The 55,226-nt window shown below is 59.8% G+C and carries 54 protein-coding genes, 4 tRNA genes and 1 pseudogene (2 of these 59 cut by a window edge); 34 read left to right on the top strand and 25 right to left on the bottom strand.

What is annotated here, in order from left to right; translation table 11 throughout:
• The 5 genes from rplU to EIY72_RS23245 form a co-directional block, all read left to right on the top strand.
• Nucleotides 1–210 carry the 3' portion of a 50S ribosomal protein L21 gene (gene rplU, locus EIY72_RS23225; protein WP_007950961.1) on the top strand. The gene continues 105 nt to the left of window position 1, outside the view, so 210 of the gene's 315 nt are visible here — the last part of the coding sequence; its start codon lies beyond the left edge, outside the window; its stop codon occupies nucleotides 208–210.
• Nucleotides 211–245: 35 nt separating this feature from the next.
• Nucleotides 246–503, top strand: a complete 258-nt coding sequence (gene rpmA / locus EIY72_RS23230) for a 50S ribosomal protein L27 (RefSeq protein WP_003281574.1) — start codon at nucleotides 246–248, stop codon at nucleotides 501–503.
• A gap of 197 nt (nucleotides 504–700) precedes the next feature.
• Nucleotides 701–1,924 (top strand): Obg family GTPase CgtA, encoded by a 1,224-nt coding sequence (gene cgtA / locus EIY72_RS23235; RefSeq protein ID WP_093230084.1) that lies wholly within the window; start codon nucleotides 701–703, stop codon nucleotides 1,922–1,924.
• A gap of 123 nt (nucleotides 1,925–2,047) precedes the next feature.
• Nucleotides 2,048–3,166, top strand: coding sequence for a glutamate 5-kinase (proB, locus tag EIY72_RS23240; protein WP_093230086.1), 1,119 nt, complete (start codon nucleotides 2,048–2,050; stop codon nucleotides 3,164–3,166).
• Between the two features lie 12 nt (nucleotides 3,167–3,178).
• The gene (locus tag EIY72_RS23245) at nucleotides 3,179–3,643 is read left to right on the top strand and encodes a CreA family protein (protein WP_093230088.1); all 465 of its coding nucleotides are present in this window, start codon (nucleotides 3,179–3,181) and stop codon (nucleotides 3,641–3,643) included.
• 121 nt (nucleotides 3,644–3,764) lie between these two features.
• Here EIY72_RS23245 and rpsT read toward each other — a convergent pair whose 3' ends face one another.
• A complete protein-coding gene (rpsT, locus tag EIY72_RS23250) occupies nucleotides 3,765–4,037 on the bottom strand; it encodes a 30S ribosomal protein S20 (protein ID WP_011336008.1) in 273 nt (90 codons plus the stop codon).
• 252 nt (nucleotides 4,038–4,289) lie between these two features.
• Here rpsT and murJ point away from each other — a divergent pair, with 252 nt between their 5' ends.
• From murJ to ispH, 6 genes are all read left to right on the top strand, one after another.
• On the top strand, nucleotides 4,290–5,828 hold the full coding sequence (gene murJ, locus EIY72_RS23260) for a murein biosynthesis integral membrane protein MurJ (protein WP_093230090.1): 1,539 nt from the start codon (nucleotides 4,290–4,292) through the stop codon (nucleotides 5,826–5,828).
• 129 nt (nucleotides 5,829–5,957) lie between these two features.
• Entirely contained in the window at nucleotides 5,958–6,896 is a 939-nt protein-coding gene (gene ribF, locus EIY72_RS23265; RefSeq protein WP_162276453.1) for a bifunctional riboflavin kinase/FAD synthetase, read from the top strand.
• 13 nt (nucleotides 6,897–6,909) lie between these two features.
• Nucleotides 6,910–9,741, top strand: a complete 2,832-nt coding sequence (gene ileS, locus EIY72_RS23270) for an isoleucine--tRNA ligase (RefSeq protein WP_093230094.1) — start codon at nucleotides 6,910–6,912, stop codon at nucleotides 9,739–9,741.
• On the top strand, nucleotides 9,734–10,246 hold the full coding sequence (gene lspA, locus EIY72_RS23275) for a signal peptidase II (protein ID WP_093230096.1): 513 nt from the start codon (nucleotides 9,734–9,736) through the stop codon (nucleotides 10,244–10,246). The genes ileS and lspA overlap by 8 nt, the downstream gene beginning before the upstream one ends.
• A 7-nt stretch (nucleotides 10,247–10,253) precedes the next feature.
• Nucleotides 10,254–10,691, top strand: a complete 438-nt coding sequence (fkpB, locus tag EIY72_RS23280; RefSeq protein ID WP_197678884.1) for an FKBP-type peptidyl-prolyl cis-trans isomerase — start codon at nucleotides 10,254–10,256, stop codon at nucleotides 10,689–10,691.
• A gap of 129 nt (nucleotides 10,692–10,820) precedes the next feature.
• Nucleotides 10,821–11,768 carry a 4-hydroxy-3-methylbut-2-enyl diphosphate reductase gene (gene ispH / locus EIY72_RS23285; RefSeq protein WP_093230100.1) on the top strand — a complete coding sequence of 316 codons (948 nt, stop codon included), beginning with the start codon at nucleotides 10,821–10,823 and terminating at the stop codon, nucleotides 11,766–11,768.
• On the opposite strand, the gene EIY72_RS23290 is transcribed toward ispH, so the two are convergent.
• Entirely contained in the window at nucleotides 11,745–12,281 is a 537-nt protein-coding gene (locus tag EIY72_RS23290) for a GspH/FimT family pseudopilin (protein WP_093230102.1), read from the bottom strand. The two genes, ispH and EIY72_RS23290, sit on opposite strands and share 24 nt — an antisense overlap.
• 70 nt (nucleotides 12,282–12,351) lie before the next feature.
• On the opposite strand from EIY72_RS23290, the gene EIY72_RS23295 reads away from it, so the two are divergent.
• The 7 genes from EIY72_RS23295 to thiO are packed head-to-tail and all read left to right on the top strand — an operon-like array spanning nucleotide 12,352 to nucleotide 16,421.
• The gene (locus EIY72_RS23295; protein WP_093230104.1) at nucleotides 12,352–12,825 is read left to right on the top strand and encodes a GspH/FimT family pseudopilin; all 474 of its coding nucleotides are present in this window, start codon (nucleotides 12,352–12,354) and stop codon (nucleotides 12,823–12,825) included.
• Entirely contained in the window at nucleotides 12,822–13,271 is a 450-nt protein-coding gene (gene pilV, locus EIY72_RS23300; RefSeq protein ID WP_093230107.1) for a type IV pilus modification protein PilV, read from the top strand. Before EIY72_RS23295 ends, pilV begins: the two co-directional genes overlap by 4 nt.
• Entirely contained in the window at nucleotides 13,268–13,978 is a 711-nt protein-coding gene (locus EIY72_RS23305; RefSeq protein WP_093230109.1) for a PilW family protein, read from the top strand. Before pilV ends, EIY72_RS23305 begins: the two co-directional genes overlap by 4 nt.
• Nucleotides 13,975–14,454 carry a pilus assembly PilX family protein gene (locus EIY72_RS23310; protein WP_371315410.1) on the top strand — a complete coding sequence of 160 codons (480 nt, stop codon included), beginning with the start codon at nucleotides 13,975–13,977 and terminating at the stop codon, nucleotides 14,452–14,454. Before EIY72_RS23305 ends, EIY72_RS23310 begins: the two co-directional genes overlap by 4 nt.
• A complete protein-coding gene (locus EIY72_RS23315; protein WP_132680174.1) occupies nucleotides 14,441–14,848 on the top strand; it encodes a hypothetical protein in 408 nt (135 codons plus the stop codon). Before EIY72_RS23310 ends, EIY72_RS23315 begins: the two co-directional genes overlap by 14 nt.
• A 14-nt stretch (nucleotides 14,849–14,862) precedes the next feature.
• Nucleotides 14,863–15,264: a type IV pilin protein gene (locus tag EIY72_RS23320; protein ID WP_093230115.1), complete on the top strand. Its 402-nt coding sequence runs from the start codon at nucleotides 14,863–14,865 to the stop codon at nucleotides 15,262–15,264.
• Between the two features lie 56 nt (nucleotides 15,265–15,320).
• Entirely contained in the window at nucleotides 15,321–16,421 is a 1,101-nt protein-coding gene (gene thiO, locus EIY72_RS23325) for a glycine oxidase ThiO (protein WP_093230117.1), read from the top strand.
• Nucleotides 16,422–16,426: 5 nt separating this feature from the next.
• Here thiO and EIY72_RS23330 read toward each other — a convergent pair whose 3' ends face one another.
• From EIY72_RS23330 to EIY72_RS23340, 3 genes are all read right to left on the bottom strand, one after another.
• A complete protein-coding gene (locus EIY72_RS23330; protein ID WP_093230822.1) occupies nucleotides 16,427–17,758 on the bottom strand; it encodes a sigma-54-dependent transcriptional regulator in 1,332 nt (443 codons plus the stop codon).
• Between the two features lie 247 nt (nucleotides 17,759–18,005).
• Nucleotides 18,006–18,239, bottom strand: a complete 234-nt coding sequence (locus tag EIY72_RS23335; protein WP_093230119.1) for a PP0621 family protein — start codon at nucleotides 18,237–18,239, stop codon at nucleotides 18,006–18,008.
• Nucleotides 18,240–18,363: 124 nt separating this feature from the next.
• Entirely contained in the window at nucleotides 18,364–19,386 is a 1,023-nt protein-coding gene (locus tag EIY72_RS23340; RefSeq protein WP_093230121.1) for an outer membrane protein assembly factor BamD, read from the bottom strand.
• A 151-nt stretch (nucleotides 19,387–19,537) separates the two neighbouring features.
• Here EIY72_RS23340 and rluD point away from each other — a divergent pair, with 151 nt between their 5' ends.
• From rluD to EIY72_RS23375, 7 genes are all read left to right on the top strand, one after another.
• Nucleotides 19,538–20,500 carry a 23S rRNA pseudouridine(1911/1915/1917) synthase RluD gene (gene rluD, locus EIY72_RS23345; RefSeq protein WP_093230124.1) on the top strand — a complete coding sequence of 321 codons (963 nt, stop codon included), beginning with the start codon at nucleotides 19,538–19,540 and terminating at the stop codon, nucleotides 20,498–20,500.
• Nucleotides 20,497–21,222: a peptidoglycan editing factor PgeF gene (gene pgeF / locus EIY72_RS23350; RefSeq protein WP_093230126.1), complete on the top strand. Its 726-nt coding sequence runs from the start codon at nucleotides 20,497–20,499 to the stop codon at nucleotides 21,220–21,222. Before rluD ends, pgeF begins: the two co-directional genes overlap by 4 nt.
• A 130-nt stretch (nucleotides 21,223–21,352) precedes the next feature.
• Complete coding sequence (gene clpB / locus EIY72_RS23355; protein ID WP_093230128.1) at nucleotides 21,353–23,917, top strand: ATP-dependent chaperone ClpB; 2,565 nt, start codon at nucleotides 21,353–21,355, stop codon at nucleotides 23,915–23,917.
• Nucleotides 23,918–24,217: 300 nt separating this feature from the next.
• A tRNA-Asn gene (locus tag EIY72_RS23360) sits at nucleotides 24,218–24,293 on the top strand.
• Nucleotides 24,294–24,302: 9 nt separating this feature from the next.
• A tRNA-Pro gene (locus tag EIY72_RS23365) sits at nucleotides 24,303–24,379 on the top strand.
• Between the two features lie 5 nt (nucleotides 24,380–24,384).
• Nucleotides 24,385–24,460 (top strand) — tRNA-Lys (locus EIY72_RS23370).
• Between the two features lie 94 nt (nucleotides 24,461–24,554).
• Nucleotides 24,555–24,631: transfer RNA gene (locus EIY72_RS23375), tRNA-Pro, on the top strand.
• Nucleotides 24,632–24,806: 175 nt separating this feature from the next.
• Here the strand turns inward: EIY72_RS23375 and EIY72_RS23380 are convergent.
• Genes EIY72_RS23380 through EIY72_RS23395 form a run of 4 tightly spaced genes read right to left on the bottom strand, consistent with a single transcriptional unit; the run spans nucleotide 24,807 to nucleotide 27,543 of the window.
• Nucleotides 24,807–26,105: an NAD(P)/FAD-dependent oxidoreductase gene (locus tag EIY72_RS23380; protein WP_093230130.1), complete on the bottom strand. Its 1,299-nt coding sequence runs from the start codon at nucleotides 26,103–26,105 to the stop codon at nucleotides 24,807–24,809.
• Between the two features lie 60 nt (nucleotides 26,106–26,165).
• Nucleotides 26,166–26,339: a DUF3094 domain-containing protein gene (locus EIY72_RS23385; protein WP_093230133.1), complete on the bottom strand. Its 174-nt coding sequence runs from the start codon at nucleotides 26,337–26,339 to the stop codon at nucleotides 26,166–26,168.
• 53 nt (nucleotides 26,340–26,392) lie between these two features.
• On the bottom strand, nucleotides 26,393–26,920 hold the full coding sequence (locus EIY72_RS23390) for an MOSC domain-containing protein (RefSeq protein WP_093230136.1): 528 nt from the start codon (nucleotides 26,918–26,920) through the stop codon (nucleotides 26,393–26,395).
• The gene (locus EIY72_RS23395; protein ID WP_093230139.1) at nucleotides 26,917–27,543 is read right to left on the bottom strand and encodes a DUF1780 domain-containing protein; all 627 of its coding nucleotides are present in this window, start codon (nucleotides 27,541–27,543) and stop codon (nucleotides 26,917–26,919) included. Before EIY72_RS23395 ends, EIY72_RS23390 begins: the two co-directional genes overlap by 4 nt.
• A gap of 253 nt (nucleotides 27,544–27,796) precedes the next feature.
• Between EIY72_RS23395 and EIY72_RS23400 the strand changes: the two genes are divergently transcribed.
• The 4 genes and pseudogenes from EIY72_RS23400 to EIY72_RS30400 form a co-directional block, all read left to right on the top strand.
• Nucleotides 27,797–29,140: an aromatic acid/H+ symport family MFS transporter gene (locus tag EIY72_RS23400; protein ID WP_093230825.1), complete on the top strand. Its 1,344-nt coding sequence runs from the start codon at nucleotides 27,797–27,799 to the stop codon at nucleotides 29,138–29,140.
• A gap of 100 nt (nucleotides 29,141–29,240) precedes the next feature.
• Nucleotides 29,241–30,452: a benzoate/H(+) symporter BenE family transporter gene (locus tag EIY72_RS23405; protein WP_093230142.1), complete on the top strand. Its 1,212-nt coding sequence runs from the start codon at nucleotides 29,241–29,243 to the stop codon at nucleotides 30,450–30,452.
• A gap of 113 nt (nucleotides 30,453–30,565) precedes the next feature.
• A complete protein-coding gene (locus tag EIY72_RS23410; protein ID WP_093230145.1) occupies nucleotides 30,566–31,834 on the top strand; it encodes an OprD family porin in 1,269 nt (422 codons plus the stop codon).
• A gap of 491 nt (nucleotides 31,835–32,325) precedes the next feature.
• Nucleotides 32,326–32,718, top strand: a pseudogene (locus tag EIY72_RS30400) (methyl-accepting chemotaxis protein); the annotation flags it as partial.
• A gap of 6 nt (nucleotides 32,719–32,724) precedes the next feature.
• Here the strand turns inward: EIY72_RS30400 and EIY72_RS23420 are convergent.
• On the bottom strand, nucleotides 32,725–32,967 hold the full coding sequence (locus EIY72_RS23420; RefSeq protein WP_093230148.1) for a DUF2790 domain-containing protein: 243 nt from the start codon (nucleotides 32,965–32,967) through the stop codon (nucleotides 32,725–32,727).
• Nucleotides 32,968–33,088: 121 nt separating this feature from the next.
• Here EIY72_RS23420 and EIY72_RS23425 point away from each other — a divergent pair, with 121 nt between their 5' ends.
• The 3 genes from EIY72_RS23425 (at nucleotide 33,089) to EIY72_RS23435 (ending at nucleotide 35,109) form a co-directional block, all read left to right on the top strand.
• On the top strand, nucleotides 33,089–34,021 hold the full coding sequence (locus EIY72_RS23425; protein WP_093230151.1) for a LysR family transcriptional regulator: 933 nt from the start codon (nucleotides 33,089–33,091) through the stop codon (nucleotides 34,019–34,021).
• A 118-nt stretch (nucleotides 34,022–34,139) separates the two neighbouring features.
• Complete coding sequence (locus EIY72_RS23430) at nucleotides 34,140–34,829, top strand: energy-coupling factor ABC transporter permease (protein ID WP_093230154.1); 690 nt, start codon at nucleotides 34,140–34,142, stop codon at nucleotides 34,827–34,829.
• Nucleotides 34,830–34,893: 64 nt separating this feature from the next.
• Complete coding sequence (locus EIY72_RS23435; protein WP_093230157.1) at nucleotides 34,894–35,109, top strand: hypothetical protein; 216 nt, start codon at nucleotides 34,894–34,896, stop codon at nucleotides 35,107–35,109.
• A gap of 8 nt (nucleotides 35,110–35,117) precedes the next feature.
• On the opposite strand, the gene yacG is transcribed toward EIY72_RS23435, so the two are convergent.
• From yacG to EIY72_RS23455, 4 genes are read right to left on the bottom strand one after another with little or no spacing between them, the layout of a single operon-like run.
• Entirely contained in the window at nucleotides 35,118–35,318 is a 201-nt protein-coding gene (gene yacG / locus EIY72_RS23440; RefSeq protein WP_093230160.1) for a DNA gyrase inhibitor YacG, read from the bottom strand.
• Nucleotides 35,315–35,938, bottom strand: coding sequence for a dephospho-CoA kinase (gene coaE, locus EIY72_RS23445; protein WP_093230163.1), 624 nt, complete (start codon nucleotides 35,936–35,938; stop codon nucleotides 35,315–35,317). The genes yacG and coaE overlap by 4 nt, the downstream gene beginning before the upstream one ends.
• A complete protein-coding gene (locus EIY72_RS23450) occupies nucleotides 35,935–36,807 on the bottom strand; it encodes a prepilin peptidase (RefSeq protein WP_093230166.1) in 873 nt (290 codons plus the stop codon). Before EIY72_RS23450 ends, coaE begins: the two co-directional genes overlap by 4 nt.
• 1 nt (nucleotide 36,808) lies before the next feature.
• On the bottom strand, nucleotides 36,809–38,026 hold the full coding sequence (locus tag EIY72_RS23455) for a type II secretion system F family protein (RefSeq protein ID WP_093230168.1): 1,218 nt from the start codon (nucleotides 38,024–38,026) through the stop codon (nucleotides 36,809–36,811).
• Between the two features lie 227 nt (nucleotides 38,027–38,253).
• On the opposite strand from EIY72_RS23455, the gene EIY72_RS23460 reads away from it, so the two are divergent.
• Together EIY72_RS23460 and EIY72_RS23465 are read left to right on the top strand one after the other, a co-directional pair.
• On the top strand, nucleotides 38,254–38,679 hold the full coding sequence (locus EIY72_RS23460) for a pilin (protein WP_093230171.1): 426 nt from the start codon (nucleotides 38,254–38,256) through the stop codon (nucleotides 38,677–38,679).
• A gap of 303 nt (nucleotides 38,680–38,982) precedes the next feature.
• Complete coding sequence (locus EIY72_RS23465) at nucleotides 38,983–39,339, top strand: BON domain-containing protein (RefSeq protein ID WP_093230174.1); 357 nt, start codon at nucleotides 38,983–38,985, stop codon at nucleotides 39,337–39,339.
• Between the two features lie 279 nt (nucleotides 39,340–39,618).
• Here the strand turns inward: EIY72_RS23465 and EIY72_RS23470 are convergent, their stop codons facing one another.
• From EIY72_RS23470 to EIY72_RS23525, 11 genes are all read right to left on the bottom strand, one after another.
• Nucleotides 39,619–42,576, bottom strand: coding sequence for a DUF748 domain-containing protein (locus EIY72_RS23470; RefSeq protein ID WP_093230177.1), 2,958 nt, complete (start codon nucleotides 42,574–42,576; stop codon nucleotides 39,619–39,621).
• Between the two features lie 93 nt (nucleotides 42,577–42,669).
• The gene (locus EIY72_RS23475) at nucleotides 42,670–43,686 is read right to left on the bottom strand and encodes a class I SAM-dependent rRNA methyltransferase (RefSeq protein ID WP_093230180.1); all 1,017 of its coding nucleotides are present in this window, start codon (nucleotides 43,684–43,686) and stop codon (nucleotides 42,670–42,672) included.
• A gap of 174 nt (nucleotides 43,687–43,860) precedes the next feature.
• Entirely contained in the window at nucleotides 43,861–44,733 is an 873-nt protein-coding gene (locus EIY72_RS23485) for an oxygenase MpaB family protein (protein WP_093230183.1), read from the bottom strand.
• 22 nt (nucleotides 44,734–44,755) lie between these two features.
• Nucleotides 44,756–46,693 (bottom strand): acetate--CoA ligase, encoded by a 1,938-nt coding sequence (gene acs, locus EIY72_RS23490; protein WP_093230186.1) that lies wholly within the window; start codon nucleotides 46,691–46,693, stop codon nucleotides 44,756–44,758.
• A 130-nt stretch (nucleotides 46,694–46,823) separates the two neighbouring features.
• Nucleotides 46,824–48,488, bottom strand: a complete 1,665-nt coding sequence (pgi, locus tag EIY72_RS23495) for a glucose-6-phosphate isomerase (protein WP_093230189.1) — start codon at nucleotides 48,486–48,488, stop codon at nucleotides 46,824–46,826.
• Nucleotides 48,489–48,716: 228 nt separating this feature from the next.
• Nucleotides 48,717–49,097: an aspartate 1-decarboxylase gene (panD, locus tag EIY72_RS23500; RefSeq protein WP_003228271.1), complete on the bottom strand. Its 381-nt coding sequence runs from the start codon at nucleotides 49,095–49,097 to the stop codon at nucleotides 48,717–48,719.
• Between the two features lie 180 nt (nucleotides 49,098–49,277).
• Nucleotides 49,278–50,138, bottom strand: coding sequence for a pantoate--beta-alanine ligase (panC, locus tag EIY72_RS23505; RefSeq protein ID WP_093230192.1), 861 nt, complete (start codon nucleotides 50,136–50,138; stop codon nucleotides 49,278–49,280).
• Complete coding sequence (gene panB, locus EIY72_RS23510; RefSeq protein ID WP_093230194.1) at nucleotides 50,135–50,935, bottom strand: 3-methyl-2-oxobutanoate hydroxymethyltransferase; 801 nt, start codon at nucleotides 50,933–50,935, stop codon at nucleotides 50,135–50,137. The genes panC and panB overlap by 4 nt, the downstream gene beginning before the upstream one ends.
• Nucleotides 50,936–51,210: 275 nt before the next feature.
• Nucleotides 51,211–51,696: a 2-amino-4-hydroxy-6-hydroxymethyldihydropteridine diphosphokinase gene (gene folK, locus EIY72_RS23515; protein WP_093230197.1), complete on the bottom strand. Its 486-nt coding sequence runs from the start codon at nucleotides 51,694–51,696 to the stop codon at nucleotides 51,211–51,213.
• Nucleotides 51,697–51,699: 3 nt separating this feature from the next.
• Nucleotides 51,700–53,100, bottom strand: a complete 1,401-nt coding sequence (locus tag EIY72_RS23520) for a polynucleotide adenylyltransferase PcnB (protein ID WP_162276454.1) — start codon at nucleotides 53,098–53,100, stop codon at nucleotides 51,700–51,702.
• Nucleotides 53,101–53,837: 737 nt separating this feature from the next.
• On the bottom strand, nucleotides 53,838–55,226 hold the 3' portion of the coding sequence (locus EIY72_RS23525; protein ID WP_093230203.1) for a sigma-54-dependent transcriptional regulator. It continues 51 nt past the right edge of the window; 1,389 of the gene's 1,440 nt are visible here — the last part of the coding sequence; its start codon lies beyond the right edge, outside the window; the stop codon is at nucleotides 53,838–53,840.

The following is a 55,226-nucleotide window of genomic DNA, read 5'->3' on the forward strand; positions in this document are numbered from 1 at the left end:
TTTGATCGCGTTCTGTTGGTTGCCAACGGTGACGACGTGAATATCGGCGCTCCAGTTGTTGCTGGCGCTACCGTTGTGGCTGAAGTGATCTCCCAAGGTCGTCACGATAAAGTCCGCATCATCAAGTTCCGTCGCCGTAAGCACCACATGAAGCGTATGGGCCACCGCCAGTGGTACACCGAGATCAAAATCACCGGTATTCAGGCTTAATTTCAGCCTAATTCCTCACTAGGAGAATTGAACTCATGGCACACAAAAAAGCTGGTGGTAGTACCCGTAACGGTCGCGACTCAGAAGCCAAACGCCTTGGCGTGAAGATGTATGGCGGCCAGGCTATCAAAGCAGGCAACATCATCGTGCGTCAGCGCGGCACCCAATTCCACGCTGGCTACGGCGTTGGCATGGGTAAAGATCACACTCTCTTCGCTAAAGTCGAAGGCGTGATCAAGTTCGAAGTAAAAGGCGCCTTCGGTCGTCGTTACGTGAGCGTAGTCGCGGCTTAATAGCGCGATCGCTGGAAAAGCCCTGTCTCGCGACGGGGCTTTTTCGTTTGTGGGGTGAGTCTCTTGCAAAACTGTTTGTATGGGCTGTCGGCGCGCTGGACTGTGCGGTCGTTGATTGAGGTCGCTGCGCTCATTTTTGCAAGAGTCTTATGTCTTAGTGTTTTTCGGCTCGTCCGTATGGCGAGAGGCGTTGTGTAATGAAGTTTGTTGACGAAGTATCGATTCGAGTAAAAGCCGGTGACGGCGGCAACGGTTGCATGAGCTTCCGTCGCGAAAAATTCATCGAGAACGGCGGCCCTAACGGCGGTGATGGTGGTGATGGCGGTTCCATCTACATGATGGCCGACGAGAACCTCAACACTCTGGTCGACTACCGTTACACCCGGCACTTCGATGCCGAGCGTGGCTCCAATGGCGGCAGCACCGATTGCACCGGCAAGAAAGGCGAGGATCTGATCCTGCGTGTGCCTGTGGGCACCACGGTGATCGACTCGGCCACCCAGGAAGTGATTGGCGACCTGACCAAGGCCGGCCAGAAGCTGTTGGTTGCCCATGGCGGCTGGCATGGTCTGGGCAACACCCGTTTCAAATCCAGTACCAACCGTGCGCCACGTCAGACGACCCCCGGCAAGCCGGGTGAGCAGCGTGATCTGAAGCTGGAAATGAAAGTGCTGGCTGACGTCGGTCTGCTGGGCTTGCCGAACGCCGGTAAAAGTACGTTCATTCGTTCGGTGTCGGCCGCCAAGCCGAAAGTCGCCGACTACCCGTTCACCACGCTGGTGCCAAACCTCGGTGTGGTCAGTGTCGATCGCTGGAAAAGCTTCGTGGTTGCTGACATTCCGGGTCTGATCGAGGGTGCTTCCGATGGCGCGGGCCTGGGGATTCGCTTCCTCAAGCACTTGTCGCGTACCCGTCTGCTGTTGCATCTCGTGGACATGGCGCCGCTGGATGACACCAGTGCGCCGGACGCTGCTGAAGTCATCGTCAGCGAGCTGACCAAGTTCAGCCCGTCCCTGGCTGAGCGCGATCGCTGGTTGATCCTCAACAAGTGCGACCAGATCCTCGACGAAGAGCACGATGCTCGCGTCAAGGAAATCGTTGATCGCCTGGAGTGGACCGGTCCGGTTTATGTGATCTCGGCCATTGCCAAGCAGAACACCGAGCGTCTGTGTCACGACATCATGCGTTACCTGGAAGATCGTGCCGATCGCCTGGCTAACGACCCGGCCTACAAGGAAGAGCTGGCCGAGCTCGATCAGCGCATCGAAGACGAAGCGCGTGCCCAGTTGCAGGCGCTGGATGACCAGCGTGCCCTGCGTCGCAGCGGCGTGAAGTCGGTCCATGACATCGGCGACGATGATTGGGACGAAGAAGATGTGGATGATGAAGACGGTCCGGAAATCATTTACGTGCGTGACTGATTCGTTGCAGTAAACTTAAGCGCCGCTCAATCGAGCGGCGTTTTAGTATCTGGAAATCGTTGGTCAAGAATAATGTCACGGGCAGCGCCGGGTCGCGCTGTCCTCAAGCTAAGGTTGAAGATGATGCGGAGCAAGGTGACAGGTGCGCAGCGTTGGGTCGTGAAGATCGGCAGCGCTTTGCTGACGGCGGACGGCAAAGGCCTGGATCGCGCGGCAATGGGTGTCTGGGTGGAGCAGATGGTGGCTCTGCATGAGGCGGGTGTCGAGCTGGTGCTGGTGTCCTCCGGGGCGGTGGCGGCCGGCATGAGTCGCCTGGGCTGGACCTCTCGACCCAGTGCGATGCACGAGCTCCAGGCTGCCGCTGCAATCGGTCAGATGGGGCTGGTGCAGGCCTGGGAGTCGAGCTTTGCCGAGCATGGCCGGCATACAGCGCAGATTCTCCTGACCCATGACGACCTGTCCGATCGCAAGCGCTACCTGAACGCCCGCAGTACCCTGCGTGCGCTGGTCGAGCTGAAAGTGATTCCGGTGATCAATGAAAACGACACCGTGGTCACCGACGAAATCCGTTTTGGTGACAACGACACCCTGGCGGCGCTGGTGGCCAACCTGGTTGAGGCGGACCTGTTGGTGATCCTCACGGATCGCGACGGTATGTTCGATGCTGATCCGCGCAACAATCCGGATGCCCAGTTGATCTATGAGGCGCGCGCTGATGATCCGGCACTGGATGCGGTTGCCGGTGGTACCGGTGGCGCGCTGGGGCGTGGCGGCATGCAGACCAAGTTGCGTGCGGCGCGGTTGGCGGCGCGTTCCGGGGCGCACACGATCATTGTCGGTGGGCGCCTTGAGCGGGTTCTGGATCGCCTGAAGGCGGGCGAGCGCATCGGCACTTTGCTCTCGCCGGAGCGCGGTATGCTGGCGGCGCGCAAGCAGTGGCTGGCGGGGCATCTGCAAACCCGTGGCACGCTGGTTCTGGATGCAGGGGCTGTGAAAGCGTTGTCCGAGGATCACAAGAGCTTGCTGCCGGTTGGCGTCAAGCTGGTCCAGGGCAGCTTCCGTCGCGGCGAGATGGTGGTGTGCGTGGCGCCAGACGGTCGAGAAATCGCCCGTGGCCTGGCCAACTACAGTGCCTTGGAAGCGCAAAAAATCATCGGCCAATCGTCTGATGCGATTGTCGGTCTGTTGGGTTACATGGCGGAGCCGGAACTGGTTCACCGCGATAACCTGATTCTGGTCTGAGGGAATATCTGAATGCGCGTGGCAAAAGGCTTGATGGGGTTGCTGCTGGCGATGCCGCTGCTGGCTTCGGCCGAGGAAGTCGGTCAGGTGTCGACGGTGTTCAAGTTCGTCGGTCCCAATGACCGAATTGTCGTCGAGGCATTTGATGATCCGAAGGTTGAAGGCGTGACCTGCTACCTTTCACGTGCCAAGACTGGTGGTGTGAAGGGTGGTCTGGGTCTGGCGGAAGATCGTGCCGAGGCGTCCATCGCTTGCCGACAGGTTGGGCCGATCAGCTTCAAGGGTGAGCTCAAGGACGGCGATGAAGTGTTCAAGGAGCGCACCTCGCTGGTGTTCAAGACCATGCAGGTGGTGCGTTTTCTCGACAAGAAGCGCAATACGCTGGTTTACCTGGTATATAGCGATCGCCTGATCGAGGGTAGCCCGCAGAATGCGGTGACGGCGATACCGATTTTGCCGTGGCCGCACGCACAATAAGTCGAAATTTGTAGAGGTTCACTGTGGGAGCTTGCTCCCACATTGTTTTGTGCAGTGCTCTCGCCGAATCGCAGGCAATAAAAAACCGACCCTGAGGTCGGTTTTTTAATGACTACGTCGCTTAGGCAGCAGCTTTCAGTGCCTTGACGTGGCCATTCAGGCGGCTCTTATGACGAGCAGCCTTGTTCTTGTGGATGATGCCTTTATCGGCCATGCGGTCGATAACTGGCACAGCCAGAACGTATGCAGCTTGAGCTTTTTCAGCGTCTTTTGCGTCGATGGCTTTAACTACATTCTTGATGTAGGTACGAACCATGGAACGCAGGCTGGCGTTGTGGCTGCGACGCTTCTCAGCCTGTTTTGCACGTTTTTTGGCGGAAGGTGAGTTGGCCACCGTCGAGCTCCTCGAAAGACTTTTTAGGAAATAGCAAACAAAATAGGCCGCGAATCATGCCGATGAGTTGATGTGTTGTCAAGGGCGGTTGATGCGTTCCGCTGAGTGGTCGATCTAAAGAGGCGGGATGTTTCTTTCCGGCGCTTGACCTGTAAACTCGCGAGCTTTGGCTCTGTGCTGTTGCGGCGCGGAGTATCGCACAAGTGGGCGCATTGTTCGCCTGCTGTTTATCGACAGGCACTCACTCTTTCAATGAATCTGCTCAAATCGTTGGCCGCCGTCAGCTCTATCACGATGCTTTCCCGGATTCTGGGCTTTGTTCGTGACACCCTCATCGCGCGCACATTTGGCGCCGGGATGGCGACCGACGCCTTCTTTATCGCCTTCAAACTGCCCAATCTGTTGCGGCGGATCTTCGCCGAGGGGGCGTTTTCCCAGGCATTCGTGCCGATCCTGGCTGAATATAAAAGCCAGAAGGGCGAGGAGGCGACGCGAACCTTCATTGCCTATGTCTCGGGCTTGCTCACTCTGGTGCTGGCGCTGGTGACGGCGCTGGGCATGATCGCCGCGCCCTGGGTCATCTGGGTGACCGCGCCGGGCTTTACCGACACGCCGGAAAAATTCGAACTCACGTCCAACCTGCTGCGGGTGACCTTTCCGTACATCCTGCTGATTTCCCTGTCGTCCCTGGCCGGCGCGATTCTCAACACCTGGAACCGCTTTTCGGTGCCGGCCTTCGTGCCGACCCTGCTCAACGTCAGCATGATCATCTTTGCGCTGTTCCTGACGCCGTACTTCGATCCACCGGTCATGGCGCTGGGCTGGGCGGTACTGGCGGGCGGTCTGGCGCAGTTGCTCTATCAGCTGCCACACCTGAAAAAGATCGGCATGCTGGTGCTGCCGCGCCTGAACCTGCGTGACAGCGGGGTCTGGCGGGTAATGAAGCAAATGCTGCCGGCGATCCTCGGGGTCTCGGTGAGCCAGATTTCGCTGATCATCAACACCATCTTTGCCTCGTTCCTGGTCGCAGGCTCGGTGTCCTGGATGTATTACGCCGACCGGTTGATGGAGTTGCCGTCCGGGGTATTGGGTGTGGCCTTGGGCACGATTCTGCTGCCGACACTGGCCAAGACCTATGCCAACAAGGATCGCCACGAGTACTCGCGCATCCTCGACTGGGGCTTGCGCCTGTGTTTTGTGCTGGTGCTGCCATGTTCGCTGGCGTTGGGGATTCTTGCCGAACCACTGACCGTTTCACTGTTCCAGTACGGGCAGTTCGAGGCGCACGATTCGGCAATGACGCAGCGAGCGCTGATCGCCTATTCGGTCGGCTTGCTCGGGATTATTGTGATTAAAGTGCTGGCGCCAGGCTTTTATGCGCAACAGAACATCCGTACACCGGTAAAGATCGCAATTTTCACGCTGGTGGTCACGCAACTGTTCAACCTGTTGCTGATCGGTCCGCTGGCGCACGCCGGGCTGGCGCTGGCAATCAGTGCCGGCGCCTGTCTCAATGCGGGGTTGCTGTTCTATCAATTGCGCAAGCAGCAGATGTACCAGCCACAACCAGGGTGGGCGAAATTCGCCTGCAAGTTGCTGGTCGCTGTGGCTGTGATGTCGGCGGTGCTGCTGGGCTTGATGCATTTCATGCCGGCCTGGGGCGAAGGGCACATGCTCGAACGCTTCATGCGGCTGGGGGCTTTGGTGGTGGCGGGTGTGGTTGCCTATTTCGGCATGTTAGTGTTGCTGGGCTTCCGCTTGCGTGACTTCAATCGCAAGGCGCTGGGTTGAGGTTCAGGCCTCGATAAACACGGGCGGGCCGACGGTTTTGTCGGCCCGATCACTTTGGATGACGGTGTTGCCTGTCGTCGGCCGCCGGGTGTGGTTATAATCGACCACTTTATGAGCAAGAAGCGCGTTATGCAGCTGGTTCGAGGCCTCCACAATCTGCGCCCCCAGCATCGGGGCTGTGTCGCCACTATTGGCAACTTCGACGGTGTACACCGTGGCCACCAGGCTATCCTGGCGCGGCTGCGTGAGCGTGCGCTGGAGTTGGGCGTGCCCAGTTGTGTGGTGATTTTCGAGCCGCAGCCGCGAGAATTTTTCGCGCCGGATACCGCGCCGGCCCGTCTGGCCCGTTTGCGTGACAAGCTGCAATTGTTGGCTGCCGAAGGCGTTGACCGCGTGTTGTGCCTGGCATTCAACCAGCGCCTGAGCAAGCTCAGCGCCAGCGAATTCGTCGACACGATCCTGGTCGATGGCCTTGGCGTGCAGCATCTGGAGGTCGGTGATGACTTCCGCTTCGGCTGCGACCGCGTAGGCGACTTTGATTTCCTGCAGCAGGCCGGCGTTCTCCAGGGTTTTACCGTGGAGGCGGCGCAAACCGTCGAGCTGGATGGCATTCGTGTCAGCAGTACCCAGGTCCGCAATGCCCTGGCCGCTGCCGATTTTGCCCTGGCCGAGCGCCTGCTGGGCCGACCGTACCGGATCGCCGGTCGCGTATTGCATGGTCAGAAGCTCGCCCGGCAATTGGGTACGCCCACTGCCAACATTCAACTCAAGCGCCGTCGCGTGCCGTTCACCGGGGTTTACCTGGTTGACGTCGACATCGACGGCAAGACCTGGCCCGGCGTCGCCAACATCGGCGTACGGCCCACGGTTCAAGGTGATGGCAAAGCCCACCTGGAAGTGCATCTTTTAGATTTTGCCGGCGATCTGTATGACCGGCGTTTAACGGTGGTTTTCCACCACAAGCTGCGTGAAGAGCAGCGTTTCGCCTCTCTGGAGGCGCTGAAAACGGCGATCAACGCGGATGTCGCCGCCGCCCGTGCACTAGCCGCACCTAGCGCCCATCGCTAATGAAGAGCCTTAAATGACCGACTATAAAGCCACGCTAAACCTTCCGGACACCGCCTTCCCAATGAAGGCCGGCCTGCCACAGCGCGAACCGCAGATCCTGCAGCGCTGGGACAGTATTGGCCTGTACGGAAAGTTGCGCGAGATTGGCAAGGATCGTCCGAAGTTCGTCCTGCACGACGGCCCTCCGTACGCCAACGGTACGATCCATATCGGTCACGCACTGAACAAGATTCTCAAGGACATGATCATCCGCTCGAAGACCCTGTCGGGCTTCGACGCGCCTTATGTTCCGGGCTGGGACTGCCACGGCCTGCCGATCGAGCACAAGGTCGAAGTGACCCACGGCAAGAACCTGGGCGCGGACAAGACCCGCGAACTGTGCCGTGCCTACGCCACCGAGCAGATCGAAGGGCAGAAATCCGAATTCATTCGTCTGGGCGTGTTGGGTGATTTTGCCAATCCGTACAAGACCATGGACTTCAAGAACGAGGCCGGCGAAATCCGTGCCCTCGCTGAAATCGTCAAGGGCGGCTTCGTGTTCAAGGGCTTGAAGCCTGTGAACTGGTGCTTCGACTGCGGTTCGGCCCTGGCCGAGGCGGAAGTCGAGTACGAGAACAAGAAGTCCTCGACCATCGACGTGGCGTTCCCGATTGCCGATGAGGCCAAACTGGCCGCGGCCTTCGGTCTGCCGTCGCTGGCCAAGCCTGCCGCCATCGTGATCTGGACCACCACCCCGTGGACCATCCCGGCCAACCAGGCGCTGAACGTTCACCCGGAGTTCAACTACGCCCTGGTCGACGTCGGCGACAAGCTGCTGGTGCTGGCTGAAGAGTTGGTCGAAGCGTGCCTGACCCGTTACGGTGTGCAGGGTTCGGTGGTTGCGACCACCACCGGTAAAGCGCTGGAGCTGATCAACTTCCGTCACCCGTTCTACGACCGTCTGTCGCCGGTATACCTGGCCGACTACGTGGAACTGGGCGCCGGCACGGGTGTGGTTCACTCCGCTCCGGCCTACGGCGTGGACGACTTCGTGACCTGCAAGAAATACGGCATGGTCAACGATGACATTCTCAATCCAGTGCAGAGCAACGGCGTTTACGTGCCGTCGCTGGAATACTTCGGCGGCCAGTTCATCTGGAAGGCCAACCCGGCCATCGTCGACAAGCTGACTGAAGTCGGTGCGCTGATGCACACCACCGTCATCGAACACAGCTACATGCACTGCTGGCGGCACAAGACCCCGCTGATCTACCGCGCCACTGCGCAGTGGTTCATCGGCATGGACAAAGAGCCAACCAGCGGCGATACCCTGCGCCAGCGTTCGCTCAAGGCTATCGAAGACACCAAGTTCGTGCCGGCCTGGGGCCAGGCGCGCCTGCACTCGATGATCGCCAACCGTCCGGACTGGTGCATCTCCCGTCAGCGTAACTGGGGCGTGCCGATCCCGTTCTTCCTGAACAAGGAAAGCGGCGAACTGCACCCACGTACCGTCGAATTGATGGAAGAAGTGGCCAAGCGCGTTGAAGTCGAAGGCATCGAGGCCTGGTTCAAGATGGACGCCGCCGAGCTGCTCGGTGACGAAGCGCCGCAGTACGACAAGATCAGCGATACCCTCGACGTCTGGTTCGACTCGGGCACCACGCATTGGCATGTGCTGCGCGGTTCACACCCGATGGGCCACGAAAGCGGTCCACGCGCCGACCTGTACCTGGAAGGTTCCGACCAGCATCGTGGCTGGTTCCACTCCTCGTTGCTGACCGGTTGCGCCATCGACAACCACGCGCCGTACCGCGAGCTGCTGACCCACGGTTTCACCGTCGATGAGTCCGGCCGCAAGATGTCCAAGTCCCTGGGCAACGTGATCGCGCCGCAGAAAGTCAACGACACCCTGGGCGCCGACATCATGCGTCTGTGGGTGGCTTCGACCGACTACTCCGGTGAGATGGCCGTTTCCGAGCAGATCCTGCAACGCAGTGCGGACGCCTACCGGCGTATCCGTAACACCGCGCGCTTCCTGCTTTCCAACCTGACCGGTTTCAACCCGGCCACCGACCTGTTGCCGGCTGAAGAAATGCTCGCACTGGACCGTTGGGCCGTGGACCGTACATTGCTGCTGCAACGCGAACTGCAAGAGCACTACGGCGAATACCGTTTCTGGAACGTCTACTCGAAGATCCACAACTTCTGCGTGCAGGAGCTTGGTGGTTTCTACCTGGACATCATCAAGGACCGCCAGTACACCACCGGCGCCGACAGCAAGGCCCGTCGTTCTTGCCAGACCGCGCTGTTCCACATCTCTGAAGCGCTGGTGCGCTGGATCGCACCGATCCTGGCGTTCACCGCCGACGAGTTGTGGCAGTACCTGCCGGGCGAGCGCAACGAATCGGTGATGCTCAACACCTGGTACGAAGGCCTGACCGAGTTGCCGGAAGGCTTCGAGCTGGGTCGCGACTACTGGGATCGCATCATGGAAGTAAAAGTGGCGGTCAACAAAGAGATGGAAATCCAGCGTGCGGCGAAAGCCGTCGGTGGCAACCTGCAAGCTGAAGTGACGCTGTTCGCCGAAGATGCGCTGAGCGCCGACCTGGCCAAGCTGAGCAACGAATTGCGCTTCGTGCTGATCACTTCGACCGCCAGCGTGGCGCCGTTTGTTCAGGCCCCGGCGGATGCAGTCACCACCGAAGTCGGTGGTCTGAAGCTGAAGATCGTCAAGTCGTCCTTCGCCAAGTGCGCCCGTTGCTGGCACTGCCGTGAAGACGTTGGTGTGAACCCGGAACATCCGGAAATCTGCGGCCGTTGCGTGGACAACATCAGCGGCGCCGGCGAGGTTCGTCACTATGCCTAATGCCGTTGGCCGTTTCGGACGGCTGAGCTGGCTCTGGTTGAGTTTGCTGGTCCTGGTCATTGACCAGGCCAGCAAGTTTTACTTCGAGGGCAAGCTCGCGATGTACCAGCAGATCGTGATCATTCCCGATTACTTCAGCTGGACCCTGGCCTATAACACCGGCGCGGCGTTCAGCTTCCTGGCTGACAGTTCTGGCTGGCAGCGCTGGCTGTTCGCGCTGATTGCCATTGTGGTCAGTGCGGTGCTGGTGGTGTGGCTCAAGCGTCTTGGGCGCAATGAAACCTGGCTGGCCGTCGCCTTGGCGTTGGTCCTCGGTGGCGCCTTGGGTAACCTGTATGACCGCATTGCCCTGGGCCACGTAATCGATTTCATCCTGGTGCATTGGCAGAACCGCTGGTATTTCCCGGCGTTCAACTTTGCCGACAGTGCAATCACCGTCGGTGCCATCATGCTGGCACTGGATATGTTCAAAAGTAAAAAAACCGGAGAAGCCGTTCATGACTGAACAGGTATTGGCTGAGCAACGCATCGGCCAGAACACGGAAGTCACCTTGCATTTCGCATTGCGCCTGGAGAACGGCGACACAGTGGACAGCACCTTCGATAAGGCCCCGGCGACCTTCAAGGTTGGTGACGGCAACCTGTTGCCAGGTTTCGAGGCGGCTCTGTTTGGTTTCAAGGGCGGTGACAAGCGTACCCTGAGCATCGAACCGGAAAACGCTTTTGGTCAGCCGAACCCGCAAAACGTGCAGGTCATCCCGCGTTCGCAGTTTGCGGGCATGGAGCTGTCGCCGGGTTTGCTGGTGATCTTCAACGATGCGGCCAATACTGAATTGCCGGGCGTGGTGAAAGAGTTCGATGACGCGCAGGTGACTGTCGACTTCAATCACCCGCTGGCAGGCAAGACGCTGACCTTTGACGTGGAAATCATCTCCGTCAAAGCGCTGTAACTGCTTTTCTGTAGGAGCGAGCTTGCTCGCGATGATCGTTAACGAATACGCGTTCTACTAGATGAACGCGTTGTCCTTTAGTTTTTCGCGAGCAAGCTCGCTCCTACAGGGCAAGACACGAGGCACAGCATGCAAATCAAACTCGCCAACCCCCGTGGCTTCTGCGCCGGCGTGGACCGGGCGATCGAAATCGTCAACCGCGCCCTGGAAGTCTTCGGGCCGCCGATCTATGTGCGACACGAAGTGGTCCACAACAAGTTCGTGGTCGAAGACCTGCGGGCCCGTGGTGCGATCTTCGTTGAAGAACTGGACCAGGTACCGGACGACGTCATTGTCATCTTCAGTGCTCATGGTGTTTCCCAGGCGGTGCGTACGGAAGCCGCGGGTCGTGGGCTGAAAGTGTTCGATGCCACCTGTCCGCTGGTGACCAAGGTGCACATCGAGGTGGCCCGTTACAGCCGTGACGGCCGTGAATGCATCCTCATCGGCCATGCCGGTCACCCGGAAGTCGAAGGCACCATGGGCCAGTACGATGCCAGCAATGGCGGGGCGATCTACCTGGTCGAAGACGAAAAAGATGTGGCCGAACTGCAGGTCAACAACCCGGAAAAACTGGCGTTCGTGACCCAGACCACGCTGTCGATGGACGACACCAGCCGGGTGATCGACGCCTTGCGTACGCGCTTCCCGGCCATTGGTGGCCCGCGCAAGGACGACATCTGCTACGCCACTCAAAACCGTCAGGACGCCGTCAAGCAATTGGCCGACGAGTGCGATGTGGTGTTGGTGGTCGGCAGCCCGAACAGTTCCAACTCCAACCGTCTGCGCGAACTGGCAGAGCGCATGGCGACGCCGGCCTACCTGATCGACGGTGCTGAAGACCTGCAACAGAGCTGGTTCGAAGGCGTCGAGCGCATCGGTATCACCGCCGGCGCCTCTGCACCTGAAGTTCTGGTACGTGGCGTGATCCAGCAGTTGCAGGCCTGGGGCGCTACCGGCGCCGACGAGCTGGCCGGTCGTGAAGAGAACATCACCTTCTCGATGCCCAAGGAACTACGCGTCCGCTCGCTGATTTGACCCGCCCTCGCAGAGTGCCTGTGCAACCCGATCGTTGCGCAGGCTGACTCGACCGGAAGACGCCAGTACCACTTGGTACTGGCTTAGCGCTTCACGCGTTGCACAGACATGCAACGTTCCCGATTGAAAGCCACCCCCCACAGGTTCACCCAACGGGCTGAACCGAATGGACGTCCTCACGTATAGATTGCCGAAAACCGGCAGCCGAGTGCCGCTACGGCGTTCGATCAGCAGCGGGTTATCGCTGTCGTCATGACCCTGGCCGCTCACGTCCAGAATGATTCGCCAGCCTTGGCCCCAGTCACCATTTATCCCGTGCACCATCACGTTCTGGTTGCGGGCAATAGCCTCGCTTCTGGCGCTGTTGATCCCGCTGGCAAGCGATCTCGCAGCTTGTTCGCGGCGACTGGATGCAATCATCTCTCCGAACATCGGGCTGACCAGATGCAGAACAATCCCGGTAATCGTCAGTCCCATAAGCAGCTCGATCAAGCCGAAGCCTTGTTGTCGCATGTTTCTCCCTCCCTGGAGTGATGTTCGAGCGTGTAATGGCAGGTATAGCTGAGGGTAATCGAGGGGATCGATGGATCATCGTACAAAAGGTTTCACGCTGATCGAGATGCTGGCTGCGCTGGTGATTTCAGCGTTGCTGATCACCTTGGGCGTGCCTGCTTTTAGCCGTTTGGCGCAATCCACCCGAGCTGACACTGAGATTGGAGAGGTGCAGCGCGCCTTGAATTTTGCCCGTATCGAGGCGATCAATCGGGGTATCACCACCCAGCTTCGGCCGACGGCAGATCGCGATGATTGGCAGGGCGAGTTGGCGGTGTATGACGGTACTGGCACTTCAGCCAATGTATTGCGGGTTGTTCCGGCGGTGAGCAAGGGCGCGACTGTCACGCTAACTTCAGGGGTAAGCAGCATCGATTTCAGCGATCTGGGTGGCTTGTCGTCAGTGCCCGCAACGGTGTTGATCAGTTACACGTTAGGGGCACAAAGCAGGACGCTGAGTGTGTGTTTGAACGGACGGATTCTACGAGGTGGAAGTTGCGAATGAGGGCAGGGAGCAAGCGAGCAGTACAGGGTATGACACTGATCGAAGTGCTGGTGGCGTTGTTGATTCTGGGGGTTGGCCTGCTGGGGGCAGCGGCGGTTCAGCTCAATGCGCTGAAGTACACGGACAGCTCGCGCATGCTCAGCCAGGCCAGTTTCATTGCCTACGACATGATGGATCGCATTCGTGCCAATTCTGCTGCCGACTACACCGTTGTGCCACCGACGTCGGGCAATCTGGGCAACGCCCGCGATCAGGATCTCTACGACTTCACCACGAATATCGCCCAGTTTGGTGGACCTACTGCTACTGGCAGCGTCACCGTCAATCAACGTATTTATACCGTTACCATTACCTGGGACGACTCGCGGGCGGCCAGGAACGACCACGATCAGCGCAGTTTTGTCCTCTCCAGTCGCGTGGCGGTCGATCCTCTGGTGAGCCCATGACCGGCAGGCAAAACGGTTTTGGGCTCATTGAAGCAATGATCGCCCTGGCATTGAGCCTCATTGTTGTCCTGGGCGTAACGCGGATATTCATCACCGCCAAGAGCACCTACGTCAGTCAGAACGCAGCGGCCAACATGCAGGAGGACGCGCGATTCGTGTTGAGCAAGATGATTCAGGAGATCCGCATGGTGGGCATGTTCGGCTGCCTGGGGACAATCACTGACTCAAGTAAGGACAAAGACTTCAATGCCAGCCAGCTGACGCCGATCCGTTGGGATAACGTTAGTCATGAGTTGACCCTGGTAACGGCGGATGTCGGCAGTAAAGGCAGTACTCCAGCGTGGACAGTCATCTCCGATTGCAGAAGCAGCGCAACAGCCTATAGCGGCGCGCCGACACCCGCAGCGGGGCAAACAGCCTTTCCGATCAGGCGACTGGTTTACGGCTTCCGGAACAATCAACTGCTGATCGGGCCTGGAGGTGGCAGTCCGATGCGGGTGTTGGTCGATAATGTCAGCGCCTTCGATGTGAGCTTCGGTGTGGCCCGTACCGCGACCGATATCGCTGCTTCCAGCTACAGCGCCAACCCATCTGACCCGGCGCTGATTCGTAGCGTTCGCCTGAGTTTGACCCTGCATGACCCCAACGACAGGGTTGGCAGTCAGACTTTCAATGTCGTCGCCGCCTTGCGAAATCGACTGCCATGAAGAGAAGGCCGATGACTGTTCGCACTCAGGGAGGCATGGCGCTGCTGGTCAGCCTGGTGTTTTTGTTGTTGCTGACGTTGCTGGGCATTTCATCGATGCAGAACGCCACCTTGCAGGAAAAGATGACTGCCAGCCTGGTGCTGCGCAATCAATCGTTCCAGAGCGCAGAAACTGTCCTGCGAGCGGGTGAAAGTGCCGTGCAACGGGCCGGCTATGCAATGCCACAGTGCAGCGGTAATCGCCAGTGTTCGCCTCCGGCGGAGTCGTCGACAGTCAGTGCCGCAGGCTTCAATGCCGCTTCGGGTGTCACATGGATCGCATCCGGTAGCGGTTTTTACGGTGTACAGAACCTCGGTGTCAGCAAGGAGGCCGTGAATGTGCCGATCAATACCCAGGTCACGTTGTACCGGGTCACGGCAGTGGGTATCGCAGGGCATTCGCGCAGTGTGGTGGAAAGTATCTATGCGAAGTTTTAAGTGGCGTTTCGCAGGGTATGGCGCATGGGTGATCGTGCACTGGTGCGCACCGGCTTACGCGCTTGTGCCACCGAACTTCCCGCCGATGAGCCGGGATCACTGCCTGGTCGCCGGCAACTGGTATGGTTTTTACCGCGACAAAATGGGCTTGAGCCCCATCTGCATCAAGCTGCCTGACACGATCAGCGTTAAGATGCTCGACAGCAATGCTGATGGCGTGGTCGATGACATCGACGCCATTTCCAGCGAGGTGAAATTTGTCGGGGAGAACCCGAGCCAAGATAATACCGATAATGACGGCAACGGAATCGGCGAGGATTCTGCTGGCGACATCCCCCCAGCGCCGGAAAACTCCGGCGGCAGTCGTCGCATCATGTGGCGCCAGATACAGTAAGTGAGAGTTGATGCATGCGTAGTTCCAGCCGAGGTTTTACCCTGATCGAAATCATGATCGTGATCGCGATTATCGGGATCGTCCTGACCATTGCCGCGCCGATGTTCACTGAACACCTGAACAAGGGCCGCCGTACCGACGTGGCCGGGTTGCTGTCCGAACAGGCGCAGATCCTTGAGCGTTTCTATACGAAGAACAACACATACACCGAAGCCACCGGCCTCAGTGCCGGCAATGACTATTACACGATTGTTCCGACCCTGACCGAGCAGACCTTTCTGCTGACAGCCGAGCGCAAGCCGGGCACCAGCATGGCCGCAGACAAGTGCGGTGATCTGACCATTACCAACACTGGCGCGCTTGGCATGGTCAATGCGGCGTCCGGGGTCACCAGTAAAGAGTGCTGGGGTCGCTGAGTTCCTTTTTCGGGCGCCCCTTGCGCCCATTGTCTATTCAACGGTTGGATCAGAACATGACCAGGCAACAGCAAGTGGTGATTGTCGGCGGCGGCGTGATTGGCCTGCTGACGGCGTTCAATCTCGCGTCCGAAGTGCAAAGCGTTGTGCTGCTGGATCGTTCGAATGTCGGTCAGGAGTCTTCCTGGGCGGGTGGTGGCATCGTTTCGCCGCTTTACCCGTGGCGCTACAGCCCGGCGGTTACCGCGCTGGCCCACTGGTCACAGGACTTTTATCCACAGCTGGGCGAGCGCTTGTTTGCTGCCACAGGTGTTGACCCTGAAGTACACACCACCGGCCTGTATTGGCTGGATCTGGACGACGAGGCTGAGGCCTTGGCCTGGGCTGCGCGGGAAAACCGTCCATTGAGCGCTGTGGATATCTCCGCGGCGCATGACGCGGTGCCGGTGTTGGGCGGTGGCTTTTCTCGCGCCATCTACATGGCCGATGTCGCCAACGTGCGTAACCCGCGGCTGGTGAAATCGCTCAAGGCGGCCTTGCAGGCTCTGCCTAATGTCACCCTTCATGAGCAATGCGAGGTCAGTGGCTTTGTGCGTGATGGCAATAAAGTCGTAGGCGTGCAGACGTCCAGCGGCATTGTCCACGCTGATGAGGTGGTGCTGACTGCGGGCGCCTGGAGTGGTGACTTGCTCAAGAGCCTGGGCCTGACACTTCCGGTAGAGCCGGTGAAGGGGCAGATGATTCTGTACAAATGCGCGGCGGATTTCCTGCCGAGCATGGTCCTGGCCAAGGGTCGTTATGCGATTCCGCGGCGTGATGGGCACATTCTGATTGGCAGCACACTGGAGCATGAAGGCTTCGACAAGACGCCGACCGCAACCGCGCTGGAGAGTCTCAAGGCATCGGCAGTCGAGCTGATTCCGGCACTGGCCAATGCGCAGGTCGTCGGACACTGGGCAGGTTTGCGCCCCGGCTCACCCGAGGGCATTCCTTACATCGGTCGCGTACCTGAATTTGACGGGCTCTGGCTCAACTGTGGGCATTACCGCAACGGCCTGGTGTTGGCGCCAGCATCCTGTCAGTTGTTTGCCGATGTGATGCTGGGCCGGACCCCGATCATTGATCCGGCGCCGTATGCGCCGGCCGGGCGGATCTGAGCGCTTCAGTCCAGCCCCAGCTTCTTCAGGCGATAACGCATCGACCTGAAGGACAACCGCAATCGCTGGGCCGCCGCCGTGCGGTTCCAGCGGGTTTCCTCCAGCGCCTGGAGGAGCAACTGGCGTTCGATGCTCTCCAGGTAGGCTTCCAGGTTGTCGATTTGCGTCAGGTCCGGCAAGCCACTTTCGACGGCACTTTTGCGCTCGGTCAGGCGCAGGTCAGAGGCCTCAATTTGCTGGTTCTCGCTCAGGGTGTGAGCCCGTTCGAGCATGTTTTCCAGTTCCCGCACGTTACCGGGGAAGCGGTAGCCTTTCAGCGCATCGAGGGCCTGCGCGTTCAGGCTCGCGGGCGGTTGCCCGGCGTCTGCAGCCAGGCGCTTGAGGATGTGATTGGCGAGCGTTTCGATGTCGTCGCGACGCTCGCGCAAGGGCGGCACCTGTATTTCGATCACGTTCAAACGGTAGTACAAGTCCGCACGAAAGCGTCCGGCGGCCACTTCGGCACCCAGGTCCTTGTGGGTGGCACACAGGATGCGCACATCGATGACCAATTCCTGTTGCTCGCCAACGCTGCGCACGGCTCTTTCCTGGATGGCGCGCAGTAACTTGACCTGCATCGCCAACGGCAGGTCGGCCACTTCATCGAGAAAGAGTGTGCCGCGATGAGCCGCCTGAAACAGGCCTGGCTTGTCTTCGATGGCACCGCTGAAACTGCCTTTGCGATGGCCAAAAAACTCGCTCTCCATCAGTTCCGATGGAATCGCCGCACAATTGACAGGTATGAATGGCAGATGGGTGCGTGGGCCCTGTTCATGGATCAGACGTGCGACCAGCTCCTTGCCGCTGCCGGACTCACCACTGATGTACACCGGCGCCTGGCTCTGGGCCAGCTTGGCGATGTGTTTGCGCAGGGTGCGTATGGGCATGGATTCGCCGACCAGTCTTTGCGCCGTGGCTGTGCTGTCGCTGGAAGGGCGCAGGGCGCGGCTGACCAGTTCCCTCAGGCGAGTGAGGTCCACTGGCTGGGTCAGGTAGTCGAAGGCGCCGGCTTTCAGGGTGTTGACTGCCGTTTCGAGGCAGGCATAGGCGCTGATCATCGCCACCGGGACCTGAGGATAGCGGTGGCGGATGTGCTTTATCAGCTCCAGACCGGTTCCGTCGGGCAGGCGCATGTTGGTCAGGCACAGGTCGAAAGTCTCGCGTTTGAGCAGCGCATGGGCCTGATCGATGTTGCGGGCATTAAAAGTGTCGAGTTTCATCCGCCCCAGGGTGATCTCCAGGAGTTCGCGGATATCCGCGGCGTCGTCGACGATCAGGACTTTCTTGCGTGCACGCATCATCAAAGTGGGTTCCATCCATGAACGACGATCATGCTAAAGCGGCCGCCGTCCTGGCGGGACTTTGAGTTCAGGTGGGACAGTTGCAGGACGTTTCCAGATACCCGGGACATGCGCTGAGAGTGATCTTGAATAATCAGCGTCAGACGCCCATTCGCGTCTTCAGTTCCTCATGTGCGTGTATTGGCCCCGCGGCTTGATGGATGGCACCCAGCGGGGCGGGCTGGGGCCATTGCAACGGCAGGGATCAGCGATTGTCGGATTTGGGGCCTTGCTGAAGGTGGGCCTGGCTGCAATACCACTGCTGTTCGAGATTCAGCGCACGGTCACGTGGCAGATGTACGCCGCACTGGGCGCAACGCACCATGGGAGCAGCGTCACGTTCAGATGGGGATTGGGTGGAAGCAGGTTGACCCTTGAACTTGCGCCAGAACCATACAGCAGCGGCAATCAGGGCGATCCAGAACAATAGACGAAGCATGGTGAGCTGCTTTTTGACTGATGATTCGGCAGTTTAGCCTCGGACCTGACGGGCGCACAGTGGGTAAAAGCGCGGAAATAAAAAAGGGAGGCTTGAAAGCCTCCCTTTTGCATAACCGGGGGTGTCAGTCGAACACGCCGAAGGTCATGTAGCTGAACCAGGAGCGGTCACTGTTGTTGCCTTCCGCTTCGTGATTTTCTTCTTCGATCACGTCGCCATTGGCGTTTTTAGGCTTGAGCTCGTTCGGGATCGCGTCTTTCGCGTCCTGGAACTGCTTCTGCACGTCCTGGTTGGCGCGGGTTTCGCCCGGCGGCAGCGGTGGACGCGACTCGATCAGGCCCAGGGTGGCCTTGCTCAGCCACGAACGGTTGTCGGCCTCAGCCACCGATGGCACGAACTGACCGTCCACCAGGCTTGGGTGGTTCGGGTAGTTGAGCTTCAGGGTTTCCAGGCTGGTCGCGGCCAGTTCGTCCAGGTGCAGACGCTGGTAAGCCTCGGTCATCACCGCCAGGCCGTCACCGACCGATGGGGTTTCCTGGAAGTTTTCTACCACATAACGGCCACGGTTGGCGGCGGCGACGTAGGCCTGACGGGTCAGGTAGTAGTCGGCCACGTGGATTTCGTAGGCAGCCAGCAGGTTGCGCAGGTAGATCATGCGCTGCTTGGCGTCCGGCGAATAACGGCTGTTCGGGAAGCGGCTGGTCAGTTGGGCGAACTCGTTGTAGGAGTCGCGGGCGGCACCCGGGTCACGCTTGGTCATGTCCAGCGGCAGGAAGCGCGAGAGCAGGCCAACGTCCTGGTCGAAAGAGGTCAGGCCCTTGAGGTAGTAGGCGTAGTCCACGTTCGGGTGCTGTGGGTGCAAGCGGATGAAACGCTCCGCAGCAGACTTGGCAGCCTCAGGCTCGGTGTTCTTGTAGTTGGCGTAGATGAGTTCGAGTTGCGCCTGGTCGGCATAACGACCGAACGGATAACGCGACTCCAGGGCCTTCAGCTTGGCCGTGGCGCTGGTGTAGTTATTGTTGTCCAGGTCGGTTTGAGCCTGTTGGTACAACTCGACTTCACTCAGGTTTTCGTCTACGACTTCCTTCGATGAGCAAGCAGCGGTCAATGCGAGGATGGCGATCAGCAGCAGGTGTTTCACTTGCATGGCGGCTTGCGTCCCTATGACGGCCGCTGTCTTGGGCGTGGCCGTCCTGTTATGATGAGCGCCCCGTTGAATAGCCTCGGGGCAAAAGACGCCGTATTTAACCACAAGCGCGCAGCCGAAACCAAAGGCTGTGCCGACGCCTAGTCTGAGCATGTCCGATAAAATTGAACTTCGCGCAGAGGTGCCGTCCGAATTGGGCGGCCAACGCCTCGATCAAGTCGCCGCACAATTATTCGCTGAGCACTCGCGCTCGCGCCTTTCCGCCTGGATCAAAGACGGCCGCCTGACTGTGGATGGGGCGGTTATCCGCCCGCGAGACATCGTTCACGGTGGCGCCATTCTTGAGTTGACTGCCGAGCAGGAAGCTCAGGGCGAATGGGTCGCTCAAGACATTGCCCTGGACATCGTCTACGAAGACGACGACATCCTGGTGATCAACAAGCCTGCGGGCCTGGTGGTGCACCCGGCTGCCGGTCACGCTGATGGCACTCTGCTCAACGCCTTGCTGCATCACGTGCCGGACATCATCAATGTGCCGCGTGCAGGCATCGTGCATCGTCTGGACAAGGACACCACCGGTCTGATGGTGGTGGCCAAGACCATTCAGGCGCAGACGCAGCTGGTTACACAGTTGCAGAGCCGCAGCGTCAGCCGTATCTACGAGTGCATCGTGATTGGCGTGGTCACCGCCGGTGGCAAGATCAATGCCCCGATCGGTCGGCATGGCCAGCAGCGCCAGCGCATGGCTGTGATGGAAGGTGGCAAGCAGGCCGTCAGCCATTACCGCGTACTCGAACGCTTCCGTTCGCACACCCATGTGCGGGTCAAGCTGGAAACCGGTCGGACCCACCAGATTCGTGTGCACATGGCCCACATCAACTTCCCGTTGGTCGGCGATCCAGCCTATGGTGGCCGCTTCCGCATTCCGCCGGCAGCCAACCCGACCATGGTCGAGTCGCTGAAAAACTTCCCGCGTCAGGCGCTGCATGCGCGTTTCCTGGAACTGGATCATCCGACGACCGGTAAGCGCATGAGCTGGGAATCGCCGTTGCCGGAAGATTTCGTCTGGTTGCTGACCCTGCTCAAGCAAGACCGCGAGGCGTTCATCGGATGAGTGACTGGCTGATTCCTGACTGGCCCGCGCCGGCCGGGATCAAAGCCTGTGTCACCACCCGGGCGGGCGGCGTCAGTCTGGCGCCGTTCGACAGCCTCAACCTCGGCGATCACGTCGATGACAGCCCTGAAGCCGTCGCCGAAAACCGTCGTCGCCTGACCGATCATTTCGCCATTCAACCGGCCTGGTTGCAGCAGGTGCACGGCATTGCCGTGGCACATGCCGATCCGGGGCGTGTGGATACTGCCGATGCCAGCTGGACGTCAACGCCGGGCATCGCCTGCGCCGCGATGACCGCCGACTGTCTGCCGGCACTGTTTTGCGACCGCGCCGGTACCCGTGTCGCGGCGGCCCATGCCGGTTGGCGCGGGTTGGCCGCGGGTGTGCTGGAGGCCACACTGGACAGCCTGGCCGTGGCGCCTGCTGACGTATTGGTCTGGCTGGGCCCGGCCATTGGTCCGAAAGCCTTCGAAGTCGGCCCTGAGGTACGCGAAACCTTCGTGCAGCAATTGCCTGAAGCAGCGGATGCCTTTGTGCCGAGTCAGAACGCCGGCAAGTTCATGGCCGACATTTATAAGCTGGCGCGCCTGCGTCTTGCCGAACGTGGCGTCACTGCCGTGTACGGCGGTGGTTTCTGCACGGTCAGTGACCCGCGCTTCTTTTCCTATCGCCGTGCCTCACGCACCGGCCGATTTGCCTCCCTGGTCTGGATCGACCGCTAAGCTTCCCTGACCTGCATCAATGTCGTGACGCTTGAAACTCGCAGAATCGACCGCATCTAGTGTGGTATCTGGCAGGTTTCTTCATTCAGGATGTTTTCTAGGTCCGGCCTGCTCAAAAGGAAGGTGACCCATGCGTATAGACCGTTTAACCAGCAAATTGCAGTTAGCGCTGTCCGATGCCCAATCCCTGGCTGTAGGCCACGATCATCCGGCCATCGAACCGGCGCATTTGATGCAGGCCTTGCTTGAACAGCAAGGCGGCTCGATCAAGCCCCTGCTGATGCAGGTGGGCTTTGACGTCAACAGCTTGCGTAAAGAGCTGACGAAAGAACTCGATCAGCTACCGAAAATCCAGAACCCGACCGGCGACGTCAACATGTCGCAGGATCTGGCGCGTCTGCTCAACCAGGCCGATCGCCTGGCCCAGCAGAAGGGCGACCAGTTCATCTCCAGCGAACTGGTGCTGCTCGCCGCGATGGATGAGAACAGCAAGCTTGGCAAGTTGTTGCTCGGCCAGGGTGTAAGCAAGAAAGCCCTGGAAAACGCCATCAACAACCTGCGCGGCGGCGAGGCCGTCAACGATCCGAACCACGAGGAGTCGCGTCAGGCTTTGGACAAGTACACCGTCGACCTGACCAAGCGTGCCGAAGACGGCAAGCTCGATCCGGTGATCGGTCGTGACGACGAAATTCGCCGAACCATCCAGGTGCTGCAACGCCGTACCAAGAACAACCCGGTACTGATCGGTGAGCCCGGGGTGGGTAAAACCGCGATTGCCGAAGGCCTGGCCCAGCGCATCATCAACGGTGAAGTGCCGGACGGCCTCAAGGGCAAGCGCCTGTTGTCCCTGGACATGGGGGCGTTGATCGCCGGTGCCAAGTACCGCGGTGAGTTTGAAGAGCGCCTGAAATCGCTGCTCAACGAGCTGTCGAAGCAGGAAGGGCAGATCATTCTGTTCATCGACGAACTGCACACCATGGTCGGTGCCGGTAAAGGCGAAGGCTCGATGGATGCGGGCAACATGCTCAAGCCTGCACTGGCGCGCGGTGAGCTGCATTGCGTTGGCGCGACCACGCTCAACGAGTATCGCCAATATATAGAGAAGGACGCCGCCCTCGAGCGACGCTTCCAGAAAGTACTGGTCGATGAGCCGAGCGAAGAAGACACCATCGCCATCCTGCGTGGCCTCAAGGAGCGTTACGAGGTTCACCACAAGGTGGCGATCACCGACGGCGCGATCATTGCCGCGGCCAAGCTCAGCCATCGCTACATCACTGATCGGCAGTTGCCGGACAAGGCCATCGACCTGATCGACGAGGCCGCCAGCCGCATCCGCATGGAGATCGACTCCAAGCCGGAAGTGCTGGACCGTCTGGAGCGCCGCCTGATTCAGTTGAAGGTGGAATCCCAGGCACTGAAGAAAGAAAGCGACGATGCGGCGAAGAAGCGTCTGGAAAAACTTCAGGAAGAAATCGCTCGTCACGAGCGTGAGTACTCGGATCTCGAAGAAATCTGGAACTCGGAAAAAGCCGAGGTTCAGGGCTCTGCGCAGATCCAGCAGAAAATCGAGCAGGCCCGTCAGGAACTGGAAGCGGCCCGCCGCAAAGGCGACCTCAGTCGCATGGCTGAATTGCAGTACGGGGTTATCCCTGATCTGGAGCGCAGCCTGCAGATGGTCGACCAGCACGGCAAGAGCGAAAACCAGTTGCTGCGCAGCAAGGTGACTGAGGAAGAGATTGCCGAAGTGGTGTCGAAGTGGACCGGTATTCCGGTGTCGAAGATGCTTGAAGGCGAACGCGACAAGTTGATGAAGATGGAAAGCCTGCTGCATCAACGTGTGATCGGCCAGGACGAAGCGGTGGTGGCCGTTTCGAATGCGGTACGGCGTTCTCGCGCCGGGTTGTCCGACCCGAACCGGCCTAGCGGCTCGTTCATGTTCCTCGGCCCGACCGGTGTGGGTAAAACCGAGCTGTGCAAGGCGCTGGCCGAATTCCTCTTCGATACCGAAGAGGCCATGGTGCGAATCGACATGTCCGAGTTCATGGAGAAACATTCCGTGGCTCGTCTGATCGGCGCGCCACCAGGGTATGTCGGTTACGAAGAGGGCGGTTACCTGACCGAGGCGGTGCGTCGCAAGCCTTACTCGGTGATCCTGATGGACGAGGTCGAGAAGGCGCACCCGGATGTGTTCAACGTCCTGCTGCAAGTGCTTGAAGACGGACGCCTGACCGACAGTCATGGTCGCACGGTGGACTTCAAAAACACTGTGATTGTCATGACCTCCAACCTGGGCTCGGTACAGATCCAGGAATTGGTCGGTGATCGTGAGGCGCAGCGTGCGGCGGTGATGGATGCGATTTCCACGCACTTCCGGCCCGAGTTCATCAACCGGGTCGACGAAGTGGTGATCTTCGAGCCTCTGGCGCGGGATCAGATCGCAGGCATTACCGAGATCCAGTTGGGTCGTCTGCGCAGCCGTCTGACCGAGCGGGAGCTGAAGCTGGATCTCAGCCCCGAGGCGATGGACAAGCTGATTGCGGTGGGTTACGACCCGGTATACGGCGCACGGCCGCTCAAACGAGCGATCCAGCGCTGGATCGAGAACCCGCTGGCACAGTTGATCTTGTCGGGTCGGTTCATGCCGGGCGATACCGCTCACGGTGTGGTGGAGAACGACGAAATCGTCTTCGTCTGATCCGTAACCGCAGCAAAATTGAAAAGGCCTCGCATTGCGAGGCCTTTTTTTCGTTAGGCTGTTGAACTCAAAGGAAAAGGCTTGTAAAGTGCGCCCCGCAGTCAGTCACCCGCCAGGGTTTTTGCTCCCCAAGCAGGAATCCAAAATAAGTTGCAAATCATTAACTTGAAAGCAATTTAGGGGGTTGACAGAGGTGCTGAAGATTGTAGAATAGCGCGCCTCAGACACACGAACGCAGCGATGCGAACGGGTCGAAGAGAACGCAGTAAAGCTTCACCGTTGTAAATTGAAATGTGTAGTTCCGTGATAGCTCAGTCGGTAGAGCAAATGACTGTTAATCATTGGGTCCCAGGTTCGAGTCCTGGTCACGGAGCCAATTTCAAACCGGGGTATAGCGCAGTCCGGTAGCGCGCCTGCTTTGGGAGCAGGATGTCAGGAGTTCGAATCCCCTTACCCCGACCATATTTGGGTCGTTAGCTCAGTTGGTAGAGCAGTTGGCTTTTAACCAATTGGTCGTAGGTTCGAATCCCACACGACCCACCATTTTTGAAACCAGTTAACGCTGGGATCGAATCTTAAGATCAGAGGCCAAAAGCGCTGATCGAAGAAGGCGCCTTCAAGGGTGCCTTTTTTTTACCGGGGTATAGCGCAGTCCGGTAGCGCGCCTGCTTTGGGAGCAGGATGTCAGGAGTTCGAATCCCCTTACCCCGACCATATTAAAAATCCTCGTATCGAAAGATACGGGGATTTTTTTTGCCCAGAAAATCTTATGCACACCGCGAAACAACTGTAGGAGCGAGCATGCTCGCGATAGCGGTCAGCCAGATGACATAAATGTCGACTGTACCGACGCCATCGCGAGCAAGCTCGCTACTACAGAAGATGTGTATTAGTGCAGCTTGAGGCGCGGCTCGGTGCCTCGACCGATCTTGCTGCCCAGCATCAGCATCGCCGTGCGGAACGGCCCGTACAGCGCCATCTGGTGCATGCGGTACAGCGACACATAGAACATCCGCGCCAGCCAGCCTTCCAGCATCACGCTGCCGGTGAGGTTGCCCATCAAGTTACCCACAGCCGAAAAACGCGACAGTGAAATCAGCGAGCCGTAGTCGGTGTACTTGTAGGTCGGCAACGGCTTGCCTTCGATGCGCAGTTTCAGCGATTTGGCCAGCAACGACGCCTGCTGATGCGCCGCCTGGGCACGTGGCGGCACATTGCGGTCGCTGCCAGGTTGCGGGCAGGCCGCGCAGTCACCGAAGGCGAAGATGTTCTCGTCGCGGGTGGTTTGCAGGGTCGGCAGCACTTGCAGCTGGTTGATGCGGTTGGTTTCCAGGCCATCGATGTCCTTGAGGAAGCCCGGCGCGCGAATCCCCGCCGCCCAGACTTTCAGGCTGGCCTTGATTTCGTTGCCATCGGCGGTGATCAGGCTGTCGGCCGTCACTTCGCTGACGGCGGCATTGGTCATGACGTTGACCCCGAGTTTCTCCAGGGTTTTATGCACAGGCCCGCCGATGCGCTCCGGCAATGCCGGCAAGACGCGAGGTCCGGCCTCGATCAGGGTGATGTGCATGTTTTCCGGTTTGATCCGGTCCAGGCCATAGGCTGCCAGTTCATGGGCGGCGTTGTGCAGCTCGGCGGCCAGTTCGACCCCGGTGGCACCGGCACCGACGATGGCCACGCTGATCTGCTCAACCGCATCCGTTTGCCCGGCATGGGCGCGCAGGTAGTGATTGAGCAGTTGTTGATGGAAGCGCTCAGCCTGCTTGCGGGTGTCGAGGAACAGGCAGTGTTGCGCTGCGCCCTGGGTACCGAAGTCGTTGGTGGTGCTGCCGACGGAGATCACCAGCGTGTCGTAGGGCACTTCGCGGGCCGGCACCAGTTCCAGACCGGCTTCGTCATAGGTAGCGGCCAACTGAATTTTTTTCTGTGCGCGATCAAGACCGCTCATGCGCCCCAGCTGGAACTCGAAGTGGTTCCATTTGGCCTGGGCCACATAGTTGAGCTCGTCTTCGGAGGAGTTCAGGGAGCCGGCTGCCACTTCGTGCAACAAGGGCTTCCAGATGTGGGTCAGGTTCGCGTCGACCAGCATCACACTGGCCGTGCCACGCTTGCCCAGAGTCTTACCCAGACGGGTAGCCAACTCCAGACCGCCGGCGCCGCCGCCAACGATGACAATACGATGAGTCATGGGGATATCTCGCAAGGCTAAAAGAAATCGGTACGGTTACCCCCGCGAGCGCAAGGCAGCTCATAGCGTCAGGTAACTGATAAAACGGCTCAACAGGCCCAAACCAATGGTCGCTGCCAATACCAGCACAAGGAGCATCCACGGCCGGAAAGGTCGGCGCTCGACTTGGTGCTGGGACAGATGCAGGTACTCTTCGACATGCTTCTGGTCATCGGGGTTCAGGCGACTGGTCATATCGGGCCTCGTCAGGTGTAGACGTTGCTGAATGGGTGGAAGCTACAGTGTTTTTACCCTGGGTTGAACGCAGCATAGCCGCTGTCGGGGACGGGTTCGACGCTGACGATGTCGTCCAGGCGAATGATTCCACTTTGTAACACCCGGGCGGTGATTCCGCCATGTCCACGCACGGCCTGAAAGGTGCCGATGCCCAGGTTGTTCTCCAGCCGGGCGCAGGGCTGGCACCAGCCGGTGGTTTCGAAAATCGCCTGGCCAATACGAAAGCGGCGGCCTTTGAGGCTGAACAGATTGATGCCACTGATAACGAGATTGCGCCGCAGATTTTCAGGCCGAACCGGTTGATCCTCCGGTCGGCCGAGCAGCGAACTGATCACCGCCAGGTGTTCCCATTGAATCAGCGTCACCTGCCGCGCATTGCGCACTCCGGGACGGGCGTGATCGCCGGTCAGGCCGGCTTCCAGTCGCGCCTCGACGGCGTCGAGTTCCAGCATTGCCGAGCGCGACTGCGGGCGCACGCCGATCCAGCGAACACGACCTTGTTGTGGCACGTCGGCGATCAGTTGCTGCAACGGGCTCACAGGCTGATTCCGACATCGAAGAGGATGCTGCGCCCCAGGTTGCTGCGCAGGAAATCCGGCGCGTCCGGGTGGGCGAACAGCACACGGGCGAACGTCGGCCCGACCAGTGACAGCGAACGCCAGCCCTGGCGCAGGTACTCGGTAGGCGGCGGGAAATGGCTGTTGAGGTCGAGCACTTCGCGTTTGAGGCTGGCGAAGGCGATGATGTCCAGTTCCCCCAGGTCCATGCCGCGCTCTTTGTAGTTATGCGCTTTTTTGCGCAAGGTCGGCGCCAGTCTCAGCAAGAACTCATTGGCCGGTATGCGTCGCGGCTTGGCTTCGCGGCGCACCAGCTGGCTCAGGGAAAAGGCGCTGCGCCGACGTTGCAGTTCGTCACGCCATTCATCGTTGAGGCGCCGACCTTCGTCGAGGACAAAGAACACTTCGAAACTGGCATCGCGAAACAGCACGTCAGGTGGTTCACCGGCGGGGGTGAATTCGTCGGCGCGGTAGGGAATGTTCAGGCCTTGCAGCAGGCGCTGGCAGACCCAACGCTCACGCTCCCATTTGCGGGCATTGGACAAAAAGGCATTGGCCTGCTCGGCCGCGATGGTCAGCAGGCGTAAGTAATCTGAGTCATCCATAGGCCCAAGCTTAGCGTTCAAATGTGAACGCCAAGAAGACAATTGGTCGTAAAGGGCCAAATTCGCGCGGGTTCGCATCGTGGCACAGCGCCACAAATCCTCATCCATCCCTGCGCTTCAGCGTCTTGCACAAAACGGATAACAGTCTGCGCCCAGCGGATATTGCCTCGCGCCCTGCGGCTCTACCCTCGGCTGTACGGACGTTAGCCGCGTTACCGATGCTCTACAAAAACTACAAGAAGAGATGAAAGCCATGCGCAAGATCGACGTACATGAGGTTATCGACAACGCACGTTTCAACCGTTTTCACTGGATGGTGCTGTTCTGGTGCGCCCTGATCATCATCTTCGATGGTTACGACCTGGTGATTTACGGCGTGGTGCTGCCGATGCTGATGAAGGAGTGGGGACTCAGCCCTCTGCAGGCCGGGGCACTGGGCAGCTATGCGCTGTTTGGCATGATGTTCGGCGCGCTGTTCTTCGGGCCACTGTCCGACAAGATCGGCCGGAAAAAGGCGATCACTATCTGCGTGATGCTGTTCAGCGGTTTCACCGTGCTCAACGGCTTCGCCAGGAACCCAACCGAGTTTGGCATCTGCCGCTTCATTGCCGGTCTGGGCATCGGTGGGGTGATGCCCAACGTCGTCGCTCTGATGAACGAGTACGCGCCGAAGAAAATCCGTAGCACACTGGTGGCGATCATGTTCAGTGGCTATTCGGTGGGCGGCATGTTGTCCGCCGGGCTTGGCATTGTGCTGATCCCCAGTTTTGGCTGGCAGTCGGTGTTCTACGTGGCAGTGCTGCCGTTGCTGTTGTTGCCGCTGATCATGTACTTCCTGCCCGAATCGGTGGGGTTCATGTTGCGTCAGGGCCGCAATGAAGAAGCTCGCAAGGTGCTGGAACGGATTGATCCTGCCTACGCCGCACAGAGCAGCGATCAGTTGCACATGAGCGAAGTGAAGGGCACTGGCACCCCGGTGTTGCAACTGTTCCGTGAAGGACGTGCGCTGCGCACGCTGATGTTGTGGCTGGCGTTTTTCTGCTGCCTGTTGATGGTGTACGCCCTGAGTTCCTGGTTGCCGAAACTGATGGCCAATGCCGGTTATAGCCTGGGCTCCAGCCTGTCGTTCCTGCTGGTGCTGAATTTCGGAGCGATCTTCGGTGCCGTCGGTGGCGGCGTGCTGGGCGATAAGCTCAACCTGCCACGGGTATTGGCAGCCTTCTTCGCCACCGCGGCAATCTCGATCACCTTGCTCGGCTTCAACAGCCCGATGCCGGTGTTGTACCTGCTGATCGCCATCGCCGGCGCCACCACCATCGGCTCGCAGATTCTGTTGTACGCCTGCGCCGCGCAGTTCTACTCGATGGCCATTCGTTCTACGGGGCTTGGCTGGGCCTCGGGCATCGGGCGCAACGGGGCGATTGTCGGCCCATTGCTGGGGGGCGCGTTGCTGGGGATCAGTTTGCCGCTGCAACTCAACTTCATGGCGTTTGCCTTGCCCGGTGCAGTGGCCGCTATCGCCATGACCGTGTTCGCGATCAGCAGTCAGCGCAGTGGCAAAGGTGTTGAGCAAACCCTGGCGCCGACCAGCGCTTGAGTCATGCGGGAGGCGGCAGAGTGTCGCCTCCCGTTTTTTCCGAACAAGAGCGGCCGGGCCTGTGCCACGGATCGCCAGACGTGCCTTGCCGTGAGGTTTCATGAAAGCGTTTTTCCAGGACTTCTCCCTGTCAGCCGCCGTCGCCGGGTTTATCGCCACGGTGATTTCCTACGCCGGTCCCTTGGTGATCATCTTCCAGGCCGCCGAGACCGCTCACCTGTCCCATGAGGTGCTGTCGTCGTGGATCTGGGCCATTTCCATTGGCAGCGCAGTGCTGGGTATCGGCTTGAGCCTGCGTTACCGGGTGCCGGTGATCATCGCCTGGTCGGCGCCGGGCTCGGCGTTGCTGGTGGCCCTGTTGCCTGGAATTTCCATGCCGCAAGCGGTGGGCGCGTATCTGGTCAGCAGCCTGATCATCTTTCTGGTCGGCGTCTCGGGGGCGTTCGACCGAATCATCAGCAAGCTCCCGGCCGCGATTGCCGCGGCGATGCTGGCGGGCATCCTGTTCAGCTTCGGCACTGGCTTGTTCGTGTCGATGCAGCACAAACCGATGCTGGTGCTGGCGATGTTTGCCACCTACCTGATCTGCAAGCGGCTGATGCCACGTTACGCGGTGTTGCTGGTGTTGCTGGTGGGCTGCTCCATAGCAGCGCTGACCGGCGACCTGCATCGCGAGGCGCTGGTGATCGGTCTGGCAACGCCGGTGTGGATCAGCCCCGAATTCAGCCTGAGTGCGACGCTCAACATCGCCTTGCCGCTGGTAATGGTGGCGCTGACCGGTCAGTTCGTGCCGGGCATGGCGGTGTTGCGTGCCAGCGGTTACCCGACGCCCGCTAGCCCGATCATTGCCAGCAGCGCGTTGGGCACGGCGCTGCTGGCACCGTTCGGCTGCCATGGCCTGAACCTGGCGGCGATCACAGCGGCGATTTGCACCGGCCGCGAAGCTCACGAAGATCCGCAAAAACGCTATGTGGCGGGTGTCGTCGGTGGCCTGTTTTACCTAGTGCTGGGGATCTTCGGCGCCACGCTGGTCTCATTGTTCACGGCGTTTCCCAAGGAATTGATTGCCGCCCTGGCCGGGTTGGCGCTGTTCGCCGCGATTGCCGGGGCACTGGCCGGGGCAATGGCGGTGCCGAGCGATCGTGAAGCGGCGCTGGTGACCTTTCTCATCACGGCGTCGGGCATGTCGCTGTTCGGTTTGTCCGCCGCGTTCTGGGGGCTGATCTTCGGCATGGTCACCCATTGCCTGCTGAGTGTGCGACGCACTGCCCCGGCAACCCAGGCGAGCCCCGCCCAAGAGGTTCCGCGCTGATCGGGTCGTTCACTACCCGGCACCTTTGATTGGTTTCACCTTCCACCGCGCAGCGACACCGCTGCGTGGCGGATCCCCTCAACCTGTCGATCAATAACAATAAGAGAAAGACGATGAAACAGACGCTTCCAACAACCGCTTCAATGCTGTCCCTGGCTGTCGCCGCAGGCTTTTCCGGTAACGCAATGGCCGCAGAAAAAGGCTTTATCGAAGACACCAGTGCGACCCTGCAGGCGCGTAACTATTACTTCAGTCGCGACTTCTCCGACATCGTTGGCGCCAGCCAGCAATCGAAAGCCGAGGAGTGGGCGCAGGGTTTCATCCTCAACGTCAAATCCGGTTACACCCAGGGCACTGTCGGCTTCGGTGTCGACGTGATCGGTTTGCTCGGTCTCAAGCTCGACAGCAGCCCCGACCGGGTCAACACCGGCCTGTTGCCGGTGCAGGATGACGGCCGCGCGGCAGACGACTACAGCCGTCTGGCCGGCGCGTTGAAAGTGCGCCTGTCGAAAACCGAGCTGAAGGTCGGCGAGTTGCAACCCAACCTGCCGGTGCTGGCGTTCAGCGATATTCGTTTGCTGCCGCCGAGTTATCAGGGCGCGAGCGTCACGTCCAACGAGATCAATGGCCTGACCTTGCAGGGCGGTCATTTGCGCTCGACCAGCCTGCGCAACGAGGCCGGTGACGAAAAGATGCAAGCCATGCTCGGTCATGTGCCTCAGCGCCAGGCCAGCAGCGATGGCTTCAACTTTGCCGGGGCTGACTATGCCTTCAATGACAAGCGCAGCTCGGTGAGTGCCTGGTACGGGCAACTGGAAGATATCTACAACCAGCGTTTTCTCGGCCTGAAACACAATGAGCCAGTGGGTGACTGGGTGCTGGGGGCCAACCTCGGTTACTACGATTCCCGCGAGGATGGCAAAAAGCTGCTGGGCAACATCGACAACCAGGCGTTCTTCTCCCTGTTGTCGGCCAAGCGCGGTGGCCATACTTTCTACGTCGGTTACCAGGGCATGTACGGTGACAGCGCATTCCCCCGGGTATTCGCCAACATCACGCCGTTGGGCAACGAAGTGCCGACCTACGAGTTTGCCTACACCGATGAGCGTTCCTGGCAGGCGCGTTACGACTACGACTTCGCCGCGCTCGGTGTGCCCGGGCTGACCAGCACCGTGCGCTACATCACCGGCAACAACGTCGACACCGGCAAAGGCTTCGAAGGCAAGGACCGCGAGCGCGACCTGGACGTCGGTTATGTATTGCAAAGCGGCAGCCTCAAGGGCCTGGGCATTCGGGTGCGCAACGCGATGGCGCGGTCCAACTACCGCAGCGACATCGATGAAAACCGCCTGATCCTCAGCTACACCTGGACGCTGCTATGAGGACTGAACCCGTGCGCCCGGAATTGCGGGACTCAGCGTTGATTCTGCTCACGGCCGGTGTAGCAGTCGTGTTCCTGGCCTGGGGTGACAGCGTTCGGTTGCTGTTGGCCGGAGTTATCGATCTGTTGTTGCTGGCAGCGTGGCTGCTCGCGCGCCGCCAGCCACCGGTGGCGGAGGTCGTGGCGCCTGTGTCCGAATGTGTTGAAGTGGCGCCGGTAGCGGTGGACACCGATGCGCTACCGCCAACGCCCGCGCGCGAATGGCCGGGGGCTGTGGTGTCGACGACGCTGGAGCAATTGACCGCGTCGGTCTTGCAAACCGAGGAAGACATGCGTTTTGCCAATCAGCTGGCACGTACCGCGGGTGAGCGGGTGCAGGCGAGCGCATCGAGCATGCAGTCGTCGGCCAGCGTGCTCGACGATTTGAATCTGTACATGCAGCGTCTGGATCAAGTGTTCGACGAGCTCGGAAGCCAGTCGATGCGCATCGGTGCGATCGTCGGCAGCATTCAGGACATTTCCCGCCAGACCAATCTGCTGGCCTTGAACGCCGCCATCGAGGCAGCCCGGGCGGGCAGTCACGGTCGCGGTTTTGCGGTGGTGGCGGACGAGGTGCGCAACCTTTCGCGCCAGGCGGCGGAGTCCAGTGCGCAGATCAGACAAATCGCGACGGGGCTGGAGCAGTCCGCCGAGCATGCGCGTCAGGGCTTGCAGCAACTGTCCGGTTCAACCCGTCTAGGGCTGGAAAAGGCACAAGTGGCGTTGCACTCGATGGGTGAACTGCAGAGCGGTGCGGTTGCCCGGGTCGAGGTGGTCGAACGCATCATGGGCCGGCTGGCCGGTTTGCATGAACTGGCCTTGCAGGCAAAGCGGATGGTGGCCTGATCCCTGTTACAGATTGCTGGTGCAATCGCCCATGACGTCATAGGTCACGCGATGGGTCTGACCCTGATGGTCGATGTAGACCATGGTGGCCGGCACCACGCCGCAGGCGGTGGCGGTGTCCGACACGGACACTACCTTGGCGATGTCGAGTGCATGTGCGGGGTCGTATGGGGTTGCTGCCGTGTCGCTGCCGGCGGCCAGTGCCGAAGTTGCGACCACGGCCAGAAACAGGCTGAACAGGGTCTTCATGGTGGCTTGCTCCGTTTGGTTTCCGATGTGAGAAGTCTAATCCCTGGCACCTGTGGATAAAGGGGCGAACAGCTGATGCAGCCTTACATAAAACGTAATAGTGAGTGCCCGTGGAGGGCTTATGGATCTGCTTAACAACCTGCGGGTGTTCATTCGCGTGGTGGACTGTGCCAGCTTCACGGCCGCTGCCGAGGCGATGGACCTGTCGACTGCGCAGGTGTCGCGGCTGGTCGCCGATCTGGAGGAGCATGTTCAGGCGCGTTTGCTGCAGCGCACCACACGACGGTTGAGCCTGACCGAGGCAGGCGAGCGGTTTTTGCTGCGCGGCAGGCACATTGTCGAGCAAATGGACGAAGCCACCGACGAGGCACGCGGCGCCCATCTCAAACCGGCCGGACGCTTGCGGGTGCACAGCATGAGCGGTCTGGGTGTATTGATCACGCCGCTCATTGCCCGTTACAACGAGCTGTACCCCGACGTGGTGTTCGAGTTGACGTTGTCGCAACGCAATCCCGATCCATTGGAGCAGGTGCATGACGTGATGATTTCCATTGCGCCGGAACTGGCCGATTCGCAGTGGGTGGCCCAGGCTGTCGGTCACCTTTACAGCGTACCCTGCGCCTCGCCGGGTTACCTGCAAAGACGCGGGGTTCCCCAGCATCCGCAGGCCTTGGCCGATCATCAATGCCTGCGCATGGTCGATCCGTTGTATGACGATCAATGGCTGTTCCAGGGGGCGGGCGGTGAGCACGCCATCCGCCCGGCCAAAACCTTCCAGTGCAACGTGGCGGAGTCGATGGTCAAGGCATCGGAGGAGGGGATGGGCATCAGCCTGGTTCCGTTTTATGCCGCCACGCGCCCCTTGCGCGACGGCACCTTATTGCGTGTGCTCCCCGAATACCGTCTGCGCGAGCGCAATGTGTATGCACAGTATCCGTCGCGGCGTTTTCTGGACGCCAAGGTCCGCACCTGGGTGGATTTTCTCAAGGCCGAGTTGCCCGGATTGTTCGCCGCGCATGACGCAATCATCAACGATCCACGGCATTGGGCCTGAGGTCGAAGGGCACGCGAGGGGCGGTGTAGACTGAGGGCAGATTGTTTGCGGGTAAGGAGTCATCAGTGAAAGTCTGCCTCATCGGGGCATCGGGCCACGCACGGGAAGGCGTGCGGTCATGATCGGTGCCGAACTGCTGTCCCCCGAAACCCTCACGACAGGCTGGTTGATCTATGTGCCGGTACTGATCTGGGCGGTGTGTCGGGTGTCCTGGGTCGAGTTGTTTACCGACAGTCGCCGTCAGCATTTGCTGTTCGGGACGGTGTTCGCGTTGTTTCTGTTGTGGCTGGTGCGGCGCGACTTCGACACTGGGGTGTCGTACCACTTCATCGGCATGACGGCGGTCACCTTGCTGCTGGACTGGCCATTGGCAATCGTCGGTGGTCTGGTGGCGCAGATGGGGCTGGTATTGATGGGGCGTCAGGACCTGATGGCGGTCGGCGTCAACGGCTCGTTGCTGATTGTGTTGCCGGTGCTGGTCACCGAGTGCTGTGCGATCCTCGTCGAACGCGCGCAGCCGCGTAATCCCTTTGTGTATATCTTCGTATCCGGGTTCTTCGCCGCGGCGCTGTCGGCGCTGTTATGCCTGCTGCTGGGGTTGTGGCTGCTGTGGTTCGATGAGCGTTTCGAGATGCCGTACTGGCTGGAGGATTTTGTCGGTTACCTGTGGCTGATCATTTTCCCCGAGGCCTTTATCAACGGCATGCTGGTCAGTGCGCTGGTGGTGTTTTGCCCCGAGTGGCTGGAGACGTTCAACCGCACCCGTTATCTCTCGGCACCCTGGAAGGATGACGACCCCAAGTCTTGATCCACGTCATCGTCGCTTGGCGCGGACGATTTCATGATCGACAAAACTTTTCAGGAGTGTCGGCATGAGTGTCTACGAGTGGGCAAGGCAGGAGTTGCGCCAGAGTCTGGAGATGGCGCAGGAGGTGGGTTTTGATCCGGGCCTGAGCCTGCGCGCCTTGCTCAGCGCGGTGGTGCAACAGAGCAAGGTGGTGCGCAGTGCCGAGGATCTGGCCGATGAGCTGAGGTTTCTCGCAGAGAACCTCGACGACGAACAGGACTACGGTTTCATGCGGCCCTGAGGGCTCGATCAGTGGCGCGGATCGAAATCGCCGCTGAACAACTCATCCTCGGCATCCGGTGCGACCGGGATCTTGTGTTCTTCCGACGCCCAGGCGCCGAGGTCGATCAGTTTGCAGCGGTCCGAGCAGAATGGCCGGTTGACGTTGCTGGCGACCCATTCCACGGGGGCGCCACAGGTTGGGCATTCAACGGTTGTTGGTTGGCTCATGACTGGCCTCCACGCAAGGTAAGATAAAAGTGATGCAGGCGTTCAACCTCGCTGTGCAGCCAGGCGAGGTCGCGGTCATTGACCACCACGTCGTCGGCATGGCTGACGCGGTCCTGGCGGCTCGACTGGGCCTTGAGAATCGCCTGGACCTGCTGTTCGCTGGTCTGGTCGCGTTGCAGGGTACGTTCAATCTGCAACTGTTCGGGGGCATCGATGACCAGCACCCGTTGCGTCATCGCGTACTGCCCGGATTCGATCAGCAACGGCGAAACCAGGATCGCATAAGGCGATTCTGCCAGTGCCAGATGGTGAGCGATTTCCTCGCCGATCAGCGGATGCAGCAGGGCTTCGAGCCAGCGACGCTCTAGCGGTACTTCGAAGATCAGCTTGCGCAGTGCCGCGCGGTCCAGTTGCCCGTCCGTTTGCAGCACGCCGGGGCCGAAGTGTTCGGCGATCTTCGCCAGCGCCGGACGGCCCGGCTCCACCACCCAACGGGCAGCATGATCGGCGTCGACGACATGGATGCCCAGGTCGATGAAGTGTTGCGCCGCCGCGCTTTTGCCGCTGCCGATGCCGCCGGTCAGGCCGAGAATCCAGGGTTTTTCCACAGGGGTATTCATTTCAAACCGACAAACTGCCAATAGAAGTCGGTTATTTGACCACCCCAGAGCAAGGCAATCCAGCCGGCAATCGCCAGATAGGGGCCGAAAGGGATCGGCGTCGAGGTTTTCGCGTTGCGCAGGCGCAGGTAAATCGTCCCGAGAATCACCCCCAGCACCGATGACAACAGGACCGTCAGCGGCAGTATCTGCCAGCCGCCCCAGGCGCCGAGCATCGCCAGCAGCTTGAAGTCGCCATGGCCCATGCCTTCCTTGCCGGTCAGCAGCTTGAACAGCCAGAACACCGACCACAGCACCGTGTAACCGGCAATTGCGCCCCATAACGCTTCGGGCAACGTCACGAACAGGCCGAAGTTGTTGACGATCAGTCCCAGCCACAACAAGGGCAAGACCAGCACGTCGGGCAAGACCTGATGCTCGGCATCGATCAGACACATGGCCAGCAAGCCCCAACTGAGCAACAGGACCATGCCGGCCGGCCAGCCGAAACCGAAATGCCAGGCAACACCTGCGGACAGTAGTGCACAGGCCAGCTCGGTCAGTGGGTAACGCTTGCTGATGGGTGCCGAGCAGGCCGCGCAGCGACCTCGCAGAAACAGGTAGCTGAGGACGGGAATGTTTTCCACGGCGCGGATCGTATGGCCGCAGTGCGGGCAGTGCGAATGCGGCAAGAACAGGTTGTAGGTGGTCTGTGGTGTTTCAGCGGGCAACCCGAGAATCTCATGGGCCTGCACGCGCCACTCGCGTTCGAGCATTTTTGGCAGGCGCCAGACCAGCACGTTGAGAAAGCTGCCCACCAGCAGGCCGATCACGCCAGCGAGAACGACGAAGGCCAGCGGGTAGTGAATCAGGATGTCGTCTAGGGGCATGTCAGATCGCTGAGCCGAGTTGGAAGACAGGCAGGTACATCGCAACCACCAGGCCGCCGACGATAACACCCAGCACCACCATGATGAACGGTTCCATCAGGCTGGTGAGGTTATCGACCAGGTTGTCGACCTCGGCCTCATGGAAATCCGCGACCTTGTCGAGCATGTCATCCAGCGCGCCGGACTCTTCGCCAATCGCGGTCATCTGGATCGCCATGTTGGGGAACACCCCCGTCGCGCGCATGGAGAAGTTCAGTTGCATGCCGGCCGCGACATCCTGGCGAACACGTGAAACGGCTGCCTTGAAGACGCTGTTGCCGGTCGCACCGGCCACCGAATCGAGGGCTTCCACCAGGGGCACCCCGGCGGCGAAGGTGGTTGACAGGGTTCGGGCGAAACGGGCCACGGCGGATTTGTACATCAAAGTGCCCACCAACGGCAGTTTCAGCAGCCACCTGTCCATCTGTTCGCGAAAGCCCCGGGATGCCCGCAAGGCGTGACGCACACCGAATATCACCGCGATCAGTACACCGAGCAGCATCCACCATTGGGCCTGCATGAACCGCGACAGGGAGATGATCATCTGGGTAAACGCCGGCAACTCGGTGCCGAAGCCCTTGAACATCGATTCGAACTGCGGCACGACCTTGACCAGCAGAATCGCCGTGACGATAACGGCGACGAGCACCACGACCGCGGGGTAGGTCATGGCCTTCTTGATCCTGGCCTTGAGGCGCTCGCTCTTTTCCTTGTAGGTGGCAACGCGCTCGAGCAGGGTATCGAGTGCACCGGCCTGTTCGCCGGCATCCACCAGGTTGCAGTACAGCTCATCAAAGTGCTGCGGTTTTCTTCGTAGCGCGGCAGCCAGGCTGCTGCCAGCGGCGACATCCTGTTTCAGTTCTTCAACCAGCTTGCGCATGACCGGGTTGTCGAAGCCCTCGCCGATGATGTCGAACGACTGCAGCAGGGGCACGCCGGCCTTCATCATCGTCGCCAGCTGGCGGGTGAACAGGGCAATGTCCTGCGCCTTGATGTGTTTACCCCGAGTGAACAGTGACGGCGTTTTTTTTTGCACCTTGCCGGGCTTGATGCCTTGCTTGCGCAATTGAGCCTTGATCAACGCGGGATTGTTGCCGCTGAGCTCGCCAGCGATTCTTGCGCCTTGGCGGTCGGTGCCTTCCCACGCATACACGCTGATTTTCGCTGCTTTGAGCGCCATGTTCCGTCCTGGGTAATCCTGGTCGATGCCTGTTATAGCCTAGTCAAACGCTGCGACCTAACCACCGTCGTCCAGGTGACAAAAAACGTCAGATTGTGCGATTTCGTGGTGAGAAAACACGACACCGTAACGGTCTCGCTCCCAAGCCATGGGCACAGAGGCCTGGCACAGGCTGTGCTGAGTCGGTTGGAGATCATGAGATTTCGACTCATGCATGGAGCCCGTTTATGAATCAGAAAGGTTTTACCCTGATCGAGCTGTTGATCGTGGTGGCGATCATCGGAATTCTCGCGACGTTCGCCTTGCCGATGTACTCCAAGTATCAGGCGCGGGCCAGTGTCACTGCCGGGCTTGCGGAGATCTCGGCGATGAAGGTGTCGTTCGAGGATGTGATCAATCAGGGTGACACACCCACCACCGGTAATGTGGTACCCGGCGGCGAAGCGTCCACGACCAATTGCGCGATGACGGTAACAGCACCGGTTGCCTCGGGGCCTGGAGCGATCAAGTGCACGTTGCACAACGCGCCGGGGCCGGTCCAGGGCAAATCCATCACCCTGACACGGGACGAAAGCAAAGGTTGGTCCTGTGATAGCGATGTCGGCAAGGACTACGCACCCAAAGGCTGCGGCAGTTCTGCAAAGTCGGCCTGATACCCCGGTAAACGAAGCCCCGCGAATTCGGGGCTTTTTTTCATCCTTGGATAATTCATTCAAAACGTGAAGGAAAGCCCAAAAAATTCATGAGCTTAGGAACTTTCCGTAAACCCGCAACTTGCATGCAGCGAATACGCAAGTCATGCAAATTGCATGAATTCGAAAATTAGCTGTTTTAATAACCTATTGATTTATATGGATATTTATCTATTCGGAAAGTTGGCACAACGTTCGCAATATCCCTGTTAACCCTGCCAACAAGACACCGGCAGACTTTTCAGAAAAACAGGAGTTACACGTATGAAGAAGTTCGCTATCGCTGCCGCTACTGCAACCGCGCTGACCCTGACCATGGCTAACGCTGCGTTTGCCCAGACCACCCAGGCCACCCAGGCGCCAATGACCCTGGCCGCGGGTGAAATGACCAAGGCGTCAGAAGCTACTTCCGATACCTGGATCACCACCAAAGTCAAAAGTGACCTGATGACCGAAAAAGGCATTCCAGGCACCGACATCAAGGTAGAAACCAACAAGGGTGTTGTCTCGCTGTCGTCGACTGTAGCCGTTACCGAGGCACAGAAAACCACCGCCGTGGCCATCACCAAGAAAATCAAAGGCGTCAAAGCGGTCTCCGCTGACGGCCTGAAAGCCGAGTAAGGCAAGACTTCTCGCCTGGACGGGAGAGGAACGGTAGACGGGCCGAGTCATACGTCTGCCGCTATCCGAGAGTTCATGCGAACGGCCACAAGGATGTGGCCATTACAGGCCCCGCGCATCACTGCCGGGGCCTGTTCTATTTGGGGGGGCGATTACCTGTAGGAGCAAGCTTGCTTGCGATGGAGTCATGGATAACGCGGGGTGTCTGATGCCCCGCGTTTTCGTTGGCGTTTATCGCCAGCAAGCTGGCTCCTACAGAGGCGATATGCTCCCGCACCCTCACTCCGCATCCAGGTGCATCGGTGTCACCACCCGACCATCACTTTCAGCCTCACCCAGGTTGGCATCGATGAAGTACACCCGGTCGTCTTCCAGCTTGCCCTTGTCGACCAGGTAATCCTTGATGCTGCTGGCGCGTTCCTGGCCGAGCTGGCGCAACAGCACGTCGCTGGAGCTCCAGAACTTGATCACGTCCGCGCGCATTTTTGCCGTGCGTTCTTCCTTGCCCAGGTCTTTCCATTCCGCAGGTGGTTGTGCCTTCAGGCGAGTGCGATAAATGCCTTCCAGCAGAGGGCCTTTTTCGTTGTCCGGCACTTCCAGCAACGACGCTTGCGCCGGCACCTTGTCGCCACGGCGCTGGAGCATCTTGTAGTAGTTGTACTGGTATTCGCGTTCCAGGCGTTGCTCGGCAATCAATGGACCATCGCTGCTCTGTGCCGCGGTACCTTCGATTTCCAGGCGCAGGGCCGGGCGTGCCTTGAGCGCATTGGAGAGTTTGTCGAGGGAGCTTTCGGCATCCTTGCCCAGCTCGCTGGAACCCGGTGCGAACGAGACGCTGCCCAGATCTTCCGAGCCGCCACCATTGATCAGACCACCGATGAGTTTGAACGGCGCCGCCGCGGCTTTGACGATCAAGTTGCGCAAGGTCTGCCAGACAATCGGCATGACGCTGAACTGTGGATTGTTCAGGTCACCGGTCACCGGCAACTCGATGGAAATCTTGCCGTCGACATCCTTGAGCAAGGCGATCGCCAGTTTCAGCGGCAGGCTGACGGCGTCGGGGCTGTCGACTTTTTCACCCAGTTGCAGCTGTTCGACCACCACTTTGTTTTCGGCTTTGAGTTGGCCCTTGGTGATCTGGTAGTGCAAGTCGAGGTTGAGCCGGCCCTTGCGGATTCGGTAGCCGGCGAACTTGCCGGAGTAAGGCGTCAGCGTGGTCAGTTCCACGCGTTTGAAACTGGTGGCAATGTCGAGACTGGACATCGGGTCGAACGGATTGACCGCACCCTTGATGGTCACCGGGGCGTAACGGTCGACCTTGCCCTTGACGTCGACGCTGGCCGGTTTGGCCTGGCGGCTGTCGATGGTGCCGATCTGGCCGTTGAGTTGCTGGATGGCGGTGGCAAAGTTCGGGGTCAGGCTGAAGTCGGCGAAGTTGGCCGAGCCGTCATTGATGGCGATGCCGCCGATGTGAATGCCCAGCGGCTTGTCCTTGCTGGCGGCAGGCTTGGCGGCGGTCTTGGCGCCGGAGTCGGGCGGTTGCGGGATCAACAGGTCATCGATGTTGGTGGTACGGTCATCGTTGATCATGAAACGCGCGTAGGGCTGGTACAGGCTGACCTTGTCGATCGACAGGCTGTCACCGTGCTGATAGTTCAGGCCGTCGACCACGACCTGTTGCCATTTGAGGAAGTCGCGGGTTTTCAGGGTGTCCAGGGTATGCAATTGATCGACCTGGGCGCGGCCGGTGACGCTGAAGGCCAGGGGTTCGACGCTTTTCAGGTTGACCGCCAGATCGCTGCCGAGCATGCCACTGCGCAGTTCCAGGCGAATGAACGGGGTGATGTAGGACTGCGCGACACGCAGGTCGATGTCCTTGGTCTGCACCTTCAAGTTGGCGGTGATCGGGGCCAGATTGACTTCGCCCTCGGCCATCAGCTTGCCTTGCTTGCCCACGCCGGTATCGAGCTTGAGGTTAAAGGGTGAGCCATTGAGACTGTCGAACTTCTGCAGGTCGAGGTTCAGCGGACCGAGCTCCAGCGCCACAGGGGGCTGCGCCTTGCGATCAGCCAGGTGCACCTGATAGTTGCGCAGTTGCACGTCATTGAGCAGGACCTGCCAAGGCTTGCCGGGGGCTGCCGGTTCAGGTTTTGGTGAATCAGCGGCAGCCGGGGTACTGGCTGGTTCGGCTTCAGCCTTGGCTTTGGCGGTCGATTTTGCAGGCTGGCTGGCAAACAGTTTTTGCCAGTCGAGCTGGCCATCGGACTCCAGCGCCGCCCAGGTTTCCAGCTTGTTGCTGCGGATCTTGCCTACCACCACTTGCTGTTTGGCCAGGTCCACGGTGGTTTCGCTGACGTCCAGACGTTCGAGTTTCACCAGTGGGCGACCGTCCGGGGCCTTGATCGCGAACGGCGCGATGTTGACCGAGACATTGCTCAGCAGCAGCTCGGTTTCTTTCGACAGGTTGAGTTTGTAGTCGGTGCTGAGGCTGATATCGCCTTGCTCAAGGTCCAGTGGCACCGCGTCGCGCACATAGGGCCAGAAGGCTCGCATTTTGCCGTCAGTGATTTTCAGCTGACCTTCCGAGGCAATCGGGATCAGGCTGAACGTACCGGTCCAGTCGATCTGCCCACCGGCCGGGCCGATGGCGGTCAGCGTCATTTTCGCGCTGTCTTCGGGCAGGGTGCTGAGGTTGTGCAGCTCGAAATCGAGTTTGTCGTAGAGGAATTCGATCGGCTCGCTCGGCCGCGCATCCTGGAAGTGCACGACGCCATGGGCCAGCTGAATCCGATCCACCCGCAACGGGAATGGCTTGGCATTCGGATCCGCCGGTGTGGGGTCGCTGGCGGGCAGCTTGAACAGACCGAGGAGATTGAGTTTGCCGTCCTTGCTGAAGAGAATTTCGGTCTTGGACTTTTCCAGTTCGATGTCGGACAGGTGAAGTGCCTTGGTCCACAGACTGTCCAGCTGCAGATTGGCGTACAGGCGTTCGAAGCCAACCTGTTCCTTGCCGGGCTCGCCGATGTTCAGGCCCCACAGGGTCAGTTCAAGGCTGAAGGGGTTGAATTCGATCCGTTGCAGGCTGGCGGGCGTGTTGGCGTAATGGGCCAGTTGCTGGTTGGCCACGCGCAACGCGATTCCCGGCAAGATCAGAAACCCCAACAGGCTGTAGAGGGCCAGAGCAGTCAACAAGGCGCCGAGGGCGCGAATCAGTCCTTTGTACATGTGCGGCTTCATCTGTCTGAATCGAAGTGCCTTGGAGTATGGCACGCGATTCCGGTTCCGAAGCAATCACCCTGTTGAGGAAGATTCAGATTTATCTGACAGGCGTCAAAGCTGCAGGATCAGCGTCTTCAGCGGCGGTTGCTGATCCAGCGACGGGAAATCGGCAGCGGGTTTCATCACCGACCATTCGCGAACCGGGCGGCCGGCCTTTTCCGCGCAGCGCAGTACCTGCTCGCGCCAATCGTCCATGCTGACCTTTGCCAGGTTGTTGCAGCAGATCAGCACGCCGTTGTCGGCGGTGGTCAGCAACGCCGGTTTCAACAGGCTCTGGTAGTCGCGCAGCAGGTCGACGGTGCCGAAGGCACTCTTGGCCCAGGCCGGTGGATCGAGCAATACCAGGTCGTACTGGCGCTGCTCCAGACGTTGGTAGCTCGGCAGTTTCTGGCCGCGGCGCTGGCTGATGGGCAGGCCGGCCAACTGGCGAATGGCCGGGAAGTAATCGGACTGGATGAATTCCATGGTTGGCAGTTGCGGGTTTAGCAGACCGTTTTCCCGACCGACCGCCAGGTTGCCTTCGGCGAAGTCCAGGTTGCACACCTCGTGCGCGCCGCCGGCGGCAGCACTGAGGCCGACGCCGCAGGTGTAGGCGAACAGGTTCAGCACGCTTTTGTTCTGGCTGTGTGCCTTGACCCATCCCCGCGTGTTGCGCAGGTCGAGGAACAACAGCGGGTCTTGCCCGGCATGGCGCCCGCGCACGCGGTAGTTGAGCCCCCACTCGTGGCCGACCAGGTCTTGCAACGCCGCCTCGTCGGCACGGTAAACGGTGTCTTCGCGATCGATGCGCGAGTTGCCACGGGAGCGGTCGTTGTAGACCAGCAGGGTGGCAAAGCCCAAGTACTGATTGACGATTTCGTGCAATTGCAGCAAAGCGTCGCGTTCGAGCGATTGATGGAAGCTTTGCACCATCAGTTGCGGGCCGTAGCGGTCGATGGTCAGGCCACCGGCACCTTCCTGGCTGCCATGGAACAGGCGATAGCAATCAGTGCCTTGCCCATGCAGTTCGGCAAGCAGGTCCTGGCGTTGATCGAGGGCGGCGCGCAGCGCCTGATTCAAGGAAGACATGCTGGGCGCCTTGCTGACGGGAATTGGGCGCGGGAGTTTAGCAGCTTTGTATCCGTGGCGAGGGAGCTTGCTCCCGCTGGGCTGCGAAGCGGCCCCAAAATCTCAAGTTACTTATTAGTATGGCGAGCGCTTCGCGCTCGAACGGGAGCAAGCTCCCTCGCCACAGGTTTTTTGTCAGGTCAGAAGGCCCATGCGCCGTTTCGCCCGCTGGACTGATCCATTGCGCACCGCCCAACGCAGCATCGGTGCGCTGCGATTGATGCCGGCACGGATCAACTGGCGTTGTAGCGGGCTCTGGCTGACGCCGAGCATGTCACTGGCCCAGTCGGGCAACAGATCGATCCCGGCCTGCATCATCAAGCCGCCAAACGGCTTGGCCAACCGACTGGGTGCGGGGGCATTCAACAGCAGGCGAAGCACTTCTCGACTGCGCTCGTCGCACAGCAGTTGCGGACGAATGCGCGCAAGGTATTCGCTGACTTCCTGCCGGGAACGCGGCACATCGCGAGCGCCCAGACGTTCAGCCACCAAGGCAATCTCGGCGTAATAGCGATCCTGATCCCGTGGGGACAGGTGCGGGTTGCGATAGCGCAGATGGGCCGCGAGAAAGTTGCTGACTTCGGCGACATGCACCCAGGTCAGCAAATCGGGATCGCTGGCGGCGTAGGCGCGCCCATCCGGCGCGGTGCCGGTAACCTGCAGGTGAATGGTGCGGACTTTCTCGATCAGCCATTCGGCATCCTGCCGCGAGCCGAAGGTCGTGCCGGAGATGAACTGCCCGGTGCGGCGCAAGCGGCCGAGCATGTCCTCACGAAAATTCGAATGATCCCAGACCCCGGCCAGTGCCAGCGGATGCAGGGCTTGCAGCATCAGGGCGCTGATGCCGCCGATGAGCATGCTGCTGAAGTCGCCATGGACTTGCCAGCTCACCGAGTCCGGCCCGAACAGGCCCGGGTCGCCCTTGGGGTTTTCCAGGTCGAGCTTGCCGAGCGATAGCCCGGACAAGCTCATGATCTGGGTTTCGATGCGGTTGCGGATGAATTCCATGGGGACCTGTAGGCGTGAGTCGTTACTGGTTCAGGCGTTTATCGATCAGCCCTTGCACCACGCTCGGGTCGGCCAGGGTCGAGGTGTCACCCAGGCTGTCCAGCTCATTGCAGGCGATCTTGCGCAAGATACGCCGCATGATCTTGCCTGAGCGGGTTTTCGGCAAGGCTGGTGCCCACTGGATCAGGTCCGGTTTGGCGAAACTGCCGATTTCCTTGCTGACTAGGGTCAACAGTTCCTTCTTCAGTTCCTCCCCGGGATCGACGCCGTTCATGGGCGTGACGAAGGCGTAGATGCCCTGGCCCTTGATGTCGTGGGAGTAACCAACGACAGCGGCTTCGGCGATGCTTTCGTGCAACACCAGTGCGCTTTCCACTTCAGCGGTGCCGATACGGTGGCCGGAGACATTGATCACGTCGTCGATGCGTCCGGTGATCCAGTAGTCGCCATCCTCGTCGCGGCGTGCGCCGTCGCCGGTGAAGTAGTAGCCGGGGTAGGGTTTGAAGTAGGTGTCGACCATGCGCTGCGGGTCGCCGTAGACGCTGCGGATCTGCGCCGGCCAGCTGGATTTGATGGCGAGCACGCCGCTGCCGGCGCCCTTGATTTCCTTGCCCTGCTCGTCGAGTAACACCGGCTGTACGCCGAACATGGGTTGGGTGGCGCAGCCGGGTTTGATTCGTTGGGCGCTAACCAGGGGGCTGAGCATGATGCCGCCGGTTTCGGTCTGCCACCAGGTGTCGACGATCGGGCAGCGCTCTTCGCCGACTTCATGGAAATACCATTCCCAGGCTTCCGGGTTGATCGGCTCGCCGACGGTGCCGAGCAACCTGACGCTGGCGCGCGAGGTTTGCTTCAGTGGCTCGGGACCTTCGCGCATCAACGCGCGCAGGGCGGTCGGCGCGGTGTAGAAGATGTTCACTTTGTGCTTGTCGATCACCTGCCAGAAGCGCGAGGTGCTCGGGTAATTCGGTACGCCTTCGAAGATCAGCGTGGTGGCGCCATTGGCCAGTGGGCCGTAGACGATGTAGCTGTGGCCGGTGACCCAGCCGACGTCGGCGGTGCACCAGAAAACTTCGCCGTCGCGGTAGTCCAGCCAGTACTTGAAGGTCATCGCCGCTTGCAGCAGGTAGCCGCCAGTGGTGTGCATCACGCCTTTGGGTTTGCCGGTGCTGCCGGAGGTGTAGAGGATGAACAGCGGATCCTCGGCGCCCATCGGTTCGGGCGGGCAGTCGGCGCTGGCTTCGCTGAGGGCTTGCTGATAGCGGATATCGCGACCTTCAACCCGGTTCACTTGGCCATGGGTGCGCTCAACCACGATCACTGTGCTGACGTTGGGGCAGCTTTGCAGGGCCTTGTCGACGTTCTGTTTGAGTGGCACGACCTTGCCGCCGCGAATACCTTCGTCGGCGGTGATGACGGTGCGGCAGTCGGCGTCGAGAATGCGGTCACGCAGGGAGTCCGGTGAAAATCCGCCAAACACCACCGAATGCACCGCGCCGATGCGGGTACAGGCGAGCATGGCGTAGGCCGCCTCGGGAATCATCGGCATGTACAGGCACACGCGGTCGCCTTTTTTCACGCCACGGCTTTTCAGCACGTTGGCCAGGCGACAGACGTTTTCATGCAATTGTCGGTAGGTGATCGAGGTGGAGTCGGCTGGGTCGTCGCCTTCCCAGATGATCGCGATCTGATCGGCGCGTTGCGCCAGGTGGCGATCGATGCAGTTGTAGCTGACGTTCAGTTTGGCACCGGCAAACCAGCTGGCTTCACCGGTCTTCAGGTTGTAGCGCTGGACGGTGTCCCAAGGGGCAATCCAGTCGATGAAGCGGGTGGCCTGTTCGGCCCAGAAAGTGCTGGGGTGTTCGATGGATTCGCGGTACAGGCGGTGGTAGTCGTCTTGACTCAGTTGTGCAGCCCGGCGGACGGCATCGGCTTTGGGGAACGTGCTGATATCGAACATGACGGTTCCTTATGCTTGTTTTGCGACAAGGATAAAGATGCGCCGAGTGCCCCTGTGGTTCAAGTCGTGCACAAAACAACTGTGGGAGCGAGCAGGCTCGCTCCCACAGGGTAAAGCTGCCGGCGCGGGATTATCCGCGGTGACGACCACGGAAGTAATTGATCAAGCCTTGGGTCGAAGCATCTTCGGCCACGGTTTCTTCGCTACCTACCAGGCGGTTGTACACGCCCTTGCCCAATTCCTTGCCCAGCTCCACGCCCCACTGGTCGAAGGCGTTGATGCCCCAGATCACGCTCTGCACAAAGACCTTGTGTTCGTACATCGCCACCAGAGCACCAAGGCGACGCGGGCTGATGCGCTCGACCACCAGGGTGTTGCTCGGACGGTTGCCCGGGATCACCTTGTGCGGCGCGAGTTTCTGCACTTCGGCGTCACTCATGCCTTTGTCACGTAGTTCGGTTTCGGCCTCGGCCAGGGTCTTGCCGAGCATCAGCGCCTGGCTCTGCGACAAGCAGTTGGCGTACAGCCACTGATGGTGATCGGACACCGGGTTGAAGCTGACGATCGGCACGATGAAGTCGGCCGGGATCAGTTGGGTGCCCTGGTGCAGCAACTGGTGATACGCATGCTGACCGTTGCAGCCCACGCCGCCCCAGATGACCGGGCCGGTGTCGGTGGACACGGGTTTGCCGTCCTGACGCACGCTCTTGCCGTTGGATTCCATGTCCAGCTGTTGCAAGTGCTTGGTGATGTTGCGCAGGTAGTGGTCGTACGGCAGGATCGCGTGGCTTTGCGCGCCCCAGAAATTGCCGTACCACACACCGAGCAAGGCCAACAGCACCGGCATGTTCTGTTCGAACGGCGCGCTCTGGAAGTGCTGGTCCATGGTGTAGGCACCGGACAGCAGTTCCTTGAAGTTGGACATGCCGATGGCCAGGGCGATCGGCAAACCGATGGCCGACCACAGCGAGTAACGCCCGCCCACCCAGTCCCACATCGGGAAGATGTTTTCTTCGCGGATACCGAAGGCCACGGCCGCCGCGTTGTTGCTCGATACGGCAATGAAGTGACGATACAGCTCGGCTTCCGAACCACCCTGCGCCAGGTACCAGGCACGTGCGGCCTGGGCATTCTTCAGGGTTTCGAGGGTATTGAACGATTTCGACGAGACGATGAAGAGCGTGGTCTCGGCGCGAATCTTCTGGGTCAGTTCGTGGAACTCACTGCCGTCGATGTTCGCCAGGTAATGGCAGCGCACACCTTTCTGGGCGTAGGACAGCAGGGCTTCGGAGACCAGCTCCGGGCCGAGGAAGGAGCCACCGATACCGATGTTCACCACGTCGGTGATCGGCTTCTCGGTGTAACCACGCCACAGACCGTCATGGATGCGGCCGACGAGGTCGGTGATCTGGTTCAGCACCTTGTGCACTTCCGGCATCACGTTGACGCCATTGACCGACAGTTTGTCGCCAACCGGGCGACGCAGGGCGGTGTGCAGGGCAGGGCGGCCCTCGGACGAGTTGACGATTTCGCCGTCGAACAGGGACTTGATGGCGCCCTTGAGGTCGACTTCGTTGGCCAGGCCCACCAGCAGGTTGCGGGTTTCGGGGGTGATCAGGTTCTTCGAGTAGTCGAGAAACAGTCCGCAGCTGCTGAGGGTGAATTGGGTAAAGCGCTGCGGGTCGGCGTTGAAGGCCTCACGCATGCTGAAATCCTGCATGGCTTGGCGGTGGTCATTCAACGCTTGCCAGGCGGGCAGAGCGGTCACGTCGTGAGGTGTGCGGTAGTACGCCATCGCTGCGGGTTTCCTTTTTACTAGAACGGCATTTTTAACACTAAAAATACCGGAGCGCTGCGGGTCGGCGTCCGGTCATCTGCGTCGATGCGATTTCATGGCGCAGGGCGAATACAGTAACCTTCGCGCCGCGTTCTGTCTTGACTTTGTCTGACCCGTTCCCGGTACTTTTTTGTACATCAAGCAGGGAACGGTCCGACAAACGGAGGGGACTTTGCTTGGGCTCGATCAGGCAACCTGAACCGGAATGGCATTGCTGGTGTGGCTAAGTTCATTGCCCGGAGCCATGTAGAGCATGCGCGGCTTGAAGTTGAGCAGTTCAGCTTCGCTGTAGTGGGCGTAAGCGCAAATGATCACCCGGTCGCCGACCTTGGCCTTGTGCGCCGCCGCACCGTTGACCGAAATCATGCGCGAGCCTTCTTCGCCACGGATGGCGTAGGTGGTGAAGCGCTCGCCATTGTCGACGTTGTAGATCTGGATCTGCTCGTACTCACGGATACCGGACAAGTCCAGCCATTCGCCGTCGATGGCGCAGGAACCTTCGTAATCGAGTACAGCATGGGTGACTTCGGCGCGATGCAGCTTGGCCTTGAGCATGATGGCGTGCATGAATGTTTCCCGGGTCGGCGGGCAAAGGGCCCGAAGGGGTTGTTGGGGGAATGCAATCTCGAAGCGATGGAGATCCCCTTGTGGGAGCGAACTTGCTTGCGATAGCGGACTGTCAGCCAACACAAATGTTGAGCTTCAGGCCCTCATCGCGAGCAAGCTCGCTCCCACAGGTTTTTCGTATCAGGCCGGCGCATCCAGGTTCAGGTGCAGGTTGTCGATCAACCGTGTCGTCCCGAGGAATGCCGCTACCAGAATCACCAGGTCGCGATCCTGCGCCGTCGCCGGGCGCAGGGTCAGGGCATGGCGAATTTCCAGGTAGTCGGGGCGCAAGCCGGCCGTTTCGAGCTGCTTGAGCTGCGCGCCGATCAGCGTCGGGTAATCACGCTCACCTTGCTTGATCGACTCACCGATGGCGTTCAGCGTGCGATACACCACCGGTGCTACCGCGCGTTGCTCTTCGTTGAGGAAACCGTTGCGCGACGACAGTGCCAGGCCATCGGTCGCACGTACGGTCGGCTCGCCGATGATCTGGATCGGCATGTTCAGGTCATGCACCAGCGCGCGAATCACCGCCAGTTGCTGGAAATCCTTCTCGCCGAAAATCGCCAGGTCTGGTTGAACCATGTTGAACAGCTTGCTGACTACTGTTGCCACGCCCTCGAAGTGCCCCGGACGGCTGGCGCCGCACAGGCCTTCGGACAGTTGCGGCACGCTGACACGAGTCTGACCGGCCATGCCGTCGGGATACATCTCCTCGACACCTGGGGCAAACAGCAGGTGGCAACCGGCCTGGAGCAGTTTTTCCTGGTCGGCGGCGAGTGTGCGCGGGTACTTGTCGAGGTCTTCGTTGGCGCCGAATTGCAGCGGATTGACGAAAATGCTCGCGACCACGAAGTCCGCCCGTTGGGAGGCCTTGGTCACCAGCGCGACGTGGCCGCTGTGCAGGTTGCCCATGGTCGGTACAAAGGCGACGCGCTTGCCTTCACTACGGGCGCGGGCCACGGCGGCGCGCAGTTCGCGTACGGTTTTTACGGTGTTCATGCAGAGAATCCGTGCTCGATACCTGGGAATGTCGCCGCTTTGACTTCCGTCACATAGGCAGTCAAGGCAGCTTGAATGCTGGTTTGGCCATTCATGAAGTTCTTCACGAATTTTGGCACGCGGCCGGTAATCGACAGGCCGAGCATGTCGTGCAGGACCAGAACCTGACCGTCGGTGGCGTTGCCGGCACCAATGCCGATGACCGGAATGCTGACGGCCTGGGTGATTTCCTGCGCCAGTTCGCTCGGCACGCACTCGAGCAACAACATGGCGGCACCGGCCTGTTCCAGGGCGATGGCGTCTGCACGCATCTGCCGCGCCTGGTTTTCGTTGCGGCCCTGGACTTTATAGCCACCCAGGATGTTCACCGCCTGCGGGGTCAGGCCCATGTGGGCGCAGACCGGAATGCCGCGCTCGGCGAGCAGTCGGATCGACTCGGCCAGCCACAACGCACCTTCGACCTTGATCATGTGCGCACCGGCCTGCATCAGCGTGGCGCTGTTGACCATGGTCTGTTCGAGGGTGGCGTTGGCCATGAAGGGCAGGTCGGCGAGGATCAGCGCGTCGGTGTTACCGCGCTTGACTGCGGCGACGTGGTAAGCCATTTCCGCGGTGGTCACCGGCAGGGTGCTGTCGTGCCCCTGCAAAACCATGCCGAGGGAGTCGCCCACCAGCAGCACTTCGACACCCGCCTGGTTACAGGCATGGGCGAACGTCGCGTCATAGCAGGTCAGCATGGTGATCTTTTCACCTTTTTGCTTGAGACCTTGCAGGGTGGTCAGGGTAATGGCTGGCATGAAAAGTTCCTCATTCAGGCGCTGTGGAAACTACTGCGAGTAACGCGCGTGATTCTTCGATAAACACAGGCGCACGTTCTGTTGTCGTGCTTTTACGGCCTGGATTGCGCCCTTCAACGCCGTGTTGGCGGCAGCGGGACGCCTATAGTCGTGATGAGAACGAGGGAAGTCAATTGCATGTGTTACCGCATTGTTACGGTTGAGGTGTTACCGGCGTAACTGATGCGATTCAGCAGAATCTGTAGGACGTTTCGCAGGCCCGTGTGGGACTGCGATCAACGGGCGGGGAGACGTTCCAGTCCGACGAACGGACAAGCGCCGAGCAGTTCGGCCAGGGTTCGGCCATCGGCCAGGCACAAGTCCGCCGGTGCCAGTTCGGCCAGCGGGTACAACACGAAGGCGCGTTCCTGCATGTGGTAGTGCGGTACTTTCAGGCGCGGCTCGTCGATCAGGCGGTCGCCGAACAACAGGATGTCGAGGTCCAGTGTGCGCGGCCCCCAGCGCTCCAGGCGTTCGCGCCCTTGGTCATTTTCAATGGCCTGCAAGGCATCGAGCAACACCAGCGGAGCCAGGGTGCTGTCGAGGGCGGCCACCGCGTTGGTGTAACGCGGTTGACCGGGCAGCAGCGAGTCGCTTTGGTAAAATGCGGAAACCCCGATCAGTGACGACTGGGGCAATTGCGCCAGCGCTTCGATGGCGCTGCGCAGTTGCTCGGCGGGGTCAGCCAGGTTGCTGCCCATGCCGATGTAGATGCGTTCCATGGCTTATTCGTCCGAAGTGCTCGAGGCGCCAGCAGCGCGTTTGCGCTTGGAGCCACTGCTGCGGCGACGTTTGCGTGGGGCACCGGTGCCTTCTTCCTTGCCACTGAGGTCGCGAATCATCTCGCGGCGCTCACTGTCATTGGCGTCCTGATAGTCGGTCCACCATTCGCCCAGTCCATCGGTCTGCTCGCCAGCGCTTTCACGCAACAGCAAGAAGTCGTAACCGGCGCGGAAGCGCGGATTGTCCAGCAGCAGATCCGCGCGTTTGCCACTGCGGCGTGGCAAGCGTTCCTGCATGTCCCAGATTTCGCGGATCGGCATGGTGAAGCGTTTCGGAATGGCGATGCGCTGGCACTGTTCGGCAATCAATTCGTGCGCCGCTTCCTGCATCGCCGGAATCGGCGGCATGCCGCGTTCCTGCAAGCGCAGGACCCGCGCCGGCAACGCCGGCCACAGCAGGGCCGCAAACAGGAACGCTGGTGTTACCGGCTTGTTCTGCTTGATGCGCAGGTCTGTGTTGATCAGGGCTTCGCTGATCAGCGTGTGGGTGTAGGTCGGGTTGTATTCCAGGGCCTCGGCACTGGCCGGAAACAGCGGATCGAACAATTGCAGGTCGACCAGCATCTCGAAGGTGTCTGCCGCATGCCCGGAGAGGAACAGCTTGAGCACTTCTTCGAACAGGCGTGCTGACGGGATCTCGCGCAGCATCGGCGCCAGATCACGGATTGGCAAGGCGCTGTGTTTTTCGATGCCGAAATTCAGTTTGGCGGCGAAGCGCACGGCGCGCAGCATACGCACCGGGTCTTCCTGGTAGCGTTGCTTCGGATCGCCAATCAGGCGAATCAGGTGGTTGCGGATGTCGTGTACGCCATTGGCGTAGTCGAGAATTCGCTCGCTGACCGGGTCGTAGTACAGGGCGTTAATGGTGAAGTCGCGGCGTTGTGCGTCTTCTTCCAGGGTGCCATAGACGTTGTCGCGCAGGATGCGCCCGCTTTCGTTGCGCGAAGACTGGTTGCTGTCTTCGTCTTCTTCGTTTTGCGGGTGATTGGCGCGGAAGGTCGCGACTTCGATGATTTCGCGGCCAAAATGAATGTGCACCAGCTTGAAGCGGCGCCCGATGATCCGTGCGTTACGGAATTCGGCGCGTACTTGTTCAGGCGTGGCACTGGTGGCGACGTCGAAGTCTTTCGGCGTAATGCCCAGCAGCATGTCGCGCACGCAGCCGCCGACCAGATAGGCCTGGTAACCGGCGCTCTGCAGGCGTTCGACGATATTCACCGCATAACGGCTGAATTGCGTCTTTTGCAGCGAATGTTGCCCGCTGTTGAGCACTTCAGGCGTACTGCGAATGTGTTGCGTATGACGCTTTGGAGAACGGAATGACTGGAACAGCTTCTTCAGCATGGGATGCACTGTTTGAAGGAATATTCGGCCACAACAGAAGAATGACCGCATGATGGGCGGGGATTCTAGCATTTAGTCGGGGGATGGTGTAGGACACAGCCGATTTGAGCTGTAGGCCGCGTTCTTTCAGGCAGGAACGAGCAAAAGGTGCAGGGTTTTTACGAATCGCAGAAACCACAAGGGGAGCCGAAGCTCCCCCAGAAGTAGTTGCATGCTCTATTTTTATTTTTGGTTTCGGGCTTCTTGTTTTTGTTGAGTGCCCTCGTCATGAAGCTTTCCTTCATGACCCTCCCAATCGGGAGCCAAGAGCAAACGGATTGCTTTGGTCGCTGTGTTGCAGTGATCTTGCGATCCAACCAGTACAGGCTCTGTCTTAGGACAGTTTTTGTTGTTCTCGGCCTGGTCGTGGGGCTAGCCCCAAATACAACGCCTCTCCAAAAGAATCAGTTAGCTGCGCCTCTCGCCGTCTTGTTTTTATTGTGCGTGAGTCGATTCGTCTTATTTTTATTGTCTTGTGCATTGCTTGTTATTGTTCTTGTACCAAACATATAGCAGGGTGCGTGCCAACTTTTGTGATCCCCAGTAAAACAAGGGGTTAGGCCGGTTTGGGGCCCTTGTTGGGGCGAAAAAAAGCCGGGGTTTCGTTACCGTTAACCCCGGCTTCTGTTACGTGAAAAATCTGAGGTAACAGTTTTTTCACATTTTTACCTGTTACCCACACATGGGACAGCTTCGGTTCAGCTCTCGCTGGCCACCCCGGTCTTGCGGCGCGGGATGCCCAGGCGCTGGCGGCGTTCCCACAGACATTTGCGGCTGACCCCGAGTTTGCGCGCCAGCTCGGTTTCGGTCATGTGGTCCTGATGTTCAAGAACGAAGTGCTGGAAGTAGTCTTCCAGAGACAAGTCCTCGGTCGGTTCGTGATTGGTGTTGTTCGCGCTCGTGTTGCCCTGTTGAGGGGCCAGGCCAATGAACTCGTCGTCTTCCAGGTCACCCAGTTCGATGTCGATGCCTAGCAGCTCGGCGGAAATCTCCGGGCTTTCGCACAAAATGACCGCACGCTCGACAGCGTTTTCCAGTTCGCGGACGTTACCCGGCCAGGAATAGTGACGAATGGCCTGCTCGGCATCGGCAGCGAATTTCAGGTCGGTGCGGTTGATCCGGGCACTTTGTCGTGCGAGGAAGGCGTTGGCGATTTCGTTGACGTCGGCGCCACGCTCACGTAGTGCCGGCAGCTTCAGGGCGATCACGTGGAGGCGGTAGTACAAGTCTTCACGGAACTGGCCGATTTTCGCCAGGCTCTTGAGATCGCGGTGAGTCGCCGCAATCAGGCGCACATCAACCTTTTGTGACTGTACCGAGCCTACGCGGCGAATCTCACCTTCCTGCAACACTCGCAGCAGGCGTGCCTGGGCTTCCAGTGGCAACTCGCCGATTTCGTCGAGGAACAATGTGCCACCGTCCGCCGCTTCCACAAGGCCGGCACGTCCGGCGCTGGCACCGGTGAATGCGCCTTTTTCGTGGCCGAACAGTTCGGACTCGATCAGGCTTTCCGGAATGGCGGCGCAGTTCACCGAAATCATTGGCGCCTTGGCGCGCTTGGACAGGTTGTGCAACGCCCTCGCGACCAGCTCTTTACCGGTACCGGATTCACCCTGGATCAGTACATTGGAGTCGGTTGGTGCGACCTTGCGGATTTTGCCGTACAGATCCTGCATGGGCGGGCAGGAACCGATGATGCCAATTTCGCCATTGCTGTTGTCGGCAACGGCTTTGCCACCGCCATTGCCAGCTTTGGCCGCAACAGGTTCACCCGCGGCCTGTGCCGCTTGGCGATCACGCAGGATGCGCGCGGCCGCTTGCAGCATTTCATCATGGTCGAATGGTTTGGCGATGTAGTCCACCGCGCCCATCTTCATGGAATCGACGGCCGAGCGCAGGCTGGCATAGCTGGTCATGATCAGCACCGGCGTACCTTGGGCGAGCTTGATCAGCTCGGTGCCCGGTGCGCCAGGCAAGCGCAAGTCGCTGACGATCAGGTCGAACGATGGAATGGTGAAGCGTTCTTGTGCTTCCTGCACTGAGCCGGCTTCGCTGACCTGGTACTGATTTCGTTCCAGCAGACGACG

This window comes from Pseudomonas vancouverensis (assembly GCF_004348895.1).
GTDB lineage: Bacteria > Pseudomonadota > Gammaproteobacteria > Pseudomonadales > Pseudomonadaceae > Aquipseudomonas > Aquipseudomonas vancouverensis.

What these genes read in the sequence shown, in the direction of transcription:
- rpmA (WP_003281574.1), top strand. Translation starts at nt 246, where the DNA reads ATGGCACACAAAAAAGCTGGTGGTAGTACCCGTAACGGTCGCGACTCA.
- cgtA (WP_093230084.1), top strand. Translation starts at nt 701, where the DNA reads ATGAAGTTTGTTGACGAAGTATCGATTCGAGTAAAAGCCGGTGACGGC.
- proB (WP_093230086.1), top strand. Translation starts at nt 2,048, where the DNA reads ATGCGGAGCAAGGTGACAGGTGCGCAGCGTTGGGTCGTGAAGATCGGC.
- EIY72_RS23245 (WP_093230088.1), top strand. Translation starts at nt 3,179, where the DNA reads ATGCGCGTGGCAAAAGGCTTGATGGGGTTGCTGCTGGCGATGCCGCTG.
- murJ (WP_093230090.1), top strand. Translation starts at nt 4,290, where the DNA reads ATGAATCTGCTCAAATCGTTGGCCGCCGTCAGCTCTATCACGATGCTT.
- ribF (WP_162276453.1), top strand. Translation starts at nt 5,958, where the DNA reads ATGCAGCTGGTTCGAGGCCTCCACAATCTGCGCCCCCAGCATCGGGGC.
- ileS (WP_093230094.1), top strand. Translation starts at nt 6,910, where the DNA reads ATGACCGACTATAAAGCCACGCTAAACCTTCCGGACACCGCCTTCCCA.
- lspA (WP_093230096.1), top strand. Translation starts at nt 9,734, where the DNA reads ATGCCTAATGCCGTTGGCCGTTTCGGACGGCTGAGCTGGCTCTGGTTG.
- ispH (WP_093230100.1), top strand. Translation starts at nt 10,821, where the DNA reads ATGCAAATCAAACTCGCCAACCCCCGTGGCTTCTGCGCCGGCGTGGAC.
- EIY72_RS23290 (WP_093230102.1), bottom strand. Translation starts at nt 12,281, where the DNA reads ATGCGACAACAAGGCTTCGGCTTGATCGAGCTGCTTATGGGACTGACG.
- EIY72_RS23295 (WP_093230104.1), top strand. Translation starts at nt 12,352, where the DNA reads ATGGATCATCGTACAAAAGGTTTCACGCTGATCGAGATGCTGGCTGCG.
- pilV (WP_093230107.1), top strand. Translation starts at nt 12,822, where the DNA reads ATGAGGGCAGGGAGCAAGCGAGCAGTACAGGGTATGACACTGATCGAA.
- EIY72_RS23305 (WP_093230109.1), top strand. Translation starts at nt 13,268, where the DNA reads ATGACCGGCAGGCAAAACGGTTTTGGGCTCATTGAAGCAATGATCGCC.
- EIY72_RS23310 (WP_371315410.1), top strand. Translation starts at nt 13,975, where the DNA reads ATGAAGAGAAGGCCGATGACTGTTCGCACTCAGGGAGGCATGGCGCTG.
- EIY72_RS23315 (WP_132680174.1), top strand. Translation starts at nt 14,441, where the DNA reads ATGCGAAGTTTTAAGTGGCGTTTCGCAGGGTATGGCGCATGGGTGATC.
- EIY72_RS23320 (WP_093230115.1), top strand. Translation starts at nt 14,863, where the DNA reads ATGCGTAGTTCCAGCCGAGGTTTTACCCTGATCGAAATCATGATCGTG.
- thiO (WP_093230117.1), top strand. Translation starts at nt 15,321, where the DNA reads ATGACCAGGCAACAGCAAGTGGTGATTGTCGGCGGCGGCGTGATTGGC.
- EIY72_RS23330 (WP_093230822.1), bottom strand. Translation starts at nt 17,758, where the DNA reads ATGCGTGCACGCAAGAAAGTCCTGATCGTCGACGACGCCGCGGATATC.
- EIY72_RS23335 (WP_093230119.1), bottom strand. Translation starts at nt 18,239, where the DNA reads ATGCTTCGTCTATTGTTCTGGATCGCCCTGATTGCCGCTGCTGTATGG.
- EIY72_RS23340 (WP_093230121.1), bottom strand. Translation starts at nt 19,386, where the DNA reads ATGCAAGTGAAACACCTGCTGCTGATCGCCATCCTCGCATTGACCGCT.
- rluD (WP_093230124.1), top strand. Translation starts at nt 19,538, where the DNA reads ATGTCCGATAAAATTGAACTTCGCGCAGAGGTGCCGTCCGAATTGGGC.
- pgeF (WP_093230126.1), top strand. Translation starts at nt 20,497, where the DNA reads ATGAGTGACTGGCTGATTCCTGACTGGCCCGCGCCGGCCGGGATCAAA.
- clpB (WP_093230128.1), top strand. Translation starts at nt 21,353, where the DNA reads ATGCGTATAGACCGTTTAACCAGCAAATTGCAGTTAGCGCTGTCCGAT.
- EIY72_RS23380 (WP_093230130.1), bottom strand. Translation starts at nt 26,105, where the DNA reads ATGACTCATCGTATTGTCATCGTTGGCGGCGGCGCCGGCGGTCTGGAG.
- EIY72_RS23385 (WP_093230133.1), bottom strand. Translation starts at nt 26,339, where the DNA reads ATGACCAGTCGCCTGAACCCCGATGACCAGAAGCATGTCGAAGAGTAC.
- EIY72_RS23395 (WP_093230139.1), bottom strand. Translation starts at nt 27,543, where the DNA reads ATGGATGACTCAGATTACTTACGCCTGCTGACCATCGCGGCCGAGCAG.
- EIY72_RS23400 (WP_093230825.1), top strand. Translation starts at nt 27,797, where the DNA reads ATGCGCAAGATCGACGTACATGAGGTTATCGACAACGCACGTTTCAAC.
- EIY72_RS23405 (WP_093230142.1), top strand. Translation starts at nt 29,241, where the DNA reads ATGAAAGCGTTTTTCCAGGACTTCTCCCTGTCAGCCGCCGTCGCCGGG.
- EIY72_RS23410 (WP_093230145.1), top strand. Translation starts at nt 30,566, where the DNA reads ATGAAACAGACGCTTCCAACAACCGCTTCAATGCTGTCCCTGGCTGTC.
- EIY72_RS23420 (WP_093230148.1), bottom strand. Translation starts at nt 32,967, where the DNA reads ATGAAGACCCTGTTCAGCCTGTTTCTGGCCGTGGTCGCAACTTCGGCA.
- EIY72_RS23425 (WP_093230151.1), top strand. Translation starts at nt 33,089, where the DNA reads ATGGATCTGCTTAACAACCTGCGGGTGTTCATTCGCGTGGTGGACTGT.
- EIY72_RS23430 (WP_093230154.1), top strand. Translation starts at nt 34,140, where the DNA reads ATGATCGGTGCCGAACTGCTGTCCCCCGAAACCCTCACGACAGGCTGG.
- EIY72_RS23435 (WP_093230157.1), top strand. Translation starts at nt 34,894, where the DNA reads ATGAGTGTCTACGAGTGGGCAAGGCAGGAGTTGCGCCAGAGTCTGGAG.
- yacG (WP_093230160.1), bottom strand. Translation starts at nt 35,318, where the DNA reads ATGAGCCAACCAACAACCGTTGAATGCCCAACCTGTGGCGCCCCCGTG.
- coaE (WP_093230163.1), bottom strand. Translation starts at nt 35,938, where the DNA reads ATGAATACCCCTGTGGAAAAACCCTGGATTCTCGGCCTGACCGGCGGC.
- EIY72_RS23450 (WP_093230166.1), bottom strand. Translation starts at nt 36,807, where the DNA reads ATGCCCCTAGACGACATCCTGATTCACTACCCGCTGGCCTTCGTCGTT.
- EIY72_RS23455 (WP_093230168.1), bottom strand. Translation starts at nt 38,026, where the DNA reads ATGGCGCTCAAAGCAGCGAAAATCAGCGTGTATGCGTGGGAAGGCACC.
- EIY72_RS23460 (WP_093230171.1), top strand. Translation starts at nt 38,254, where the DNA reads ATGAATCAGAAAGGTTTTACCCTGATCGAGCTGTTGATCGTGGTGGCG.
- EIY72_RS23465 (WP_093230174.1), top strand. Translation starts at nt 38,983, where the DNA reads ATGAAGAAGTTCGCTATCGCTGCCGCTACTGCAACCGCGCTGACCCTG.
- EIY72_RS23470 (WP_093230177.1), bottom strand. Translation starts at nt 42,576, where the DNA reads ATGAAGCCGCACATGTACAAAGGACTGATTCGCGCCCTCGGCGCCTTG.
- EIY72_RS23475 (WP_093230180.1), bottom strand. Translation starts at nt 43,686, where the DNA reads ATGTCTTCCTTGAATCAGGCGCTGCGCGCCGCCCTCGATCAACGCCAG.
- EIY72_RS23485 (WP_093230183.1), bottom strand. Translation starts at nt 44,733, where the DNA reads ATGGAATTCATCCGCAACCGCATCGAAACCCAGATCATGAGCTTGTCC.
- acs (WP_093230186.1), bottom strand. Translation starts at nt 46,693, where the DNA reads ATGTTCGATATCAGCACGTTCCCCAAAGCCGATGCCGTCCGCCGGGCT.
- pgi (WP_093230189.1), bottom strand. Translation starts at nt 48,488, where the DNA reads ATGGCGTACTACCGCACACCTCACGACGTGACCGCTCTGCCCGCCTGG.
- panD (WP_003228271.1), bottom strand. Translation starts at nt 49,097, where the DNA reads ATGCACGCCATCATGCTCAAGGCCAAGCTGCATCGCGCCGAAGTCACC.
- panC (WP_093230192.1), bottom strand. Translation starts at nt 50,138, where the DNA reads ATGAACACCGTAAAAACCGTACGCGAACTGCGCGCCGCCGTGGCCCGC.
- panB (WP_093230194.1), bottom strand. Translation starts at nt 50,935, where the DNA reads ATGCCAGCCATTACCCTGACCACCCTGCAAGGTCTCAAGCAAAAAGGT.
- folK (WP_093230197.1), bottom strand. Translation starts at nt 51,696, where the DNA reads ATGGAACGCATCTACATCGGCATGGGCAGCAACCTGGCTGACCCCGCC.
- EIY72_RS23520 (WP_162276454.1), bottom strand. Translation starts at nt 53,100, where the DNA reads ATGCTGAAGAAGCTGTTCCAGTCATTCCGTTCTCCAAAGCGTCATACG.